The organism is Proteus vulgaris (assembly GCF_016239305.1).
Taxonomy (GTDB): domain Bacteria; phylum Pseudomonadota; class Gammaproteobacteria; order Enterobacterales; family Enterobacteriaceae; genus Proteus; species Proteus vulgaris_C.
This window is the reverse complement of sequence record NZ_JAEHOQ010000012.1, coordinates 1-57,671: the sequence shown is the minus strand read 5'-3', so window position 1 is coordinate 57,671 and position 57,671 is coordinate 1. Positions and strand designations below refer to the sequence as shown.

Annotated in this window: 52 protein-coding genes and 1 tRNA gene (1 of these 53 running past the window's edge); 16 read left to right on the top strand and 37 right to left on the bottom strand. The window is 37.8% G+C overall.

Annotated elements, in window-relative coordinates:
* The 3 genes from ackA to JEP40_RS10430 all read left to right on the top strand — a co-directional run.
* Nucleotides 1-6, top strand: the 3' portion of a protein-coding gene (gene ackA, locus JEP40_RS10440; RefSeq protein ID WP_072068617.1) for an acetate kinase. 1,197 nt of this gene lie to the left of the window's left edge; the window shows 6 of its 1,203 coding nt (coding positions 1,198-1,203); its start codon lies beyond the left edge, outside the window; it ends in the stop codon at nt 4-6.
* A gap of 77 nt (nt 7-83) precedes the next feature.
* Entirely contained in the window at nt 84-2,228 is a 2,145-nt protein-coding gene (pta, locus tag JEP40_RS10435) for a phosphate acetyltransferase (protein ID WP_036935553.1), read from the top strand.
* Between the two features lie 410 nt (nt 2,229-2,638).
* Entirely contained in the window at nt 2,639-2,782 is a 144-nt protein-coding gene (locus JEP40_RS10430; protein WP_072063187.1) for a Hok/Gef family protein, read from the top strand.
* 70 nt (nt 2,783-2,852) lie between these two features.
* Here the strand turns inward: JEP40_RS10430 and alr are convergent, their stop codons facing one another.
* The 4 genes from alr to JEP40_RS10410 form a co-directional block, all read right to left on the bottom strand.
* Nucleotides 2,853-4,076, bottom strand: a complete 1,224-nt coding sequence (gene alr / locus JEP40_RS10425; protein ID WP_198623508.1) for an alanine racemase — start codon at nt 4,074-4,076, stop codon at nt 2,853-2,855.
* Between the two features lie 350 nt (nt 4,077-4,426).
* A complete protein-coding gene (locus JEP40_RS10420; RefSeq protein ID WP_198623507.1) occupies nt 4,427-5,683 on the bottom strand; it encodes a PTS ascorbate transporter subunit IIC in 1,257 nt (418 codons plus the stop codon).
* 10 nt (nt 5,684-5,693) lie between these two features.
* Entirely contained in the window at nt 5,694-5,981 is a 288-nt protein-coding gene (locus tag JEP40_RS10415) for a PTS sugar transporter subunit IIB (protein WP_088495113.1), read from the bottom strand.
* 30 nt (nt 5,982-6,011) lie between these two features.
* Nucleotides 6,012-6,455, bottom strand: a complete 444-nt coding sequence (locus tag JEP40_RS10410; RefSeq protein ID WP_198623506.1) for a PTS sugar transporter subunit IIA — start codon at nt 6,453-6,455, stop codon at nt 6,012-6,014.
* 227 nt (nt 6,456-6,682) lie between these two features.
* Here JEP40_RS10410 and JEP40_RS10405 point away from each other — a divergent pair, with 227 nt between their 5' ends.
* Complete coding sequence (locus JEP40_RS10405) at nt 6,683-7,729, top strand: LacI family DNA-binding transcriptional regulator (protein WP_198623505.1); 1,047 nt, start codon at nt 6,683-6,685, stop codon at nt 7,727-7,729.
* Here the strand turns inward: JEP40_RS10405 and yfcD are convergent.
* A complete protein-coding gene (yfcD, locus tag JEP40_RS10400) occupies nt 7,726-8,268 on the bottom strand; it encodes an NUDIX hydrolase YfcD (RefSeq protein ID WP_198623504.1) in 543 nt (180 codons plus the stop codon). The genes JEP40_RS10405 and yfcD overlap by 4 nt on opposite strands.
* 198 nt (nt 8,269-8,466) lie before the next feature.
* On the opposite strand from yfcD, the gene JEP40_RS10395 reads away from it, so the two are divergent.
* Both JEP40_RS10395 and JEP40_RS10390 read left to right on the top strand, forming a co-directional pair.
* Nucleotides 8,467-9,084, top strand: a complete 618-nt coding sequence (locus tag JEP40_RS10395) for a glutathione binding-like protein (RefSeq protein WP_198623503.1) — start codon at nt 8,467-8,469, stop codon at nt 9,082-9,084.
* A gap of 64 nt (nt 9,085-9,148) precedes the next feature.
* A complete protein-coding gene (locus JEP40_RS10390; RefSeq protein ID WP_198623502.1) occupies nt 9,149-10,054 on the top strand; it encodes a TIGR01777 family oxidoreductase in 906 nt (301 codons plus the stop codon).
* A gap of 130 nt (nt 10,055-10,184) precedes the next feature.
* Here the strand turns inward: JEP40_RS10390 and JEP40_RS10385 are convergent, their stop codons facing one another.
* The 11 genes from JEP40_RS10385 to JEP40_RS10335 form a co-directional block, all read right to left on the bottom strand.
* Entirely contained in the window at nt 10,185-10,766 is a 582-nt protein-coding gene (locus JEP40_RS10385; protein WP_006533335.1) for a UbiX family flavin prenyltransferase, read from the bottom strand.
* Nucleotides 10,767-10,885: 119 nt separating this feature from the next.
* The gene (purF, locus tag JEP40_RS10380) at nt 10,886-12,403 is read right to left on the bottom strand and encodes an amidophosphoribosyltransferase (protein WP_198623501.1); all 1,518 of its coding nucleotides are present in this window, start codon (nt 12,401-12,403) and stop codon (nt 10,886-10,888) included.
* 30 nt (nt 12,404-12,433) lie between these two features.
* A complete protein-coding gene (cvpA, locus tag JEP40_RS10375; protein ID WP_023581692.1) occupies nt 12,434-12,925 on the bottom strand; it encodes a colicin V production protein in 492 nt (163 codons plus the stop codon).
* A 184-nt stretch (nt 12,926-13,109) separates the two neighbouring features.
* Nucleotides 13,110-13,766, bottom strand: coding sequence for a cell division protein DedD (gene dedD, locus JEP40_RS10370; RefSeq protein WP_198623500.1), 657 nt, complete (start codon nt 13,764-13,766; stop codon nt 13,110-13,112).
* Nucleotides 13,756-15,054: a bifunctional tetrahydrofolate synthase/dihydrofolate synthase gene (gene folC, locus JEP40_RS10365; RefSeq protein WP_198623499.1), complete on the bottom strand. Its 1,299-nt coding sequence runs from the start codon at nt 15,052-15,054 to the stop codon at nt 13,756-13,758. The genes dedD and folC overlap by 11 nt, the downstream gene beginning before the upstream one ends.
* Nucleotides 15,047-16,009, bottom strand: coding sequence for an acetyl-CoA carboxylase, carboxyltransferase subunit beta (accD, locus tag JEP40_RS10360; protein ID WP_198623498.1), 963 nt, complete (start codon nt 16,007-16,009; stop codon nt 15,047-15,049). The genes folC and accD overlap by 8 nt, the downstream gene beginning before the upstream one ends.
* Before the next feature lie 169 nt (nt 16,010-16,178).
* Nucleotides 16,179-16,859 carry a DedA family protein gene (locus JEP40_RS10355; protein WP_198623537.1) on the bottom strand — a complete coding sequence of 227 codons (681 nt, stop codon included), beginning with the start codon at nt 16,857-16,859 and terminating at the stop codon, nt 16,179-16,181.
* A gap of 45 nt (nt 16,860-16,904) precedes the next feature.
* Entirely contained in the window at nt 16,905-17,789 is an 885-nt protein-coding gene (gene truA / locus JEP40_RS10350) for a tRNA pseudouridine(38-40) synthase TruA (protein ID WP_232799237.1), read from the bottom strand.
* Nucleotides 17,789-18,799 (bottom strand): aspartate-semialdehyde dehydrogenase, encoded by a 1,011-nt coding sequence (locus JEP40_RS10345; RefSeq protein WP_198623497.1) that lies wholly within the window; start codon nt 18,797-18,799, stop codon nt 17,789-17,791. Before JEP40_RS10345 ends, truA begins: the two co-directional genes overlap by 1 nt.
* A 45-nt stretch (nt 18,800-18,844) precedes the next feature.
* Entirely contained in the window at nt 18,845-19,987 is a 1,143-nt protein-coding gene (gene pdxB, locus JEP40_RS10340; RefSeq protein WP_198623496.1) for a 4-phosphoerythronate dehydrogenase PdxB, read from the bottom strand.
* A 149-nt stretch (nt 19,988-20,136) separates the two neighbouring features.
* Nucleotides 20,137-20,919, bottom strand: coding sequence for an AraC family transcriptional regulator (locus JEP40_RS10335; protein WP_198623495.1), 783 nt, complete (start codon nt 20,917-20,919; stop codon nt 20,137-20,139).
* 121 nt (nt 20,920-21,040) lie between these two features.
* Between JEP40_RS10335 and JEP40_RS10330 the strand changes: the two genes are divergently transcribed.
* Entirely contained in the window at nt 21,041-21,961 is a 921-nt protein-coding gene (locus tag JEP40_RS10330) for a DMT family transporter (protein WP_198623494.1), read from the top strand.
* Nucleotides 21,962-22,525: 564 nt separating this feature from the next.
* Here the strand turns inward: JEP40_RS10330 and fabB are convergent.
* Entirely contained in the window at nt 22,526-23,737 is a 1,212-nt protein-coding gene (gene fabB / locus JEP40_RS10325; RefSeq protein ID WP_109407272.1) for a beta-ketoacyl-ACP synthase I, read from the bottom strand.
* A gap of 205 nt (nt 23,738-23,942) precedes the next feature.
* Here fabB and mnmC point away from each other — a divergent pair, with 205 nt between their 5' ends.
* Nucleotides 23,943-25,994 carry a bifunctional tRNA (5-methylaminomethyl-2-thiouridine)(34)-methyltransferase MnmD/FAD-dependent 5-carboxymethylaminomethyl-2-thiouridine(34) oxidoreductase MnmC gene (gene mnmC / locus JEP40_RS10320; RefSeq protein WP_198623493.1) on the top strand — a complete coding sequence of 684 codons (2,052 nt, stop codon included), beginning with the start codon at nt 23,943-23,945 and terminating at the stop codon, nt 25,992-25,994.
* Between the two features lie 81 nt (nt 25,995-26,075).
* On the opposite strand, the gene JEP40_RS10315 is transcribed toward mnmC, so the two are convergent.
* The 7 genes from JEP40_RS10315 to prmB form a co-directional block, all read right to left on the bottom strand.
* Entirely contained in the window at nt 26,076-26,627 is a 552-nt protein-coding gene (locus JEP40_RS10315; protein WP_198623492.1) for a GNAT family N-acetyltransferase, read from the bottom strand.
* 110 nt (nt 26,628-26,737) lie between these two features.
* The gene (locus JEP40_RS10310; protein WP_198623491.1) at nt 26,738-27,634 is read right to left on the bottom strand and encodes a hypothetical protein; all 897 of its coding nucleotides are present in this window, start codon (nt 27,632-27,634) and stop codon (nt 26,738-26,740) included.
* Between the two features lie 327 nt (nt 27,635-27,961).
* Entirely contained in the window at nt 27,962-28,234 is a 273-nt protein-coding gene (locus JEP40_RS10305; RefSeq protein ID WP_072068642.1) for a YfcL family protein, read from the bottom strand.
* Nucleotides 28,235-28,387: 153 nt separating this feature from the next.
* Nucleotides 28,388-28,942: an elongation factor P hydroxylase gene (locus tag JEP40_RS10300; protein ID WP_198623490.1), complete on the bottom strand. Its 555-nt coding sequence runs from the start codon at nt 28,940-28,942 to the stop codon at nt 28,388-28,390.
* A gap of 18 nt (nt 28,943-28,960) precedes the next feature.
* Nucleotides 28,961-29,761 carry a sulfite exporter TauE/SafE family protein gene (locus tag JEP40_RS10295; protein ID WP_198623489.1) on the bottom strand — a complete coding sequence of 267 codons (801 nt, stop codon included), beginning with the start codon at nt 29,759-29,761 and terminating at the stop codon, nt 28,961-28,963.
* Between the two features lie 174 nt (nt 29,762-29,935).
* Nucleotides 29,936-31,021 carry a chorismate synthase gene (aroC, locus tag JEP40_RS10290; protein WP_198623488.1) on the bottom strand — a complete coding sequence of 362 codons (1,086 nt, stop codon included), beginning with the start codon at nt 31,019-31,021 and terminating at the stop codon, nt 29,936-29,938.
* A gap of 84 nt (nt 31,022-31,105) precedes the next feature.
* The gene (gene prmB / locus JEP40_RS10285) at nt 31,106-32,038 is read right to left on the bottom strand and encodes a 50S ribosomal protein L3 N(5)-glutamine methyltransferase (RefSeq protein WP_198623487.1); all 933 of its coding nucleotides are present in this window, start codon (nt 32,036-32,038) and stop codon (nt 31,106-31,108) included.
* 589 nt (nt 32,039-32,627) lie between these two features.
* Here prmB and smrB point away from each other — a divergent pair.
* Entirely contained in the window at nt 32,628-33,170 is a 543-nt protein-coding gene (smrB, locus tag JEP40_RS10280) for an endonuclease SmrB (RefSeq protein WP_198623486.1), read from the top strand.
* A gap of 79 nt (nt 33,171-33,249) precedes the next feature.
* Here smrB and sixA read toward each other — a convergent pair whose 3' ends face one another.
* From sixA to JEP40_RS10260, 4 genes are all read right to left on the bottom strand, one after another.
* Complete coding sequence (gene sixA / locus JEP40_RS10275; protein WP_198623485.1) at nt 33,250-33,723, bottom strand: phosphohistidine phosphatase SixA; 474 nt, start codon at nt 33,721-33,723, stop codon at nt 33,250-33,252.
* Nucleotides 33,724-34,114: 391 nt separating this feature from the next.
* Nucleotides 34,115-36,271 (bottom strand): fatty acid oxidation complex subunit alpha FadJ, encoded by a 2,157-nt coding sequence (gene fadJ, locus JEP40_RS10270; protein WP_198623484.1) that lies wholly within the window; start codon nt 36,269-36,271, stop codon nt 34,115-34,117.
* The gene (gene fadI, locus JEP40_RS10265; RefSeq protein ID WP_198623483.1) at nt 36,271-37,575 is read right to left on the bottom strand and encodes an acetyl-CoA C-acyltransferase FadI; all 1,305 of its coding nucleotides are present in this window, start codon (nt 37,573-37,575) and stop codon (nt 36,271-36,273) included. Before fadI ends, fadJ begins: the two co-directional genes overlap by 1 nt.
* A 235-nt stretch (nt 37,576-37,810) precedes the next feature.
* On the bottom strand, nt 37,811-38,107 hold the full coding sequence (locus tag JEP40_RS10260) for a YfcZ/YiiS family protein (RefSeq protein WP_082151772.1): 297 nt from the start codon (nt 38,105-38,107) through the stop codon (nt 37,811-37,813).
* 344 nt (nt 38,108-38,451) lie between these two features.
* On the opposite strand from JEP40_RS10260, the gene fadL reads away from it, so the two are divergent.
* Complete coding sequence (gene fadL, locus JEP40_RS10255; RefSeq protein WP_198623482.1) at nt 38,452-39,807, top strand: long-chain fatty acid transporter FadL; 1,356 nt, start codon at nt 38,452-38,454, stop codon at nt 39,805-39,807.
* 82 nt (nt 39,808-39,889) lie between these two features.
* Here fadL and mlaA read toward each other — a convergent pair whose 3' ends face one another.
* The 8 genes from mlaA to JEP40_RS10215 form a co-directional block, all read right to left on the bottom strand.
* A complete protein-coding gene (gene mlaA, locus JEP40_RS10250) occupies nt 39,890-40,627 on the bottom strand; it encodes a phospholipid-binding lipoprotein MlaA (RefSeq protein WP_166540754.1) in 738 nt (245 codons plus the stop codon).
* Between the two features lie 209 nt (nt 40,628-40,836).
* Nucleotides 40,837-41,733: an AAA family ATPase gene (locus JEP40_RS10245; protein ID WP_232799236.1), complete on the bottom strand. Its 897-nt coding sequence runs from the start codon at nt 41,731-41,733 to the stop codon at nt 40,837-40,839.
* Between the two features lie 272 nt (nt 41,734-42,005).
* Nucleotides 42,006-42,275 carry a GDCCVxC domain-containing (seleno)protein gene (locus JEP40_RS10240; RefSeq protein WP_198623481.1) on the bottom strand — a complete coding sequence of 90 codons (270 nt, stop codon included), beginning with the start codon at nt 42,273-42,275 and terminating at the stop codon, nt 42,006-42,008.
* Nucleotides 42,276-42,381: 106 nt separating this feature from the next.
* On the bottom strand, nt 42,382-42,846 hold the full coding sequence (locus JEP40_RS10235) for a fused DSP-PTPase phosphatase/NAD kinase-like protein (protein ID WP_198623480.1): 465 nt from the start codon (nt 42,844-42,846) through the stop codon (nt 42,382-42,384).
* A gap of 652 nt (nt 42,847-43,498) precedes the next feature.
* Complete coding sequence (locus JEP40_RS10230; protein ID WP_198623479.1) at nt 43,499-43,753, bottom strand: colicin E3-like toxin immunity protein; 255 nt, start codon at nt 43,751-43,753, stop codon at nt 43,499-43,501.
* A 10-nt stretch (nt 43,754-43,763) separates the two neighbouring features.
* Entirely contained in the window at nt 43,764-45,506 is a 1,743-nt protein-coding gene (locus tag JEP40_RS10225) for a colicin E3/pyocin S6 family cytotoxin (protein WP_198623478.1), read from the bottom strand.
* Between the two features lie 620 nt (nt 45,507-46,126).
* Nucleotides 46,127-46,198: transfer RNA gene (locus JEP40_RS10220), tRNA-Arg, on the bottom strand.
* 194 nt (nt 46,199-46,392) lie between these two features.
* Nucleotides 46,393-47,169, bottom strand: a complete 777-nt coding sequence (locus JEP40_RS10215; protein ID WP_198623477.1) for an AraC family transcriptional regulator — start codon at nt 47,167-47,169, stop codon at nt 46,393-46,395.
* Nucleotides 47,170-47,273: 104 nt separating this feature from the next.
* On the opposite strand from JEP40_RS10215, the gene JEP40_RS10210 reads away from it, so the two are divergent.
* The 6 genes from JEP40_RS10210 (at nt 47,274) to JEP40_RS10185 (ending at nt 56,066) form a co-directional block, all read left to right on the top strand.
* Entirely contained in the window at nt 47,274-48,077 is an 804-nt protein-coding gene (locus JEP40_RS10210; protein ID WP_198623476.1) for a sulfite exporter TauE/SafE family protein, read from the top strand.
* Between the two features lie 859 nt (nt 48,078-48,936).
* Nucleotides 48,937-51,216, top strand: coding sequence for a thiosulfate reductase PhsA (gene phsA / locus JEP40_RS10205; RefSeq protein WP_198623475.1), 2,280 nt, complete (start codon nt 48,937-48,939; stop codon nt 51,214-51,216).
* 14 nt (nt 51,217-51,230) lie between these two features.
* Complete coding sequence (locus JEP40_RS10200; RefSeq protein WP_198623474.1) at nt 51,231-51,809, top strand: 4Fe-4S dicluster domain-containing protein; 579 nt, start codon at nt 51,231-51,233, stop codon at nt 51,807-51,809.
* Entirely contained in the window at nt 51,806-52,585 is a 780-nt protein-coding gene (gene phsC / locus JEP40_RS10195) for a thiosulfate reductase cytochrome B subunit (RefSeq protein ID WP_198623473.1), read from the top strand. The genes JEP40_RS10200 and phsC overlap by 4 nt, the downstream gene beginning before the upstream one ends.
* A gap of 277 nt (nt 52,586-52,862) precedes the next feature.
* Nucleotides 52,863-55,004, top strand: a complete 2,142-nt coding sequence (locus JEP40_RS10190) for a TonB-dependent siderophore receptor (protein WP_332873082.1) — start codon at nt 52,863-52,865, stop codon at nt 55,002-55,004.
* 12 nt (nt 55,005-55,016) lie between these two features.
* Nucleotides 55,017-56,066: an ABC transporter substrate-binding protein gene (locus tag JEP40_RS10185; RefSeq protein WP_198623472.1), complete on the top strand. Its 1,050-nt coding sequence runs from the start codon at nt 55,017-55,019 to the stop codon at nt 56,064-56,066.
* Nucleotides 56,067-56,657: 591 nt separating this feature from the next.
* On the opposite strand, the gene JEP40_RS10180 is transcribed toward JEP40_RS10185, so the two are convergent.
* On the bottom strand, nt 56,658-56,960 hold the full coding sequence (locus tag JEP40_RS10180) for a helix-turn-helix domain-containing protein (protein ID WP_072068753.1): 303 nt from the start codon (nt 56,958-56,960) through the stop codon (nt 56,658-56,660).
* Nucleotides 56,961-57,671: the final 711 nt, after the last annotated feature.

The following is a 57,671-nucleotide window of genomic DNA, read 5'->3' as shown; positions in this document are numbered from 1 at the left end:
GCTTAAGTTCTTTGATGTACTGCCAGTATCATGCTGGCAGTACTGTTTTACATAACGAGCAACCGATATTTAAAGAGGTTTCCGTGTCCCGTACAATTATGCTAGTCCCAACTGATACACGCGTAGGTTTAACCAGCGTCAGCTTGGGTGTTATTCGTTCTATGGAACAAAAAGGCGTTCGCCTTAGCGTGTTCAAACCTATTGCACAACCTCGTGTAAAAGGTGCATTAGATCAGACAACTGCGATTATCCGTTCTCACTCCACTATTCAATCATCAGAACCTTTAAATATGGATTATGTTGAGTCTCTGCTCAGCTCAAACCAAAAAGATGTTCTGATGGAAGAAATTGTTGCTAGATACCATGAAAATACCGCTGATGCAGAAGTAATTCTCATCGAAGGTCTGGTACCTATGCGTAAGCACCCTTTCGCACAATCATTAAACTATGAAATTGCAAAAACATTAGGTGCTGAAATTGTTTTTGTTACTGCATTAGGTAACAACACGGTTGAACAGCTAAAAGAGCGTATCGAATTTGCGCGTGCTGAATTTGGCGGTGTAAAAAACCAAAATATCACAGGCGTTATTGTTAACAAACTAAATGCGCCTGTTGATGATCAAGGTCGTACTCGCCCTGACTTATCTGAAATCTTTGATGATTCAAGTAAAGCGATTATCTCTAATGTCGATTTAAAAACCATCGAAAAAAATAGCCCACTACCTTTACTGGGTTGCATTCCATGGAACTTCGATTTAATCGCTACTCGTGCAACAGATATGGCAAAACACTTAAATGCGACTGTCGTCAATAAAGGCGATATTGAAACTCGTCGTATTAAATCTGTCACTTTCTGTGCCCGTAGTATTCCACACATGTTAGAGCACTTCCGTCCAGGTTCACTTTTAGTCACCTCAGCGGATCGCCCTGATGTATTAGTTTCAGCGTGCCTCGCAGCAATGAATGGCGTTGAAATTGGTGCAATCCTACTAACAGGTGGTTATCAAATTGATGCACCGATCAAACAACTTTGTGAACGTGCATTCGAAACTGGCTTACCAATCTTTATGGTTAATGCAAACACTTGGCAGACCTCTTTAAATCTGCAAAGCTTTAGCTTAGAAGTGCCTGCTGATGACCATGAGCGTATTGAAAAAATTCAGAACTACGTTGCTCAACATATCAATACACAATGGATTGATTCACTGACAGCTAACTCTGAACGCCCTAACCGTTTATCACCACCAGCGTTCCGTTATCAATTAACAGAATTAGCACGTAAAGCGAAAAAACGTATCGTTTTACCAGAAGGTGATGAGCCACGTACCGTTAAAGCTGCAGCTATTTGTGCTGATCGTGGTATCGCTACTTGCGTACTGTTAGGCGATCCTGAAGAAATTCGTCGCGTAGCAACTGCACAAGGTGTTGAATTAGGCACAGGCATTGAGTTAGTCAATCCTAAAGAAGTACGTGAAATCTATGTACCTCGCTTAGTTGAACTGCGCAAAAATAAAGGTATGACAGAAGTTGTTGCTCGTGAACAACTAGAAGATAACGTTGTTCTCGGCACATTAATGCTAGAAAAAGGCGAAGTAGACGGCCTTGTTTCTGGTGCTGTTCATACAACCGCTAACACTATTCGCCCACCACTACAGTTAATCAAAACTGCACCAGGTAGCTCATTAGTGTCTTCTGTGTTCTTTATGCTGTTACCAGAACAAGTTTATGTTTATGGTGACTGTGCAATTAACCCAGATCCAACAGCAGAACAACTGGCTGAAATCGCGATCCAATCTGCAGACTCTGCAATTGCATTCGGTATCGACCCACGCGTTGCAATGATCTCTTATTCTACTGGTAACTCTGGTGCAGGTAGCGATGTAGAGAAAGTTCGTGAAGCAACACGCTTAGCACAAGAAAAACGCCCTGATCTGATGATTGATGGTCCTTTACAATACGACGCAGCTGTTATGGCTGATGTTGCTAAATCTAAAGCACCAAACTCACCAGTTGCAGGTAAAGCGACTGTGTTTATCTTCCCTGATCTGAATACCGGTAATACCACTTATAAAGCGGTACAACGTTCAGCTGACTTGGTTTCAATTGGACCAATGTTACAAGGTATGCGTAAACCAGTAAATGACCTTTCTCGTGGTGCATTAGTAGACGATATCGTCTACACCGTTGCGTTGACAGCTATTCAAGCAAGCCAACAAGAAAACGCATAATTATTGAAGTTCGCTTCAAATAAAAAAACGCCAGATGATTGATTTCATCTGGCGTTTTTTATTCTACAGATTTCTTATTTGACTAAAATTCGAGGCAGTCTCAAAACCAAACAGCTTGATTCTGTCTCCTTTATAACGGAGTGTCAAATAAAATCACACATATAAATACCCAACATAAAAACAATTAACACATTGATTTTACTTGCTTATTTATATCTTTACTATTCAGAAAAAGATAGGAGTGAGGTGAGTTTCTGTTAGTATGCTGGTGGGTGCTTGGATCATTTTGGTTCAAGCATTTGCAGGAGCCAAAAAGACGAAAGCCCCGAATTTTAATTTACTAAAATCCGAGGCAGTCTCAAAACTAGACAACTTGATTCTGTCTCCTTTATAAAGGAGTGTCAAGAGAAATGACTAAGCTTGCCCTATTAGGGCTGATTACTGTATGTATTACAGTTTTGTGTTTTGCTTTACTGAAACATGAAAGATTATGTTCTTTTAATATCAGTAGTGGCGACACCGTAGTTCAAGCTATTTTATCTTGCGATAAATAGTTTTGTGGGGGAAATTCCCCCACAATTTCTCTCAAAAGTTGTTGAGATTGGTGATCACTAGCACCCTACTTTAATCCACGAGTACACGCTGATTGGTCGCACCCCACAAAATCGACATCTCTGTAAACAGTGCACCACTAATATCTTCAACCTCTTCAGCAGTGATCTCTGCATTACCTTGCTTACCAAAGAACACGACTTCATCCCCTGATTTGATATTTTTAAGATCGGTAATATCAACAATCACCGTATTCATTGACGTTTTACCCAAAACAGGTACACGTTGACCACCAATTAAAGCATGTCCTGCATTACTAAAGACTCGACGATAACCATCTGCATAACCGACAGGGATATTAGCTAATACTGAATCACGTTTTAGTGTGTAAGTGCGATCATACCCAACAGTATTACCTTTAGGATAGTAATTGATTGAGGCAATATTGGATTTAAAAGTCATAACACGTTTGTAATCTGTACTTGCGATGGTATCACCATAAAAAATCCCGCCTACACGCACCATATCTAACCATGATTCAGGTACAGTAATTGTGGCAAAAGTATTTGCCATATGCAGAGTGACATCTTTACGGTTTAGCCCTGTAACATCCAATACCTTTTGTGATTGCTGTTTAAAACGAGCGAGATCTTCTCTTACTTTATCCGCATCTTCTTCAGGATAATGAGACATAATGCCAACCACTTTAAGGTTGGCTAATTGGGAGATTTGTTTCGCCTCTTCAAGCCCTGCTTTGTTATTAACCTCTAAACCATTACGAGACATTCCACCTGAATTTAAGGCAAGATGAATAGGGATCACTGTATTTTGTTGTTTAGCAATGGCATCTAATTTCTTAGCCATATCTAAGTTACCAATCAATTCTTCCACGTTATAGCTTGTCGCCTGAGCCATTTCTTGCTCTGTAGCATTACGTACACGCATTAAACGACCTTGAAATCCTAGATCACGCACTTCTTTTAGCTCTTGGTTATTCGTTACACCAATACATTGCACATTATTTTCAATCATAACAGGTGCAACTAATGATAAATCATGACCATATGCATCCCCTTTTAAAACAGCACAAAGCGAGGATTTATCACCTAAAAGTGATTGTACTTTTTTCACATTAAAATCAAGCGCACTACGTGAAATTTCAATCCATGAGTTATTCACAATTGCAGGTTGAACCTGAGCTGTTTGAGTCGCTGGTGGATTGTGATTAACAGGCTGTTGGCAAGCAGTGATAACCAAAAGTGGTAACAACGCAAGATATCGAATACCAAAAGACATCTTCTTTTTCCTTAGTGATTGTGATGTTAAACCTATTTTTATAATTAATTAGGTATGAAAATATACACATTATGAATATCCACTCAAGATAATAGCATTATTATTCATAAAATAAACATGCTAATTCAAAATGATATGTATGGAGGCTCAATGTCGAAAATTAATAGAAAAGGAAAAGATGATTATAGGTGTGATCTCTGTAGAGAACATCGGTTTATCCCTGTGCATACGGGGAACACTCTAATCATAATATATTGAATATATAAAAGAAATTTAAGCACATTATTTCTACCAAAAAAATGCCCGACTGATTAGAAAGTCGGGCATCTATTAAAATTCAATAAATATTATCAACGAACAATAATTCCTAACAGAATACCGATAACACCGAAGTCTGCATCACTAAATGTGGTGTTAGCAATACCGATGTCTCCAAGTACTGGTAATAGGAATACAGGCAAGAAAGTAATTAATAAGCCTTGAACGAATGCCCCTAAAATTGCACCACGACGTCCACCAGTTGCATTACCAAATACCCCTGCGGTTGCACCCACAAAGAAGTGAGGGACTACACCAGGAATTATTACTGTCCAATCTAAAGCGTACAGAATGAACATACCGATAACACCCGCAGCGAAGCTACTTAAAAAGCCGACTAATACTGCATTGGGTGCATAAGGGAATACAACTGGGCAGTCTAAAGCAGGTTTTGCATTAGGCACTAACTTATCTGAAATACCTTTAAAGGCAGGAACAATCTCAGCAATAACCATACGCACACCTTGCAGGATAATATAAACACCGGCGGCAAAGGTAATGGATTGCATTAACGAGAACATAAACCAGTTTTTACCACCACTGACTTCACGAACAAATGTATCGCCCGCAAATAAACAGGTAATGATAAAGATAATGCCCATAGTGAAGGCAATGGCAACGGGTGTATCACGCAAAAAGAGTAAACTTTTAGGCACATTCATCTCTTCAGTTGAATGCTCTTTATTACCAAATTTACTACCTATAAAACCTGCAACGACATAAGAGATAGTTGAGAAATGCCCTAATGCCACATCATCAGAGCCAGTAATTTTTTTCATATAAGGGTGTGCAATGGCTGGGAAAAATACCATTGAAACCCCAACAACTAATGAACCTACCGCAACTAATACAGCGCCTTCTAAGCCTGCTGTTGCCAGAATAACTGCCACCATCATTGACATAAATAATGTATGGTGACCCGTTAAGAAAATAAATTTCCACGGCGTTAAACGAGCAATTAAGATATTAATCAACATGGCAAAGAACATAATCAGAGCCATTTCTTTACCAAAGCTTTTTTGTGCAATAGAGACAATAGCCTCATTATTAGGCACAACACCTTGAATGCCAAATGCATGTTGGAAAATCGTTGAGAAATCACCCAGTGAGTTAATTACAAGACCTGCACCAGCACCTAAAATCACAAAACCCATAATGGTTTTTACCGTGCCTTTAATACATTCTGTAACAGGTTTTTTCTGGGCGATTAAACCAATCAATGCGATCAAACCCACTAAAATAGAGGGCTCAGAAAGCACATCACTCATTAGAAAGCGGAAAAAGTCCATGATAGGCTCCTTATAACGCGCCTAATTCACGTAATGCGACAGAAAGTTTTTCTTTCATCGCGACTTTATCAATCATATTATCCAGTGAAACTACTCTTCCGTTTACTGCTTGTGAGTTAAGTTGCTCTGCAATATCACGAGTTCCGACATAGATATCACTTGGCGTACCTTTTGCTGAACCTAAATCAACGTGATCCACTTCTGCATTGACAGCGAGATCTTTTAAAATACTTTTGATACTCATTTCCATCATTAAGCTACTGCCTAAACCATTTCCACACACAACTGTAATTTTCATGGTATTCCCCTTGGTAATTTTAAATTGTCATTAATAGTTGTTGATAACTGCTAATACATCCGCTTTGCTTTTCGCATTAAATAGCATTTGAATATCTTTATCGTTATCAAAAAGTTCAGCTAATTTCATAATGACATTAATATGGCTATCGTTATCTGTTGCTGCTAAAACAATCAGTAACTTCACCGGATCGTTTTCATCTGCACCAAATTCCACACCTTGCTCAACAATCGTTAATGCAAGAGAAAGTTGATTAACACCATCTTCAGGACGAGCATGAGGCATCGCAATACCAGGGCCTAAAACATAATATGGCCCTATTTTTTCATGTGATTTGTAAATAGCATCGATGTAACGAGGTTCAACGTACCCTTTATCAACTAATGGCTGACACGCCACTTTAACGGCTTCTCGCCAATCGCTAACGCTTGGAACCACTTGCACCACATCGGGCGTTAATAATGTTTTAAGCATCTTTATAACCTCAATAAGACTCTCTTTGAGCTTCGTTATTAAGGATAGTAATCATAAATGGTAGCGCTATCTAGATAGAACATTCGTAATTGTGATAGCGCTATCATTTTAATGAAATGTTAATTGCAGAAAATGCCAACAATTGACACTGTATTGTTTCAGCATAATAGGAAGTTTTCAGGTAGGATCTGCGGTTAATAAACTAGGCTAAGCAAGCATAATCACACATGATCAAAACACGTAAGCGCCGAAATACAGGTCGCGTCACATTACAAGATGTCGCTAAACGCGCGGGAGTCGGTTCAATGACCGTTTCGCGTGCATTACGAACCCCAGAGTTGGTCTCTGATAAGTTAAGAGAGAAAGTTAATCAAGCCGTAGAAGAACTTGGCTATATTCCTAATGCCTCGGCAGGCGCATTAGCTTCGGCTCAAAGTCATATTATTGCAGTACTGTTGCCCTCTTTCACAGATAAAGCCAGTGCTAATTTTATGCAATCTTTACAGCAAATATTAAATCGTCATCAATATCAAATTCTCGTCGGTTGTTATGAACATCAACCACATAAAGCCAGTGATGTGATTAATATGCTATTACAAAGCAACCCAGCCGCACTTGTTGTCTTTGGATCACAACTCAGCCCCACTCACTTTTTACATATTAGTAATGCCAATGTGCCGGTTGTCAGTGTTGCGAGTCAATCTGATGAACAAGCGGCTATTAGTATTGATTGTTCTTATGAGCAAGCAGCATACGATTTAACTAGCCATTTAGTCACCCAAGGAAGACGTTGCATCGGCTATATTGGGGCTTTACAAGGCCAACGTTTACACCATCAGCAAATTACCGGTTGGTCACGAGCCTTGCTCAAGCATTATTTAAATGCTGAACAAAGCGTTACAACCCCCGATCCTGCTTCTATGGCTTATGGTAAACAAGCTTTAACAGAGATTTTATTGCGACAACCTGAATTAGATGCCGTAATTTGTAGTCATGAGAGCATTGCGTTAGGAATGATTTTTGAATGCCAAAGGCGATTAATTAAGATCCCTCAAGATCTGGCAATTGCTTGTTTGGAAGGCTCTGATAATAGTGATCAGATATCCCCGTCTCTCACGTCAATTCGTTTTGATTATCACAAAATGGGAAAAGAGGCAGGAAAACACCTTACCGCCCTTTTACAACGCTTAAAAGACGAAGATGATAACGCTATATTCGAAGATACCGTTATCAACTATGCTTATCGCTTTGAAATAGGGCAAAGTACCCCTTAATCGACGGTTTCTCGGCTTTCTAAGCGTGTACTGTTATTACGTGTTAACCAAAGAGAAAGCGCTTTTAGTGAATCTGGCGTGAATTCATCACAACGCTCTGTGATTTCAGAGGGAGTTAACCAACACACTTCCTCAATTTCTTCTGCTTGCAGAGCGAAAGGTCCATGAGAAACACAACTAAATAGACTTCCCCAGACACGGCAGCTTTTATCATCATAATAAAATTGCCCGTGTTCAGCGAAAGGAACCCCCGCAATACCGAGTTCTTCTTCTGCTTCACGGCGCGCGCTTTCCAGTAAATTTTCACCTTGTTGGACAACACCACCGGCTGTGGCATCTAACCAACCAGGATAAAAATCTTTTGTTTCTGTTCTACGTTGCGCCAAAATTTTTCCCATCCCATCATGAACAACAATATACGTTGCTCTATGTCGTAGGTTTTCAGCTCGCATTTGTTGACGTGTTGCTTGTGCAACGACTTCATTTTTATCATCAACAATATCAACCCACTCAACCAATGCCGTCTTTTCTTGTTCCATCCTCAACAAACCTTTTTTAACCGATACTAAACGATCGTAATTTTTATCCTGAATATACCAAAATCACTATTTTTCACCACTACAATAATCATACGAGACTTGTCTTATCCATCTTGCGCTTTTTTGCTTTTTATGATGTTAGAAGGCAGACTGTGAATATAATAAACATTTCGTGCCAACTTTACTTTGGAGCTTTCAATGATTGATTTATATTATGCAGATACCCCAAATGGCCAGAAAATAACACTTTTTCTTGAAGAAGCAGGCCTACCTTATCAGTTACATCGCATTGATATTAGTAAAGGCGATCAATTTAAGCCTGAGTTTTTAGCGATTTCCCCTAACAATAAAATTCCTGCCATCGTTGATAATTCACCGGCAGATGGGGGTGAACCACTCTCTATTTTTGAATCTGGTGCTATTCTTATCTATCTAGCTGAAAAAAGTGGCAAATTAATTAGCCAAAATTTACGCGAAAAAACAACACAACTACAATGGCTATTTTGGCAAGTGGGAGGTTTCGGTCCAATGTTAGGACAAAATCATCATTTCACCCGCTATGCCACAGAAAAAGTGCCTTATGCGATTAAACGTTATACTGAAGAAACACAGCGTCTATATAGTGTATTGAATAAAAGATTAGCGCAATCACCTTACCTTGGTGGCCAAGAATACAGCATCGCGGATATCGCTACATATACATGGGCTCGTCTTCACGATCACCACAATATTGATTTAGCTAATTACCCCGCGATAGAAAAATGGCTAAATAAGATTAATCAGCGCCCAGCAACTAAAAAACTCTTTGGTGAGTAACAGCAATTCATAATGTCAGGATGATATTTATTCTTTATTAGGCAAAATGATCAGGAGGACGGTGATGAAAATACTTATCACAGGTGGTACAGGATTAATTGGCAAAGCATTGGTGTGCGAACTCGCACTGTCTAATAATGATATTACAGTGCTTTCTCGCTCACCTCAAAAAGTCTATTCCCATTTTTGTAATGAAATCACCTGTTGGACTCAACTCAGTGATAAACAAAATCTTAATGAGTTTGATGCAATCATTAATCTTGCTGGAGAACCCATTGCCGATAACCGTTGGACACCTGCTCAAAAGCAAAAACTCATTAACAGTCGTTGTGATTTAACCCAACAATTAGTTGAGTTAATTAAAGCCAGCGACTCTCCCCCTACTGTTTTTATTTCTGGCTCTGCGGTTGGTTTTTATGGTGACCAAGGTGAATTGCAAGTCACTGAACAGACGCCAGCAAACCCTGAATTTACACATGAGCTCTGTGCTAAGTGGGAACGTATTGCACTTGAAGCACAAACACCATTAACACGTGTTTGCTTATTACGTACAGGAATTGTACTTTCAACATTAGGTGGCGCACTTCCTAAAATGAGTAAACCCTTTAAGTTAGGATTAGGTGGCAAATTGGGAAGCGGAAAACAGTATATGCCGTGGATCCATATTGATGATATGGTCAGTGCGATTGTTTTCTTACTTAAGACTCAAGATACTCAAGGCGCTTTTAACTTAACAGCGCCTAACCCTGTACAAAATAAAGAATTTACTCGCCTATTAGGAAAAGCGTTTAATCGCCCAGCCTTAATGACCGTTCCTGAAAGTATATTACGCTTAGTGATGGGAGAAAGTGCCACGTTAGTATTGGGCGGGCAACGAGCCATTCCTGAAAAATTACTTAATGCTGGCTTTGAGTTTCGTTACCCACATTTGGAAGAGGCATTAAAAGATATTATAACCACAGGAAAATAATCTCTTTTTCTATTCTCAACAGGTTGGAATAGATATTCTACCAAATAGATACTCTAAATAATTCAAGCTGTAGCTAGGTGACAAGTGAACGCTGTCAACAACGCTACAACTTGAAGTATGACGAAGGGATTTATCGAGCAGGTTTATCTCCTTCCCACCTTTGGAATAAATCATCAGGCAAATCAATCTCAAACTGATCGAGTACACGATTAACCGTTTGATTGACAATGTCATCAATGGTTTTAGGTTGAAAATAGAAAGCTGGAACAGGGGGCATAATCACTGCACCTAATTCCGACGCTTGTGTCATTAAACGCAAATGGCCTAAATGCAGAGGCGTTTCACGTACACATAACACCAATTTACGCCCTTCTTTCAGCACAACATCGGCGGCACGAGTGACTAAAGTATCGGTATAACTATGAACAATCCCTGATAAACTTTTGATTGAGCAAGGTAAAATTACCATCCCATTGACACGAAACGATCCTGAAGAAATTGATGCGCCAATATCGCGATCGTCATAAATCACATCGGCTAAAGCATGGATATCTTTTAGCGAATAATCAGTTTCTAATGAAATAGTACGGCGAGCAGCTTGGCTAATCACTAAATGGGTTTCAACTGACGGCACAGATTTCAGAATTTCTAATAAACGTATACCATAAATTGCACCACTGGCACCGGTTAGCCCAACTATCAGCTTTTTCATTATAATCCTCAGAATATATATCAACATAAATCATTATGATGATTACCCCTAAAAAAACAAGCGTCGATGCAGAACACACTAGCATCGACGCTTTATAAAGGTATTATCTTACCGAAAAACTAACCTTCGTTATAGATTTCCAAGTTTTCTATCTCATTTTGATCACGAATTTTATGTTCATCATCACGACGAAGATTTTCTAAATAATCTAAATAATCTTGGTCGATATCTTTCGTTATATAAACACCATCAAATACAGAACATTCAAACTGACTAATATCAGGATTTTCTTCTTGTACGGCGGCAATTAAATCAGAGAGATCTTGGAAGATAAGACCATCAGCACCAATTAATTTACGAATTTCATCCACTTCACGCCCATGGGCAATAAGTTCATTGGCATTTGGCATATCAATGCCATACACATTAGGGAAGCGAACTTCTGGTGCTGCTGAAGCAAAATAGACTTTCTTCGCCCCCGCTTCTCTTGCTAACTCGACGATTTGCTCTGACGTTGTACCACGAACAATAGAGTCATCAATCAATAAAACATTTTTATCACGAAACTCTGCACGATTTGCATTCAATTTACGTCTTACTGACTTACGACGTTCTTGTTGACCGGGCATAATAAAAGTACGCCCCACATAGCGATTTTTTACAAAGCCTTGGCGATACGGCTTATTAAGAATATGAGCGATTTCTAACGCGATATCACAAGAGGTTTCAGGAATAGGAATAACCACATCAATTTGTAAATCTTCCCACTCTTTCGCAATTTTAGCGCCTAATTTTTGCCCCATACGCAAACGCGCATTATAAACAGAAATTTTATCAATAAAGGAATCTGGGCGAGCAAAATAAACATACTCAAATAGACAAGGCATTAATTGCGGATTTTCAGCACATTGGCGGGTAAAGAGTTGTCCTTGTTCTGTGATATAAACCGCTTCACCGGGTGCAACATCACGCAAGAACTCAAAGCCTAAAGTATCTAATGCAACACTTTCAGATGCGACCATATATTCATGGCTACCATCTCCTAATGTACGCTTACCGAGTACTAAAGGACGAATACCAAAGGGATCACGAAAAGCTAATAAACCATGACCGATGATCAACGCAACGCAAGCATAAGCACCACGTAACTTTTTATGCATTGCTGCAACTGCAGCAAAAATATTATCAGGCTCTAGAGGGAAATGGTCAAAACGATCTAATTCATATGCTAATACATTAAGCAGTATTTCTGAATCAGAAGTGGTATTGATATGGCGACGCGCTGTTTCAAATAGTTGGCGACGTAATAAATGCGCATTGGTTAAATTACCATTATGCGCCAACGTAATACCAAAAGGTGAATTTACATAAAAAGGCTGCGCTTCTGATGCACTAGAACTACCCGCTGTTGGATAACGGACATGCCCTATCCCGATAGTACCTTTTAAACGCAACATATGACGGGTTTCAAACACATCTTTAACCAGTCCGTTAGCTTTGCGGAGACGGAAACCGTTGTTACCGTCTATCGTTGCAATGCCAGCTGCATCTTGACCTCGGTGTTGTAACACCGTTAACGCATCATAAATTGATTGGTTTACTGGATTCGCTCCAGCGATACCGACAATACCGCACATGAATAGATCCTCATCAGCCAGACGGAGAGGTTATATTCTCTCCGACACGAAACTTGACGCATTTTGCAGGTAGTCAAAGAACCACCTAATAATATGGTTGAATTGAGGAATAAGTTCAGAACGTTGCCAATCAGCGCTATCTGCCATAGGCGTAAAAGCACCTAAAACAAACAATAATGCTGACACGATCAGCACGCCTCTTAATGCCCCGAAACAGACCCCCAAAACTCGATCTGTACCTGATAACCCTGTGCGTTGAACAAGAGAGCTAATCACATAGTTCACAACAGCACCAACAATCAGTGTCGCAATAAACAAAGTGACTATTGCAATCCCGTTACGAACCAGCTCATCTTCAAACCGGGTAAAATAGACGGCAAGATAAGGATAAAACTGACTAGCAACAAAGAAACCACAACCCCAGGTGATGAGTGACAAAGCTTCACGAACAAAGCCACGGATCAGGCTGACTAATGCGGAAAAACCAATAATGGCAATGATGGCGTAATCTATCCAGACCATAAATTCTTTATCCAATAATGATGCTCCGCATTAATACGGAAGCATTCTAACAGAAAACGAAAACGTTTGCGTAATGCTAATTTTCGCTAATTTCAAAATAATTTACGGCGATATGAAAAATCATAATCGCCGCAATAAGTTAACGTTTTGTTACATCACTCATCAGATGACACGTTTAGAAAAATTAAGGCTTATATGCCCTTACCTCACCTTGTAGGCCTGTAAGCTCTTTTAAATGAGGCAAAATGGCCTGTAATTCAGATTTAGACGCACTTGGCCCAATATAAATTCGAGTCATTTGACCAGCTACAGGACGCGCAGGTACGGTATATACCGGATAACCTGAAAAATGCATTTTCGCAATAATTTCTTCTACCTTCGCTGCATTTTTCAATGCACCTAATTGAACAACCCAAGCTTCGCCTTTTGGTGGTTTCGTTTCTTGTACAGGAGGTGCTGGTGGTTGTACAGGTGGCGTGACCACAGGTGGTACAGGTGTTGGCTGTGCAGGTAGTGTCGGCGTTGGTTGTACTGGTGGCGAAACAGGAACAACGGTTGACGGTTGTGGTGTTGTTGCCGTAGGTTGTTCAACACCTGTGACTGCTTCAGAAAGCATTGCTTCAGAAGCGCCTTCTGATGGTGTTGAAGGCGTTGTTGTTTGCTCTATAGGTGCAATAGATTCAATTTCTTGTTCATCACCCGGTTTTGGTACTAAAGGTATAGCGGCAAATTGGTCTTCGTTATATTTCTTATCGCCGTCAAGCAACGCAGGTAAAAAAATAACCCCTACAGCCACTAATACCACGGCTCCGACTAAGCGATTTTGAAATTTACTCGCCACCCACACTCTCCTTTTCTAAAAGTTCCATCACATGTGCGACTGTATGAAATGAGCCACAAACCACGACGATATCATTAGGATTAGCATCGGACATAGCTTGTTTCCATGCGGTCTCTACACTCTCAAATACCGATGGATTTTCAAGATGTTGGGCAAGTACATCCGCCGAAGCGCCACGAAATTCATTAAGTGGAGCAACATACCAACTATCCGTTAAAGGTGTTAAGCACGCTAATGTTCCCGCAATATCTTTATCACCTAGCATACCAACAACAATATGTACTTTGGTATCAGATTTACGCGGTAATTGTGATAATTTTTCAGCTAAATATCCTGCTGCATGAGGATTATGCGCCACATCAAAGATAACCAGAGGGTGTTGTGAAATCACCTGAAAACGCCCCGGTAATTGTGCGCGAGACATGCCTTCAATAATACTTTGGTGTGTGATTGCTTGGCTAATTTTATCATCAGATTTGAGCAAGCAACGAATAACACCCATCGCTGTTGCCGCATTAGCTAACGGAATATTAGGGATTGGTAACGCATTAAATTCACAATCAGCACAATGCCACTGCCAATGATCACCTTCAATAGCAAACGTCCAATCAGCCTCACGACGAAAAAGTTTAGCTTGTTTTTCATTCGCCACAAGCGCTATGGAATGAGGCATATCTGGCTCACCTACCACAGCATAGTGGTTAGCGCGGAAGATACCCGCTTTCTCATGACCAATATGTTCTCTATCGGCTCCTAACCAATCCGTATGATCAAGTGCAATACTTGTGATAGCAGCAATATCAGCATCGACGATATTCGTGGCATCTAATCGCCCCCCTAATCCCACTTCAAGGATCACAATATCAAGCTGAGCTTGCTGAAATAATTTCAGTGCTGCAAGTGTGCCATATTCAAAAAAAGTGAGCGATATATCGCCTCTAGCTTGTTCAATCTCAGCAAATACTTCACAAAAAGCGTTTTCTGGGAGTTCTTTGCCTTGAATGCGTACACGTTCTGTGTAACGAACAAGATGAGGGGAGCTATAAACGCCGACTTTCAATCCTGATGCCATCAAGATTGACTCTAACATATGACAGGTTGTGCCTTTTCCATTTGTACCTGAAACAGTAATAACTTTAGGTGCAGGACGTAACACATTTAATAATTTTCCTACCTTGCCTACACGTTCTAACCCCATATCAATGGCGCTTGAATGTAAGTGTTCAAGATAAGAAAGCCACATCGACAGAGGCGATGTGGCTTTAGGAGCAGTTATGATATTAGACATCTTCTTTTTTATTCGTTTCGATGTTAATTTCTGGCTCGTTATCAGTAGATTCGATTTCATCAGCAATCATTTCTTCGCCAATAATTTCATCTTCATCTTCAACTAAATCATATTGAGTCAGCTTAGCCAGTAATTCAGCCAGCTCATCACGCATTTCTGGACGACGAACAATCATATCAATCGCCCCTTTTTCTAACAGAAACTCACTACGTTGGAAACCTGCGGGCAGTTTTTCACGTACAGTTTGCTCAATAACGCGAGGGCCTGCAAAACCAATCAGTGCTTTAGGCTCCGCAACGTTAATATCTCCTAACATGGCTAAACTTGCAGAAACACCGCCCATTGTAGGGTCAGTCATCACTGAAATATAAGGCAAACCACGTTCTTGCATTTTTGCTAATGCTGCACTAGTTTTTGCCATTTGCATTAATGACATCAGCGCTTCTTGCATACGAGCACCGCCACTTGCAGAGAAGCAAATCAGAGGACAATTATCTTCCAGCGCTTGTTCAACAGCACGGACAAAACGTGCTCCCACAACAGAGGCCATAGAACCGCCCATAAAAGCAAACTCAAAAGAGGCAACAACAACTGGCATCTTTTTCAATGTTCCTTTCATGACGATTAATGCGTCTTTTTCCTGAGTTTGCTTTTGGGCAGCACTAATTCTGTCTTTATATTTTTTGGAATCGCGGAATTTCAGAATATCTTTAGGTTCTAATTCACTACCTAATTCTGTGGTACTTCCTGTATCAAGGAAAGTCTCAAGGCGACGGCGCGCTGAAATGCGCATATGGTGATCACATTTAGGACAAACCTCTAAATTACGCTCTAATTCTGCGCGATAGAGTACCTGTCCACAGCTATCACATTTAGTCCAAACCCCTTCTGGGATATTGGCTTTACGTGAACTTGTAATAGTGCTTTTATTTAGAATTTTTTCAATCCAGCTCATTAACGGACCTTTTCGTCTGAATCTGACCTTCGCCAGTAAAATTATTGTGAGCGTATCAACCACAATGCACTGGCTGTGTGGTTAGCAAAGTTTATGATGATACCGCTTACTGAATTTCAGCGCATCTCTTTATTATGGCTATTCTACGGCAAAAACTAATGATAACTGCTCAAACCTCTTTGCTATCACTTTCTTTCTTCGCTTTTGCGCTCGCTCTGCGATGGCGTATGATCTCAATGACGCCCGGTAAAATAGAAATAACAATAATGGCAACAATTAGCAATTTTAAGTTCTTTTGAACTATATCTAAGTCACCAAAAAAGTATCCTGCATAAGTAAATAGCAGTACCCATGCAATTGCCCCAGTAACATTATAAAAGGCAAAATGACGATATGACATTTTTCCCATTCCTGCAACGAATGGCGCAAAAGTTCGGATAATCGGCACGAATCTTGCCAAAATAATCGCTTTACCACCATGTTTTTCATAAAAAGCATGGGTTTTATCCAGATATTCACGACGGAAAATACGTGAATTCGGCTTACTAAATAGCTTTTCGCCAAAAAGTCGCCCTATAGAATAGTTCACTGCATCACCTAAAATCGCGGCACAAAGCAACAGTAAAACAATAATATGGACATTCACATCATTGGTATCTAAAGAAGCTAACGCACCAGCAACAAACAGTAATGAATCACCAGGTAAAAATGGCGTTACCACCAGCCCTGTTTCACAAAAAACAATCAGAAACAAAATGGCATAGACCCACGTACCATATTGAGCGACAAGCTCTGCTAAATGCGCATCAATATGTAAAATAAAATCAATTAGAAATTTTATTAAATCAATAAATTGCGTTAATAATTCCATAAATCCTCAGAGAGCTGGGCGTTTTTATGATTGAGATATCTCAATAGGGTTATCCGCTAAAAATAGCGGACCCATTGCAGGTTTTGGTAATTCAAAATGCTCAGGATAATCGACAGCTACCAAATACAAGCCATTCGCTTTAGCCGTTGCTGCTGCTTTGGTTCTATCTTTTAAGGCTAATAGTTCAGCCATCCAAGTAATATCCTGATTGCCACACCCTATTTCTAAAAGGCTACCGACAATATTTCGCACCATATGGTGTACAAAAGCATTCGCTTTAATATCCACCACAACATAATCACCATATCGAGAAACATTAACATGCATAACGTTACGCCACGGCGTTCGTGATTGACATTGGACGGCTCTAAATGAGGTAAAATCATTTTCACCCAGTAAACATTGTGCGGCTTGGTGCATACGCTCAGCGTCTAAAGGATAATGAAAATGTGTCACACCCGATGATAATATAGCGGGACGGTAGCGATGATTAAAAATCACATAACGATAACGTCTTGCCGTTGCACTAAAACGTGCATGGAAATCATCAGAAACCGTTTTTACCCAACGTACAGCGATATCTGCCGGTAAATGGGTATTAACACCCATAGTCCATGCGGGATCTTTGCGGTGCGCGGTTGTTTCAAAATGAACAACTTGCCCTGTTGCGTGCACACCAGCATCTGTTCTTCCTGCACAAAAAACTGATATCGGCTCATTAGCCACTTGTGAAAGTGCTTTTTCTAACCGTTCTTGTACACTGCGCACTTCATTTTGGCGTTGCCAGCCATAATAACGGCTACCATCATACTCAACGCCTAACGCGATTTTGATTGTTGTGCTTTCAGAAATAACCGTTGACTCAGTCAAGGGTTGTTCTGCAACGGCAGCACTCAATGGCGCATTCATTAGTAAAACTGCTCCTGCATTAATTGTTCTGCTACTTCAACGGCCATTAATGCCCCACCAAAGCGCACATTATCTGCTACTGACCAAAATTGTAAGGCTTCTGGCATACCATAATCATTACGGAAGCAACCTAAATTTAGGTTCACATTCCCGGAAGCATCAGTCACTTGTGTTGGAAAATCATTTTCATCACTGATACTCAGATCTTCATTTTCTTGCAATGTTTCTCGCGCTTCATCGCTCCCCATTGGGCGTGATGTTTCTAATTGCACTGATTGCGCATTACCATAGAAAACTGGAGCCTGTAATGTTGTGATAGAAATGGGAAGACCTTCGTCTTGTAAGATTTTACGAATTTGGTCAACCATACGACGCTCTTCTTGTACTGAACCTTCGTCATCAACCATAAGCGGTAGAATATTAAAGGCCAGTTGCTTATTAAAACGGCCCAATTCAGGTGGAATACCATTAAGTAAACGAGCACTTTGTCCAGCAAGTTCATCAACCGCTTGTTTTCCCAAACGGGAGACAGACATTAAATTGGTCACACTAAGGCGTGTTAAGCCAGCAGCTTCTGTTAATGGATTAATCGCGCGTAGCAATTGGCTTACCATGCTGTCAGCAATAGAGACAATATTACGGGTACGATATTCTGCAAGCATGGAGCTATTCACGCCGGGGACAATCAGTGGTACATCCCAATCCATGGCAAATATGCCACTACAATCAATGACGATACAGCCTGAGTCTGCTGCTTGTTGTGCATATTGCGCACTAATTTCTGTCGGGGCAGCAAAGAAAGCTAATTGAATATCTGCCCACTCAATATTGTGAATACCTTGAACAGCAACACTTTTGCTGTTTACACGCACAGACTTTCCAATACTGTCTTCACTCGCGATTGCCGTCAGTTCACCAATGGGAAATTCACGCTCTTGCAACAGCTCTAAAATAGCTTCACCAACAGCGCCTGTTGCACCAACAACAGCAATATTCCAACCTTCTCCCATAAGATATCCTCCAATACCATAAAATTTTTAAAATAATGTTGTACTTTATTTGTGTGTAGCACTTTTGCATGTAGCACTAAAACCAATCGCGTTTAATGTATTGGCTGTGGCTTGGTTATCACAAATCACATGCAGTGAAGACCATTCACGACGTACAGGATAAAGTTTGCGTAATTTATCAAACTCTCCTTTTACGCCTGCCACTTTTCGTAATGGTGCATCATCACGACGCACATCATAAACAAGGTGGATCAGTTGTTTTAATAACGTTTGTGTTAGCTCACCTTGTACTGAAATTGTTGAGATAGTCGGTGCCGGTAACAAGGTTGATAATTCAACCTGTTGAGACTGTCCAATAAAATCACAATAAGCTTCAAATACTTGTGTTGTGCCACGCGCTTTACCTTCTAAGGTATAACCCGCAATATGTGGAGTGCCTATATCGACTTTATTTAATAATTCAATAGAGAGATCGGGCTCTGGCTCCCAAACATCTAATACCACACGCAAGGATTTACCTTTCTCAAGTACAGACAATAGTGCTTGATTATCAATAACCTCACCACGGCTCGCATTAATTAAAATACGTCCTTCAGGTAATTTTTCGAGGTTGCTCTCATTAATTAAATGATAACTTTTGTATAGGCCTGATTTATTGAGAGGTGTATGGAAAGTCAGAATGTCCGCTTTTTCTAATAACGTTTCCAATGAATGAAATTCTTCATTATCACCGTTATCTGCTCTAGGTGGATCGCAAAGTAATACATCCACACCCAATGCTCGTAAACGTGTAGCTAACCGTCCACCTACATTACCCACACCCACAATACCAACAACTTTATCAGTTAATTGAAAGCCGTCTTGCTCTGCGAGCATCATCAGTGCAGAAAATACATATTCAACAACAGCAATAGCATTACAACCTGGTGCTGATGAAAAACCAATTTGTTGTTGCTCTAACCATGCAATATCCACATGATCAAAACCGGCCGTTGCCGTTCCAACAAATCTTACTGGCTTGCCTGATAATAAGGTCTCATTGACTTTAGTAATCGATCTCACCATTAAGGCATCAGAATCATTAAGCTCATCAATAGGTAAAGGACGACCAGAGACCGCTTTTACCTCGCCTAATTGGCGGAAAAGTTGTTCCGCATAAGGCATGTTTTCATCAACCAGAATTTTCACTGTGTTATCCCACTGATTTGGTATTTATGTGTGTAAACAATCAACCGAAAAATAAATTTAAGCGGTCTATTTTGCCACTTATTAACAACAAAGCCTATTATTGACAGTAAAATCTGCCTAGATTTTAAGTAAATATATGAAAAGAAGACTTAGCAATTAGGTAATCGACGAAAACGTTCTGGCGTTGTGCCAGCAAATTGTTGAAACATTGCAATAAATGAAGACGAAGAGCTATACCCCACATCAAACGCAATTTCATTCACACTTTTTCCTTGTTCTAATAAAGAAATTGCATGTAAAAAACGTAAGCGTTTACGCCATTCACTAAAAGACATGCCAAGTTCTTGTTGGCAACGACGAGAGAGTGTTCTTTCTGAGGTATAACGTTTTTTAGCCCATTCTTCTAACGAAGTATTGTCAGCCGGATCCTGCTCTAATGCAGAAAGTATTGGGGCAAGTAATTTATCTTTAGAAGAAGGTAAGTAAGTATGATGAATCGGCGAAGCTTTAAGTTGATCTATCAACACTTGCGCTAAGCGAAAATCTTCTTCTGTTTGTGGTTTACAGACACCACGATGAAAAAAATCAGAAAATATAGTTGAAAAAATAGCACTTAATTGAATTAAACACGGTTTATCTAACAAACCTTCACACCAACTTGGTGCAATATCTAGCACCTTAAAAGAGAGTGTTTTTTTGTTATAACTAGCATGCCCTACATTTTTAGGGATCCACACACTAAATTCGGGCGGTGCTAAAAACCGCTGTCCCCCAGCTTCTAAATCCATGACACCTGAAATCACATAAAGCAACTGACCAAAGTCATGTTGATGATAAACAAACTCGGTTTCAGCTAATAGTTGCTCATCACGAAATCGTACTGTATCTGGATCAGACAATAACCATTGCATTTTTTGTTGTTCAATTGTCATCTTTATGTTGTTCTCTTGTCATGTTGTCTTTATTCGCCTATCTGTTGTCTGGTTTTCATTATATATATCTAATCAGACAGGCATACAATAGCGACCTGGTTTAAAAATAGATGTGAGAACAATGAAAAACGCAATTTTTCCGCTTTTAGCGGTACTGATCTGGTCCATTAATGCCGTCGTCAATAAAGCAGCTGCGTCTGTTATCGATCCTGCGGCTATCTCTTTTTATCGTTGGTTTCTCGCCTTTTTAATTATGACGCCTTTTTTGATCATGCCTGTTTGGCACCATCGTAAAACCGTCAAACAATATTGGTGGAAATTATTTATTCTTGGTGCATTAGGAATGGTGATGTACCAAAGCTTAGCTTATTATGCTGCACATTATGTTAGCGCCACGTTTATGGGTATCTTGAACTCGTTGATCCCATTACTGACTGTGATTATCAGTATTTTTGTTTTACGTGTTGTACCTACTGTTGGGATAGTGCTCGGTACTGTGCTTTCAATTAGTGGTTTAGTCTGGCTAATTAGCCATGGAGAACCGTCTCAGCTACTTTCTCAAGGATTGGGATACGGCGAGCTAATGATGTTTATTGCTTCAGCATCATACGCACTTTATGGTGTTTTAACAAAACGGTGGTCTATCGCACTACCTAATTGGCAATCTCTTTATGTTCAAATTGGGTTTGGTGTTCTGTTATTATTACCAAACTTCTTTCTTGCCGAAAGCGTGGCATTAACGAAAGATAATATTGGGTTAGTGGTTTTTGCGGGGATTGGCGCTTCTATTCTTGCACCTTACCTGTGGATCTTAGGTGTGATGAAATTAGGTGCGAATACAACTTCTATTTTTATGAACCTAATGCCATTATTTACAGCAATGATTGCTATCGCACTTCTTGGTGAAGAAATGCATAGTTATCATTTAGTGGGTGGTGGTATTGTATTACTGGGTGTGCTCTTAGTGCAGCAACTTAGAACACCACTGAATTTCCGACGTCAGTCTGCAACGAAAAAAGCAGATTGTCATCAGGAGATGTGAGTCAATGTCAAAAAGACAACAATAAAAAAATGCCGGCTAAATTCTTAGCCGGTCACATTCATGATGTTAGATTTAATAAATAAAACTGACATAAGAAATCAAAGTATAAAATATAAAGTAATACAAGTATCCGTGGCAAACATTACCAACTTTTATATTAAATAGCTCCTACTTATTTGTAATAAAATAATCCAGATCAATTTTTTACAGTTCTTTTTGTCCTATTAGTCCTTTCTATTAACCTAACTCCATATAAAACAAAACATTTAATGATTTTAGTTACAATTAAATTAAACAATTGAAATAAAAAACGATTAATTTAATTTACTCAATTAAAACAATTAGTTATGAAAATCCGTCTATTTTATTAGAATAATAAAATAAGTAACTATTAGGCGAGGTATTTTTTAAAATTATTTATATAACCTTTTTTAAATAGTTTTTATTCGAAAAATATCTTTATTAGAATAATAATTTACTTTCCCTGGTTAATTTAAAATAAAAAGGCAGACTCCATTAAAATGAAGCCTGCCTTTTTTAATAAGAAAATATAAGTATAATTAACTAATTTTTATATTTACTCATCACTAATGAAGCATTCGTGCCACCAAAACCAAAGCTATTTGACATCACAGTGTTTAACTTTTGTTCTGTTGGTTGAGTAATGATATTCATACCCAATGCTTTATCGTCTAATTCTTCAATATTAATACTTGGTGCAATAAAACCATGTTCTAACATCAATAAGCTATAAATTGCTTCATGTACACCAGCCGCACCTAATGAGTGGCCAGTCATCGCTTTAGTTGCTGAAATAGCTGGGGTGTGTGTACCAAATACTTCAGTGATAGCTTCCAGTTCTTTTAAATCACCTACTGGCGTTGAAGTACCATGTGTATTGATGTAATCAACTTTCTCAACATCTTGCATTGCCATTTGCATACAACGCACAGCACCTTCACCTGAAGGAGCAACCATATCTGCACCATCGGAAGTCGCGCCATAGCCTACAACTTCAGCATAAATATGCGCACCACGCGCTAATGCGTGCTCTAATTCTTCAACAACTACAATACCACCGCCACCGGCGATAACAAAACCATCACGGTTTTTATCGTAAGTACGAGAAGCTTTACTTGGTGTTTCGTTATATTTCGTTGAAAGTGCGCCCATTGCGTCAAATTCGCAGGTCATTTCCCAACTTAATTCTTCGCCACCACCAGCAAATACAACGTCTTGTTTGCCTAATTGGATAAGCTCAACGGCGTGGCCAATACAGTGTGCTGATGTTGAACAAGCAGAACTGATTGAGTAGTTAACGCCTTTAATTTTAAAAGGTGTTGCTAAACACGCTGAAACACCTGATGCCATTGCACGAGTCACCATATAAGGACCTACACCACGTAGACCTTTTGCTCTCATGCCATCAGAACCTTGAACCTGATTACGTGGGGAACCACCACCAGACCCTACGACTAAACCTGAACGAATATTAGAAACTTGGTCTTCACTCAGACCTGAATCTGCTATCGCTTCTTGCATAGATAAATAGGCATAAACCGATGCGTCGCTCATAAAACGGCGGATTTTACGGTCAATAAGACCTTCAGTATCAAGCTTAACGTTGCCCCAAATGTGGCTACGAAGCCCCATCTCTTTAAATTCTTCTGAGAAAGTTATCCCGGAACGGCCTTCCTTTAAAGAATCCAGCACTTCTTTCTGGTTATTACCAATGCTCGAAACAATACCCAGACCCGTGATCACTGCGCGCTTCATTCATACCTCTTTACAATAATAGTTGTAGCTGCGGGATTTCTGAGTAGCACTCTAGCGTACAGTTGTACGCTGAACAAGTCCGATCAGGATCTTTTTTACAAAAATGCAGATAAGCTGATAAAACACTTTCCCCTTAAAGGCTGGTACAACCTACTTAACAGCGCTAAGATATTAGACAATTTTTTGGAGAAATACAGGCAGTTCCGTGAATAATAGCCCGATAAATACCGCATCTTTAAGTTGGAATGAACTTGGTACGCCTATCTCAGAACAATTTGGCGATATTTACTTTTCAAACCAAGATGGTCTAGAAGAAACACGATACGTATTCTTACAGGGAAATCATTTTCCATTACGTTTTAGTACACATGTACGCTCTGAATGTGTTATTGCAGAAACAGGGTTTGGTACTGGACTGAATTTTTTAACACTGTGGCAAGCGTTTGAGCAATTTAGGCAAACATCGCCCAATGCGTGTTTAAAGCGCCTTCACTATGTTAGCTTTGAAAAATTCCCTCTCACAAAAAATGATTTACAATCCGCACATTACCATTGGCCTGAACTTGAAAAGTATTCAAAAGCACTCTGTTCTCAATGGCCGTTACCTATCGCGGGTTGCCATCGTATTGTTCTCGCAGATGGGGCAATCACACTAGATTTATGGTTTGGTGATATCAACGCCTTGTTACCACAAACTCGCCAAGCACTACACAATAAAGTAGATGCATGGTTTCTCGATGGCTTTGCCCCTTCTAAAAATCCACAAATGTGGAGTGAAACGCTCTTTCAATCTATGGCTGATTCAATGAGAGAAAATGGTACATTTTCGACATTTACTGCGGCCGGTATTGTAAAGCGAGGCTTGAAAAGTGTTGGGTTTGAGATAAAAAAAATCAAAGGATTTGGGCAAAAAAGAGAGATGTTAACAGGTGTATTCCCTCATTCGCCCTCTCCCGAACACCTGCCTTATTATGCGCGACCTCATGCAATACAAGCACAAGATATCGCTATTATAGGCGGTGGTATTGCTAGCACCTTTATCGCACTTTCTTGCTTAAGAAGAGGCGCTAAAGTCACCTTATATTGTGAAGACAAACAACCCGCAACAAATGCATCAGGTAATCGACAAGGTGTTTTATATCCTTTGTTAAATGGCAAGTCAGACGAAATAGAGCAATTTTTTACAACCGCCTTCTTATTTGCTCGGCGTACTTATGACAATCTAAGTCAAGCTGGCATTATGTTTTCTCACCAATGGTCTGGCGTTGCTCAACTTATTTATAATGATAAAGTGCGAAAAAAAGTAGAACGGATACTTAATCATTCTGCATCTTTTCGCGAAATAGCTCGTTACCTTTCTCAAGGTGAGATAAATACCCAATGTGGATTAGATATTAATTACGAAGGGCTTTTTTATCCGCAAGCAGGTTGGCTCTCTCCCACTGAATTAACCACTCAAGCGCTAAAATATGCTCAACAATTGGGTTTAATACTGCATTTTAATCATCAAGTTACGCAGATAATAAAACACGGTTCATCTTGGTGCTTAGATATCGTTCATCATAATGACAATCATGTAACACAAATTCAATCACAACATGATTGTGTTATTTTGGCAAATGGACATCGAATTACTGACTTTACCCAAAGTGCCAAGTTACCTATTAGTGCGGTTAGAGGCCAAGTTAGTCATATTCCAACTACAAAGACACTATCAAAACTAAAAACAGTGCTTTGTTATGATGGCTATTTTACCCCTGTTGATAACCAAGATAATTTACATTGTGTTGGCGCGAGCTTTCGCCGGGATAGGTTAGATTTGACAATTTCTAGTGAGGAGCAAGAAGACAATCAATATCATCTTACGCACTGTTTAGCCAATACCCCCTGGTGTTTTGATGTTGATTTTAGCCAAAACAATGCACGAGTAGGTATTCGTTGTACAATACGCGATCATCTGCCGCTATTAGGTGAAGTACCCGACTTTGAAAACTTACTGCTAGCATACACTCATTTAGATAGGTTTAAGCGTAGAAGACAAACGCCCGTTTTAGCGCCAGCTTATCATCAGCTTTATATTATCAGTGCGCTAGGCTCTCGTGGATTATGTTCAGCGCCGTTATCAGCCGAAATTCTCGCAAGCCAGATTTTTAATGAACCATTTCCGGTTGAAGATAGTGTATTGAATGCCTTACACCCTAATCGTTTTTGGGTAAGACCATTACTACGCGGAAAAGCGATTGAAGTAAAAAAATAGCATATCCAGTTGGCATATAAGCAACCACTCTAGGTTGCTTTGCTTGCTTGTTTTAACGTCATTATTTTTTTATGTTATAGCCTAATAAATCTTACACTTCATTGCACAGCGAGTTTCTTTCACAAACCCTCCTATTTCAACTTCATCGTCTAAGATTTCTTGCAAAGAATGTGGAATTTCGTTTTCTGGCAAAATAGAAAAACCTAAGCGTTGATAATACGGTGCATTCCAAGGAACATGACGAAACGTTGTCAATGTAACGGCACTGAATTGGCGCGCCTTTGCTTCGTCTTTGACTTTTTGAATAAGTAATTTACCAATTCCATTATTTTGCCAATCTTGACTGACAGAGAGTTCATGAATAAATAAACTATCAGGCAATGTTTGCGTCATAATAAATCCCACAGGTTCATTATCGTGATTAACTGCGACCCAATGACCATGTTGGTTAATAAATTCTAGGTGTGTTTCAATCCCTTGGACATCACTTTCGCTGATCCACTTTAAGTCTTCTAATGTGCTAAAAAGTTGCCCTGCAGATTGTTCAATCGTAGGTAATTTAATGGCATCATCAATTTGTGTTTGGCGAAGTGTAATACCCTTATTTTTTATTTTATTGTTTGTGATTGTCATATCTATTTCCAGTTCTGTACTTTAATACTTTGATAATTAAACTTATTAAAAAGCCATCCTATTGGATGGCTTATATTAACACTAAATTGTTGACTTCTTTTTCGGCTATTTTAATCTTTCGGTAAAATACCATAAGATTGAAACTGACCAGTCGCCTTAATAAAACCTGTGTAATATTTATTATCTTCTACCGAGTTTTTTACTGCTCTATTAGCATACGCATTAGAGACAGCCAATGTCGCCTTATAAAGTTTATCTTTTAATGCGTTGTGGATCTTCGGATCTTCACTTTCCTGAATTTGATTTAAAAGCGACACAAGCTCTTCTGCTTCAGCTTGAATATCAGGATCAGTAAATTCTGCCGTCGGTAACATGTAATCTAAATCGAGATTCACAGAATCGTTATACTCATCTTCTTGTGTAAATGGCTTTAAATCTTTAGCGTACTCAGCAGAGATATATTTAATAAATTCTGGTTTATCAAAACACTTATTTTTTATACCACCGTCATTATTTCTATTGCGTGTACGAATTTCATTAGGAAATGGCTCTCCTAAAGAGTAGGTACATTGAAAGGTATTACCATCAATTAATGTAGCATTAGTGCTACGTACGGGGAGTTCAAATTCGTAACCATTAATAATCAGTGGGTAGTCAACCGTTTTAAATTGGTCTGTTTTTCCCTTCACCGCATACACTTCAGAAAGGGTGTAGTACATGAAATTATCAGGGTTTAATATGCCACCATTATTGTTGTCATAAACCATAAAAAGGGCATTATTACCCGCACTGTCTTTTAAGTTATGCTCACCAGGCGACAATGTGATATAGCCATTTTTACCAGGTTCAACCTGATACTCTTTACCATCAACACTAAAGCTAATCATATTTTCGCTTGGATTACTGTAATAAAATTTATTTTTTTTATTATCTAAATCAACTTGATCACAAGCAGATAAAAATAAAACAGCACTTGTAAGTAGGCTTATTTTAAAGAAATTTTTCATCGTATCGTTATCCTTATCATAAATATTCTATGCAAATCATTTGCATCCCGAGAAACATTCCTAAAAAACATTTAAAAGTAATTTTGCAGAAATGGCAAGGTGTTACAAAAGATAGCACTATTATGCTTAATCAATGAGAGATACATCGACTTTGAAAAATCAAATAAAAACAATTGATAAATTGTGAGGATTAATTTTTGACTAAACACTCACCTTTTTCAACAGCAAATATCTTAAATATGACTTAATTGTCATTATTTTAATGAGATTTTAAGAAAGAAAAAACAACCGATTTTGCCGGTTGTTCTCTTAGATAGGCATATAAAATTAATTAATTGAGTTAACTAAATCATGCCACGTAGATAATACTAATGCTTGATCAGGTGGTGACAACTCACCTGCTTTTATTGCTTTTTGAATGCTCTCTTCCACACGCGCTCTTAGCGCTTCTAATTGTGTGTTGTTTTCTTGCTCAAGCTCAGCAATAGCCAGTGTTATATGGCCTTGTAAATATCCACCTGCAAATAACTCATCGTCAGTGGCATGTTCAACACGGCTATCAATTCTATCTAACAAGTACGTTTCATACTCAGAAAGCATTATTTATCCTCAATATATAATGTTGCTGTACTCACCATCTACACTGCATTATCAATACATAAAAATGTATGATACAACAACCTTACTACATCAGACTCCACCCTATCGGGTAAAACCTTCACAGTGGATAAGCGATAGTTATTCTCGCAATCCTTAATTAACTAAAGGGTTTTCCTGATAAGGAAACATCTCTTCCGTTAGCTCTGGGGTATTGTAAAACAAATGTAACGCATTAATAAATAGCTGAGCACGAGGTGGCGTGTTTTTATCACGTAAATAAGCAAGCACTTGTTCTCTGACCTTGTTTCTAAACTCATAGCGATCAGGCTCAAAATTACCTTCTAAATTGTCGCAACTGACATTAAAAGGATAACCAGCAGCTTGGCAAAATAACCAATCCAATGCTTGAGGTTTAATTTCTACTACCTCAAACTGCCCTTGCGTTGTTTCGTCGCGTCCATCTGGACAATACCAGTAACCATAATCAACTTGTTGGCGGCGAGTCGCACCCGCAATACACCAGTGTGAAATTTCATGTAATGCACTCGCATAAAAGCCATGAGCAAAAATAATTTGGTGATAAGGCGTCTTTTCATTTGCAGGCAAATAAATCGGCTCGTCATCCCCTTTGACTAAACGGGTTTGAAAACTTTCGCTAAAACATTGATTAAAGATATCAATTAACTGTTGATAATGATGTGCTGACATTTAAAAAACCATTTATTCCTAATTAAAAAGTGCAGAGAACCAAAGTGCAATAGTATCGCCATGATTGTCATTAATGAGTTTGATGCTCATCAAGAAGGAGATAATGACCAGCATAGGTCTTATTAATTTTTGCCCTTTCGTTAAAACTAAGCCTGCACCTAAGCGAGCACCAATAAATTGCCCACAAAGCATAACTAAACCAAGAGTCCAAATAACTTGCCCACCAATAATAAAAAATAGCAGGGAACCAAAATTAGAGGTGAAATTGAGTAACTTAGCATGAGCAGTCGCTTTTGAGAGATTATACCCAAGTAACATGACATAACCTAAAGCGAAAAAAGAGCCCGTACCAGGCCCAAAAATACCATCATAAAAACCCACGCCTCCGCCTAATATTGCGCCAAATGTATAGTAACCAATACGTTGTTTACTGTCTTGAGCACCAATTGACGGAGTAAGAAGAAAATAGAGACCAATAGCAATAGTGAGTATAGGAAGCGCTTGTTTAAGAACCTCAGGATTAATAAATTGCACCAACATGGCGCCAGAAACTGCACCAATAAAGGTCATTAAAATCGTAAATCGTTGTGATTTTAAATCAATAACCCGGCGACGTATAAAATAGAGTGTTGCTGAAAATGAACCACCAACAGATTGCAGTTTATTGGTTGCAAGCGCTTGTACAGGTGAAATACCGACCGAAAGTAAAGCTGGAATAGTAATTAATCCCCCACCACCTGCTATGGAATCAATAAAACCTGCAATTAAAGCGACAAAGAAGAGAAGAAGGTAGATGCCATCTGAAAAGAGCCAATCCATTTATCTATCCGAATTATCAGAAATGAAAGGACGTGTTGCTGTTTCTTTCGTTTATTTATTTTGAAGAGAGTGGCAGCAACACGGTCTGAGCATAATAAAATTAGGCGCTCACACCTTTAAAGCCTAACATCAAACTTACTACAGCTTATTAATTACATTATTGATGTAGAATGATTACCATTGCATTAAAGGTGGTTCGACATCACCACACTGACCACGCTGACGCAATGCATGATCGAGTAATACAATCGCCATCATCGCTTCTGCGATTGGAATAGCGCGTATTCCCACACAAGGATCGTGACGCCCTTTAGTTATCATATCGACTTCTTCACCGTCACGATTAATTGTTTTGCCTGCAATCGTGATGCTAGAGGTTGGTTTTAATGCAATATGCGCAACAATAGGCTGACCACTGCTAATTCCACCTAAAACCCCCCCCGCATGATTACTAGTAAAACCATTCTTGGTGATTTCATCTCGATTCTCTGTGCCTTTTAGTGTTACAACACCAAAACCATCCCCAATTTCAATACCTTTAACAGCGTTAATACTCATCAAAGCATGTGCTAAATCGGCATCTAATCGATCAAAGACAGGTTCACCAAATCCAGCAGGTACGCCTTGTGCAACAACTGTGACTTTGGCACCAATGGAATTGCCTTCTTTTTTAAGTGCACGCATATATTCATCAAGTGCATCTAAACGCGAAGGATCAGGACAGAAAAACGGATTGCTTTCGACAATAGACCAATCAACAAGATCACACGTAATTGGCCCCAATTGAGAAAGGTAACCTCGAACTTCGATACCCAATTTCTCTTTTAGGTATTTTTTTGCAATTGCACCTGCGGCAACACGCATTGCTGTTTCACGAGCAGAAGAGCGTCCACCACCACGATAATCACGTAAACCATATTTTTGTTCGTAGGTGTAATCAGCATGACCTGGGCGAAAAACATCTTTGATTTCACTGTAGTCTTGAGAACGTTGATCGGTGTTTTCAATCAACAAACCGATGCTAGTACCCGTTGTGACGCCATTAAATACACCCGATAAAATACGAACTTGATCAGGCTCACGACGTTGCGTGGTATAACGTGAAGTTCCAGGTCTACGTCTATCTAAATCAATTTGTAAATCGGCTTCTGTTAAAGGCAATCCAGGAGGTACACCATCAACAATACAACCTAATGCAACACCATGAGACTCACCGAAAGTCGTCACTCTGAATAATTGTCCGATACTGTTTCCTGCCATCCCTTTATTCCTATCTTTTACTGTGTGATGTTATCAATATGTTATTTGCAATAAATAACAATCTACCGTCTCATTGCTGTTACATCAACGATTATCACTAGAAAAACAGTGTGAGTGCTCAACAAGCTGTTCGCGGGTCAGCATAAAGACACCAAGCCCACCATTATCAAACTCAAGCCATGTAAACGGAACGGCTGGGAATTGTTCGATAAGATGAACCATACTGTTTCCCACTTCACACACAAGAACACCTTTTTCACTTAAATATTCAGGGGCTTTTAGTAAAATTTGACGTGTAATATCAAGACCATCAATACCTGATGCCAACGCTAATTCTGGTTCAACTTGGTATTCATCTGGTAAATCGCCCATATCTTCAACATCAACATAAGGCGGATTTGTCACAATAATATCGTAAGGCGTTGGCACAATAGCGTTAAATAAATCAGATTGCATTGGGTAAACACGATGAGCTAGGCCATGGTTTTCAATATTAAATTCTGCTACTTCCAGAGCATCTACAGAAATATCAACCGCATCTACTTCCGCATTTTCAAATTCATGAGCACATGCAATGGCGATACAACCACTTCCGGTACATAAATCAAGAATACGTGTTGGTTCTTGCTGAATTAAGCCATCAAAATGGTTATTAATTAATTCACCAATTGGGGAACGAGGAATAAGCACTCGTTCATCAACATAAAATTCATGACCGCAGAACCAAGCTCGATGAGTTAAATAAGGAACAGGGATCTTTTCCTCAATTCGACTTTCAATCAGTGTAATGATTTCCATTTTTTCAGAGGTTGTTAATTTGGTCGATAACAGCGCATCTGGAATATCTAAAGGAAGTGCAATGGTTGGTAATACAAGCTGTAATGCTTCATCCCAAGCATTATCTGTGCCATGACCATAATAAATGTCAGATGAATTAAACTGACTCATAGCCCAACGTAGCATATCTAGGATAGTGCTTAAATCAGCAACTGCTTCCTCTTTTAGTGTTATATCCAAAATGGTTGTCCTCTGAAGAAATAGAAAGTCTGTAGTTTGCCATGAAGATGGTGATAAATCAGCGGGAAACCGTAAAAAAACATAACAACGTTATCACCACTCCTTATACCTACACACTTATTATGGTTTTATACTTCAGTCATAGAATGAAAGACAAAACATACGATCTACTTAAAATTAGAATTTGATATTTTATACTTTTAATTTAACTTTCATTAGCAATGAAATAAAACTAAGCCATACTTAATACATGAAAGAATTAACTGTATACCAATATGCGCCTAGAGATATTTTTTCATTCAATATGCAGTCACTTGAAAACAAATACATAATTTTTGAAGACTCTTTTTGATATCTTTTTATTGTAGTTTTACCGCAAGCTTAAGATATAGAAAGGTTTATGTTCCACAGATATTCCGAGCAAAGAACTTATTAATCACCTCGTATTTGCTAGCTATGTGACTATTTCGGCAGGGTAGATACCCTGCCTTTTTTATGCCAAATTTATAGCCTATACTTTTTTATCTCTGACACTATTTCATGTACTATTGCCTTATAAAAACAGTAACACTATGAAGAATCATAAAAAATGAATAAAAAATTTTCACTACCACCTTCTGAAATTGAGTTATTTCAGGAAGTGATAAAAGGTACAAAAAAATTACCTCAAGATAAAATACTTCACTCGCCAAAACGCAAAAAAGTGACACACTACGCCATTGAACGTCTGCAACAAGAGCAAGTTGATGCTTCATATTATTTTTCTGATGAATTTCAACCTAATTTAGCGACAGAAGGCCCAATGCGCTACTTAAGAGAAGGCGCAAATGCTTATGAGTTGAAAAAACTACGTCGTGGCGATTATGTTCCTGAGTTTTTTCTAGACTTACATGGTTTAACACAATTAATTGCAAAACAAGAGATTGGTGCTTTGATTGCAGCTTGTAGGCGAGAGCACGTTTACTGTGCTTGTATTATGCATGGGCATGGCAAACATATTTTAAAACAACAAACACCACTTTGGTTAGCACAGCACCCAGATGTCATTGCGTTCCATCAAGCCTCAAAAGAATGGGGAGGTGATGCGGCGTTATTAGTGTTAGTCGAAAATGATGATATTGCCCGTCGTTGATATATCAGTTATCTCAAGCATTAACCCTTAAATCACCCGAATGGTGAAATAAGGTGTTAATTATTTTTATTGAACTAATTTATTTTAATGTTGAGGGTGAGACTTGCCATAGCAACTCTCCAGCACCTTTTGACAAATCAAAATCGACACAAGCTATCGTTGATGTTGAAAACATAGGCGCACACACTGCAGGGCACAGTTCAGCCACAACATAGCCGACTAAAGGCAAATGAGATATAACCAAAACATTTTGATATCCCGTATCCCCTAAAGCACGTAAATAATGTGCAATATGTGACGGATTACCACCAGGAATAAGCCCCTCATCTATTTCTATTTTGCTTGGTAGCGCCAAATCTGTTGTTACAACCTCTAATGTTTGTTGAGCTCGTAAATAAGGGCTAACTAAAACATAATCGATTGTATGTCCTTGCGTTGTCATCCATTCAGCCATTTTTATTGATTCACTTCTTCCACGCTCTGTCAGTGGTCGAAGTGCGTCGCTTGCTGCATCAAGTGCCGCTTCTCCGTGGCGCATAATAAAAATTTGCATAGTAAATTATTAAACCTATTTTATTTTTTGTATATTACTGACATTGACGTTTTTAAGAGAGTTAATCTAATCAAGATAAAATTAATATATTCTTATATCAAATCGTCAATGTCCTAATTGCAATTGCATAATTCACCTATTTGAAATCATGCCATTGTTTTACAAAATTCATGTCATTTTTCAGGATTTTATTTTTAAAAACTTCATTTTTAAATATATTTTCAAATAACTATATTGCCATATCTGGCTATCATTAACACTTTCGACCTCTTTTTCCATTAAAAATTCATCAATTATTAATCTGACGCAAAAACTACAAGAAAAAAGGCGCCTAAGCGCCTCAATTAAAACAAGTGTCACAAAAGGAAAACGCAATGGTATAGAGGTTTAATTAGTCATAAAAACGTTCATTTCGTTTAGCCATTTCAACTAATCGTTCACAAGGACGATATTTTTCGCCATATTTATCAGCAAGTTGATTAAGTTTTTCTGCTACTTTTGTCGTTCCCATGCTATCCATATAACGGAAAGGCCCACCAAAGAAAGGAGGAAAACCGATACCAAAAACAGCACCAATATCACCGTCACGCGGTTGTTTTATAATATTTTCATCTAAACAGCGAACTGCTTCATTTAGCATTAATAATAAACAACGCTCGGTAATTTCAGAGGAAGATAATTGGCTTTTGGGTTTAATCTGTAAAAGACGATAAATAGCAGGGTCGGGCTGTTTTTTATTTTTGCCAAATGAAAAAGGCATAACATGTTTTGTATAAAGGTAAAAACCTCTGCCATTTTTACGCCCTTTTCTATCATCAGCAATAATGACATCAACAGCTGGTGGTGACGCAAATCGATCACCAAATGCATTCACCAATATCGGTGTTATTTTTGTACCAATATCAATACCAACTTCATCCAATAACTGAATAGGCCCGACAGGAAAACCAAACTGAACGAGTGCTTTATCAATATTTTCAATCGGTTCACCTTGTACTAAACACGTCAATGCTTCACTAATATAAGGGGCAAGAATACGATTAACATAGAATCCGGGTTTATCACCTACAACTATCGCGACCTTACCTTGCTTTTTAGCGAACGCCACCGTTGTTGCAATCGTTTTTTCGTTAGTATTTTCATGCGGAATAACTTCAACTAATGGCATTTTTTCTACGGGGCTAAAATAGTGAAGCCCGATCACTTTTTCTGGGTATTTCGCTGTTTCTGCAATTTTATGAATAGGTGATGAAGAGGTGTTAGATGCAAAAATAATTTTACCTTTACCCACATCTTCAATATCTGCCACCATTTTCTGTTTTAAAGCGAGATCTTCAAAAACCGCTTCAACAATAATGTTAGATTGATGAAAACCACTGTAATCCAATGTACCAGAAAGTAAGCTCATTTGGCGTTGGCGTTCACGCACAGGTAATCTTTTTTTGCTAACCTTGGCCGAAAGCGCTTTCCAACTATAATTTAAGGCTTGAGCAATTCCCTTATCACTAATATCTTTGATCCTTACAGGTAAATTGCCCTTTGTGGCAGTAACAAAAGCAATACCTCCCCCCATTAATCCCCCACCTAAAATACCGATGTGATGCAAACTATCTGGCTTTTCAGATGATCCTGTCTCATTTTTAAGTGCTGTAGAAGCAAAAAAGAGGTGTCTTAACGACGATGAAACAGGTGTCATCGCTAACTCACCAAAAATATTCGCCTCTTCTTTAAACCCTGTTTGAATATCTTTTTCAAGGCCTCGTTCTATTACATGTAAAATACGTTCAACTGCGGGATAATGCCCTTTTGTCTTAGCTAATGCGCGTTTTTTCGCTTGCCCAAAAAGTATATTCCTTCCTAATGTGGTATTTGCCCAGAAACGATCCATGATTGAATGTTTTTTCTGCTCTTTTTTACCCGATAAAATCCATTTTGCTGCAACATTTAATAATATATCTTGTGAAACAACATCATTAACAAGGCCTAATTTTAACGCTCGTTTAGCATTGATTTGTCTACCCGTTAAAATTAAATCTAATGCCGACGTTACACCAATAAGACGAGGTAAACGCTGAGTTCCCCCAGAACCGGGCAATAATCCAAGTTGCACTTCAGGAAGTCCTAAACGCGTTTTGTTATTATCAGAACAAATTCGTCCATGGCAGGCCAATGCTAATTCAAGCCCCCCACCAAGACATGCGCCATTGATAGCAGCAACAACAGGTAATGGATAATTTTCGAGTTGGGTAAAAAGATCTTGCCCTGCTTTTGCGAGTGCGCTTGCTTCTTCTTTTGTTTTGCAACCCGCAATCATTGAGATATCAGCGCCAGCAATAAAACTATCTGCCTTACCTGATGTGATAATTAATCCTTTTACACCAGAATGTTGCTGCGCTTGTTTCAAAACATCTTGGAACTGCTGTACAAATTCAGCTTTTAAGGTATTCACTTTTTCGCCAATAACATCAATGGTTATTACGCCGACTTTATCGTTACGAACTGAAAATTGGAAAACAGAAGATTTTTCTAGTGTTGTTTGTTGTTCCATTATTCCACCTCCAAAATCATCGCTGCACCTAATCCACCCGCCGCACATGCGGTCGTTAACCCAAACCCACCACCTCGGCGTTTAAGCTCATGGAGCGTCTGTGTTACCATTCTTGCACCAGTCGCCGCAAACGGGTGTCCATAAGCAATAGAACCACCAAGCACATTAAACTTATCCATATCCACGTCTCCAATTGCCTTGGATAATCCTAATTGCTCTTTAGCAAATCGTTCACTCGCAAATAACGTCAAATTACTCAACGTTTGTGCAGCAAAAGCTTCATGCATATCAATTAACGTTAGATCACTCAAAGAGAGACCTGCGCGAGAAAGCGCAATTGGCGTCGCATATGAAGGTCCCAATAACATATCTTTCCAGACATCTGTTGCTGTAAACGCATAACTACGTAGATAACCAAGAGGTTGATAACCTAAGCTTTTCGCAACTGATTCTTTCATCATTAATACTGCGGCCGCACCATCTGTTAATGGCGTACTGTTTGCAGCAGTGACGCTACCATGGCGACGATCAAAAGCAGGTTTTAACTTCGCGTAAGAATCAAGAACTGAATTTTTACGAATATTGTTATCTTGATGAAAACCTTCTTTGTAAGGAGGGAAAAAAGCGGTCATCACTTCATTATCTAGTTTTCCCATTTCCCATGCTTTAGTTGCTAATTGATGAGAGCGATGTGCTAGCTCATCTTGAGCAACTCTGGAAATATGATAAGTCTTTGCCATTTGCTCAGCGGTATCTCCCATACGTAATCCGGTTGAATACTCAGCCACAGCAGGGGCGACAGGAAGAAGATCACGAAACCGTAGTTGACTTAAGTAACTTAAACGCTGGCCTAATGATTTTGCTTTATTAAGACTTAGCAACACATCCGCTAATTTTTTACTAACACCAATAGGTAAAACAGATGATGAATCTGCGCCACCAGCAATACCGACAGAGACATGCCCTGCCATCATGCTTTCAGCAACATTTGCAATCGCTTGAAAACTCGTTGCACATGCTCTTGTAACGCTGTAAGCGTCTGTTTTTACACTTAAGCCAGCACCGAGCACAATTTCTCTGGCAATATTGGGAGCTTCAGGCATTTGTACGACTTGTCCAAAAACAAGTTGATCAATAATTTCGGGAGGAATTTCATTGCGAGTCACTAATTCTTGAACCACTGAACGCCCTAATTCAACCGCAGGTATTCCTCGATACGCAGTCGCTTGTTTAGCAAAAGGTAAGCGTAGTCCGCTGACAATGGCGATGCGATCTTTCATAACACTGTTCGTTGATGACTTCATAACGGCTCCTGACAAAATGAGTTCCTAACACCAAAGAGGTCTGACCTGATAATAGTGTTAACAAAAATTTCACCTATCAGAAACATCATTTTATGAGAAGTGGGAGTTAGCGCGCATTATTTCGATAGAATGTCTGAAACCTAGCAATAGCGATAGAAAAGGTAAAAGCACAATAGTGGACAATAAAAAAGGCTGTTGAATTTCAACAGCCTTAAATCTATTTATTTTCAGCGGATTAGCGTAATCCTAACTGGAAGATCAGGTTTTCTGCTTCACAAGAAAATGTAAAATCAGCGGTAAGTTGAACACCACCATCAACATCAGCAAATTGTTGATTAATTTTGCAAGGCTCTGAAGCGATAGATTGTGCTTTTGCACTGAGTTGATCCAACATTGCTTGCGCTTCTACTTTATCAGCGAAGACATGCTGATATGACGCAGTGCAATTTTTATTGTCAATAATAGTACCCACATCTACACAACAGCAAGCAGCGGTTTCTTCTGCACTACAGCGATTGATTGCATCTGCCATTTTAGTCTCCCAACGAAAGAAATGTTAATTATCTATCATAATCGCAAAAAAATAAAATAAACTGCTTTAGCTCAAATTATTCTACAATTTTACAAAATTAATTGATTATTCTGTTTATTTAACAATCAAAAACATCTTTATTGGCATATTTTGTGAAAATAATGTTAACCAAATCCCAATTATCAAATCAAAATGGCAATATTTGTAAAACATACTTGCAACATTTAGGGTGTTCAACTTTATACTTAAACAACTGGTCTGATTTGTCATAACGACAACCGCACCTAAAATCCAGCGCTTCTAATCAGAAGTAACAACTTAAAAAAATTATGAGGGTTTAGGTCATGAACCGTAAAAACCTGTTTACTCGCACAGCACTAGCTACCTTGGTAGGTGTTATCTCCTCTCAAGCAGGCGCTGCCGGTTTTCAGTTAAATGAATATTCTACTTCAGCACTAGGGCGTGCATTTTCAGGAGAAGGCGTTATCGCTGATGACGCAAGCGTAGGTAGCAGAAACCCAGCTGCACTCACTATGTTTGATCGTCCTGAATTCTCTGTTGGTGCTATCCATATCAACCCGAGCGTCGATATTAAAGGTAAATCTCCACTTACAGGTACTAACACTAATGCTGGTGATATCGCACCAAGTGCATTAGTCCCTAATATCCACTTTGTTGCCCCTATTAATGATAAGTGGGCGATTGGTGCATCAGGCACAACAAACTTTGGTTTAGCGACTGATTTTAAAAAAGATTATCCTGCAGGCCTTATCGGTGGTAAAACCGATTTAAAAACCATGAACTTAAACTTAAGTGCAGGTTATCGTGTTAATAATCAATTTAGTGTCGGCTTAGGATTAAATGCCCTTTATGCGGATGCAGAAATTACCCGTCATGTTGGCGAAGCGGGTAAAGTTTTAGGTGGTGCTTTATCTCAAAAACCAGGCATGGGGCAATTAGGCGGTTATTTATCAAGTTTGTCTCCAAGTGATCGCTTTGCCCAATTAAAAGGGGATGCATGGGGTTTTGGCTGGAACGCCGGTTTATTATATGAATTTGACGAAGGTAACCGTATTAGTTTCACTTACCGTTCTAAAGTGAAAGTGAAATTTAAAGACGGTGAATATCAAAGTGATTTACGTTCAATCCCACAACTTGAAGGTATGGGAATTGTTGGTACTAACGGCGAAACTATTAAAGGTAAGCTTGATCTTAACTTGCCTGAAATTTGGGAATTTGCAGCCTATCACCGTGTAGCACCCAAATGGGCCGTTCACTATAACTTCGCTTACACAAGCTGGAGTGCATTTGAAGAGCTAAGAGCCACACGTAAGAGTGATGGTCAGCAACTATTCAAGAAAGAAGAAGGCTTTCGTGATGCATGGCGTGTCGCATTAGGAACAACCTATTATCACGATGATAACTGGACATTCCGTACAGGTATTGCCTTTGATGATAGCCCAGTTCCTGCTGATAAACGTTCTATCTCCATTCCTGACCAAGATCGTTTCTGGTTAAGTGCGGGTACAACCTATGCATTTAACAAAGATATGTCTGTTGATGTTGGCTTAGCTTACATGCATGGTAAAAAAGTCACAATCAAAGAGAAATTATCCGAAGACTTACCATTACCAGCTTATGAATTCGAGTCATCTGGTAAAGCATGGTTATACGGTATGAACTTTAACTATCGTTTCTAACTCTTGCACTATATGGCTTTTTATATAAAAAATGGTCTTTTTCAAGACCATTTTTATTTATACATAAAACTAACCACAAAAATTAGTCAATTGAATCTAAATCATCTTCAATCGCTTTCGCGTTAGGGTTCTCTTTTACCGTACCAGCTTTGAAGTCATTACTCTGAAAGTAAGCTTCACGCATCATTAAGTAAGGATCAGACGAGTTTTGCAAAATCGCATCGGAATCGAGCAATTGTGCGCGTGTTTCAATGCCTTCTAATGCCCATTTACCCGCTGACATCCAAAACGTTAAATAGCTCAACATTGGATACGTTAAATCAGCCCAGTCACCACCCTCTTCACGGACAGTAAAGCTACCATAGCCGGGTACAACCACATAAGGGCCATAATCCATACCATAATGACCTAACGTACTACCGAATCGCATTGGAACTTCTTTTTCCATCGTTTCTTTGGACATACCAGCAACATCAATTAAGCCACCCATACCAAAGACTGTATTGATCCAAAAACGACCAAAATGTTTTGCTCCCTTTTCAAAATCACCACGCAATACACTATTTAGCATACTAGCGGGCTCTTCTAAGTTACCAAGAAAATTAGATAAGCCATTTCTTGCTGGTGGTGGCACATAATCGCGCCAAACAACAGCAACAGGACGTAGGATATAAGGGTCTAAAACATAGTAGTTAAAATCAAACATCTGGCGGTTAAACCCTTCCAATGGGTCAGAGCGCCCTTCCCCATTATTAGGGGTACTTGCACATCCTGAAAGTAAGGCGACTGAAAGAGCAACACCGCACAGGCGATACTTCATAATGTTCTCCGCTAATTATCTTATGATGAGCAGCATCATAGTTCGCATATTCATAAATTCTATACATAATACTGTCAATACGTAACAAGTGGTACTTTTATTAGGCGTTGATCTTATAAGATAATTCAGTTTTTAGGATTACCCCATTGAGCTAATTTACAATATTAGCCCAATATTATAGGGCTAATATAAAAATAATTGATGCTTGTTTACTGATATTCTTTTACCACTAATTGCTCTTTAGCATTAGGATACGAAAAATGCTCTGTGATAAAATCAAACTCTGCATTTGTTGTTTTAAACGGGTTTTCATCAGATTGATTACGTAAAGATAATCGTTTTTTACATTCCCCATTTTCCACTTTTAAAACATGAAATAAATAAGGCATATTCGCATTATCGGCTAATGATTTTAACCATTGTCGTTGCTTAGGCGTATTAGCAGGAAAATCCATAATAACGGTATTTCCAGCACTCAGAAGAACTGCAATATGTTTGCTCAATAGCCCCTTCATTAACTCACTTTTTTCAATATAGTCAGTCACTGTTTTTATTTGATTTGGATAAAGTTGTGATAACCATTCATCTTCATTTATTAATACCGTTCTGGGTGATTTAGAAAGAGATTTGGCTAACGTAGATTTACCAGAAGCAATTTTCCCGCAGAAAAAATGTAAACGAGCATTAGTAGATGATTTTAATAAATCAGTACCATATGAGTTATCGATAACACAGAGCCATTGATCATTAATAAGTTTAAAAACATAAGTAGCTTCTCTTACTGTATTAAATTTTTCCTCATTTGGCATATTTGCACTTAAAAGTGTTTGCGCTAAAACGAGTGCACAATCTTCTCCAAAAATAATTTTCACTTTTCCTTGAGAAACTTGCAGTGAGTGATTAAAAAATCCAGCAATCGCCATAAATGCTTTTTTTAGTGAAGGCTTACCAGAAACATGCAAGTCATCTTTAACCACTAACGTGCCATTTTCAGTATAAAAATTCATTAAATACTCAAAATTTTCGTCAGTAATAGCCTGATCTGCATTCGCAATTAGTTGTGTTAGCGATTGGGTATGTTGATCAATTTCTTGTGGAGTAAACATTTTTTATCCTTATCTTTTCTTTATACCAGATAAGGAGTCTAAAATAAAAAAACCCGCTTATCTGGCGGGTTCCTAATACAACCAATCCCCACCACTAAGTGATGGTAATAATAATTGCTGAAGAGGTTGTAAAATATGACATAAAAATAAACCTTATAAATAGACTAAATAAAATCTAGCAGTAATTTACTTTGTAAACAAGAATATTTTTTAAAATCAAAGCGATAATTGAACTAATATTTTATTTCCCTTTGAATATAAAGCTATTTTATTTAACTGTTATAGATAGATAATGACTTACTCTCATGTTGGCAGCAACATGATGCTTTTCCAGATAACTTGGCCTCTTGAATAGGTGGGCAAGGTACTGTTCCATAAGAACAAAATACACAGCAATCTCCTTCAAGGGGTTTTAATAGAGTATGACAATGAGTGCATTCATAAAACCATTGGCAAGCATCCGTTGGCATTGTTTCTATTTTTTTCGTATGACAATGCGGGCAAGTAATTTCTGACATCAAGTTAATCTGATTGTTTGACATTTTATTTCCACATAAATTTTTAAATATCATCTTTGTTATTTAGAATATGCTATTTTCATTTTTTCAATAGAATATTAAATCAATTAATTGTTTCTTCATTTGTCACTTACTGATCGAATACTTGTTGTTTTATCGCTGAAATATCCACTTCTTCTAGATACTGAACAATATTAGGGAAAAAAATTTCGTGATAGCCATACTCTTTTTTTCTTAATTCAGTAATAGCTTGCTCTTTTGTCCAATTTTCAAAGACTAACCGATACATTGCTATGACAGTTCCTGTACGATCACTACCATGCCAACAATGCACTAACACTGGTTCAGACGTACCCTTTATTTTTCGCAATACTGCAATAATATCCTCATCAGTTATTCTACCTGCATTCATTTTTACTTGAAAAGCTTCTAATTGCGTACCTTTTACATCATCACTATCACTATGATATTCACGTAAGTTAATAATTGTCTTGATACCTTGAGCTTCTAACCATTTCATTTCACCAGGTGTCGGTTGTCCTGAACGGTAAACTTTTTCTGAAACTTGATAAAAATTTTCAGGGGGTACAAGCATATCTGTAGGTCTAGAGTTACACCCCATCAGCAGAAAAAAATAAGCAATAAATAAAAACTTTAAATATCGAATATTATTAATTGATTTTATGTCCATATAAAAACCTAAATTTATTCTTGGTTATTGAATGAGGAAGAAAAACAATAGCGATAATAGCGTGAATTGATAAACACTGCTCTAGGAATAATTTCTAAATTTACAGAATTGGGTAATAGATGGCGTTCCCTACAAACTACAAACATAACAAATAACACATTGAATATTAAATAATAATACAAAGATGATACAATCAAATACCCCCAGCAATACCCCAAATGAATTTTGTCATCATGTATTTTGGTGATTTATGAATTTACAGAAACAAAACCTGTGAGAAAGGTGATACTTTTATACCACCTCTGATTTTTTTAATTCCATATCCTGACAATCTTGAATAGGTAACGGGTGAAATTGGCGCACCACCTTTCGACGTTTCAGGTGTAGCTTATATGCCTAAAAGAATGATACGAAAATGACGGAGAGGACTTTATCGAAGGTGAGTGTGTTAAGATTAATTAAATAACTGAACTTTTCTTGGTAGTCACTTATAACAAAAAGCCTCTGTTAAGAGGCTTTCAAAACGATACTAGTTAATATTATATACTTTTATTCATTACCACTTATCACGGTAATCAAATGCAACCTGGTAATCGTATTTATTTAGCTCAATTTTATGTTTAATATATTTCTGTAGGTAAGGAACCCATGCAGAAATAACATTGAAGCTACCTGCATTTATGATATTTTCTGTCGGCTTAACAGTCTGTTCAATAACCGTGTCGTCATCACCAAGATCAATCGAATATTCTTCACCAATAAAACTTTCAGTCTTTTTATCGAACCAAGTTAAATCAATTTTCAATCCCATAATATTACCCTTACAAGTATTTTTTGATATTACGTTTTGGATCAGCAGGTTTCAACTGATTGCCCGTCTTTGGATCAAACGCGCCAAGGTGCTGACCATCGCTTGAACGATAACCTTCAATTTCACCATGTTGATAATCCCATTCATAAATTTTACGCCCTTTATCCCCAATCCAGCGCTTACGAGTACCACCCCCACCTTGTTTTGGTGTTTTATCTTTCCCTCGTTTTAATTCTCCCAACCCTTTAATTTCTTCAGTCTTCGGTGCTGGGTGATAATCATGACCTTTTTCTCTAACACCTTGGCGTTTTTTATCCTTAGCCTCATTGACCTTATCTTCAGCAGCTTTTTTCTCACCCTCTGCTTTTTTACGTGATTCGAGAATGGGAGCTAGACTTTCTTTCGATTTGGCTAATTGATTATTATATGATAGTACCTGCTCAGCAAGTCGCTCATAAAATAGTTTAATTAGGTAAATTTGTATTCTGTCAGGTTTATTTACAGCAATCCTTTTTTCTACTTCACCTAAATATGCACCCATTCCTTTATTTAAAAGAGTATTAAGTAAGATTTTATCCGCAATCTTAACTTCAACTTTAGTGACGCTAATTTGCTTATTATCTTGCTTATAAACAAGAGGATTTTTAACAGGATCTGCTAATGCCAAACCTTCTGGAGTCGCTTTGAGTTTATTAATAACAGCGACTTGAGCCTGATATTGTTTATCAATATTAGCTAATCTTTTTTTTGCTTCTTCAAGTTCTAATAATGCGGCTTCTAAAGGATATAGAGTCGACCATTCAGCCCATTCTTTTTCCACTATTTGCTTTTCATTATTTACATCAATAACGTCGATAATAGAGACATAAAGAGCTTCATGCTTTCCACCAAAATCAACAATCGCATGATGAGTCTTTAATTTGGATGAAGGGATATAGTATCCAACGTTAGGCTTGGAATTAATGACTACTTGTTTGTTTTTATCCGCTTTATTTTCAGAAACGCTAATACGTACTGGTTTTGTACCAGCAATAATAGGAGCGGTATAAACATTTGGTGTGCTTGTTACTGTTGCTTTTACGATTGGAATACTAATAGCCTGACCCGTTGATACAATGGTTCGTTGCTTTCCAGTATTCTTATCTAAAGCAGACATGACCTGAGTGTGTATACTTAATGATGTTTTTTTACCAATATCGCTAATTTGATTAGTAACAATATCAGCAGGCATGGTTGTAACTTTACGAGCTTTATTTCTATCAAAAATATCTCTGTCTAAAACACCGTATTTTCCCAGCAGAGCCATTTCAGCTTGAGTAGACATAATATTACTACTTGGCCACAATCCTTCGATTGCAATTCCAACAGCTGTAATCCTAGTTAGTTTTGGAGCAACAGAAATTGCTTCTAATGCGCTAGCTTTTAACGCTGTCAATGACTTAGAAAAAATACTCTTAATATTAGCGGAAACAAATGGACTTGATGTAAAACTGAGAACACCTTGATAAGTAAGAAAACCTAAAGCAGGAAGGCCGGCGGATGCCATTACTAACTTTTCAGGGTATTTGCTTAAATCAATATCAGAGACGTCTTGAATATCTCTTTCTCTTTCCTCCTTGTCGTCACCATCATCATTATCACCAGGATGACTGTCATCATGTGATTTATCATACTGATCCCAGTAAGAATCATTACCCCAAGGATCGTTTTCTTTACTCCAACCAGAATGGTCAGATGAATCAATATCACTCATATAAATTCCTTTTTATATTTAATAGCACACAACCACTGTATATAATCACAGTATATTCAATAATGATTGCAAAACAATCGTCTGATTTCGGCTATAGTCGGAATAGTTACAGATACCTTCTTTCACCTTAGATGAGTTAATCTTGAACAGCCAACCATTTAATTTCTTTAATGCCATATATAAAATATTACGTAATTCTTTATCTATAGCGACCATATCCATATGAACATAGTTGTATTAATTATTGTTTTTATTTATTTTTTTATTTAGTTAACCAACTCATACCAAGATTTTCTACAATCGACTTCATTGCTACATAAGCAATACTTTCTACCATCGCAGTAATTATTTATTGTCCATGAAATTGAATGTTTGATGTGTTACCGACACAAATAGATACCATCAGAGCCTCTATATGGTTTATCTTTTGCTTTAAATGATGATATCCGCTTTACAGTTAACATTTTGGGTAAAATCTCGCTGGAGAAAAAAATTTACCCAATAAAGATAGCGGTTTTCCAACGAACTAATAAGAACTGTAACGAAAAAGAAATTACTGTATGTATTGAATTTTGTGGGGTTTTACGAACGAAGGCGAACTAATGCGAATGGATTCAGAGCGTTCCCTACAGGAATCGAACCTGTAACTAGCCCTTAGGAGGGGCTTGTTATATCCATTTAACTAAGGGAACATACGTAATGAGGTAATGTATGACTAATGGATGAGCTGTATTTTACCTCCCTCACTCTCTATTAATCAAGTTTTAACGCACTGATATTGGAAGGAATTTTTTTGTTTCTTTTTTGAACAGTGAAATTCGCCTTAAAAAGGAATAATAAATACTATCATCAATGATTGTGTTTATTCTTATATATAGCTGTTTTACTAAAATTCTTTCAATTGCTTTAAAAATAATTTCGGTGAATATCCCATCTCTTTATTAAACATTGCGCTAAAGGCACTTGGATTCTCATACCCTAATTCTAAAGCAATTTCGGTGACTGAATGGCCTTTCTTTAACGCTGTTAGTGCGTACATTAAACATACTTTTTGACGCCATTCTCGAAAAGAAAGTCCTGTTTCCTTATGAAATAAACGGGTAAAAGTGCGTAAACTCTTATTTAATTTTTCAGCCCACATTTCTGGCGTAGTTCGAATATTCGGTTGTGTCATAAATTCAGTACATAACGCATCTAATAAAGCATGTTGAGGCAAAGGAGTAAAATAAGGTAATGGTTTGGCCTGAGCTAATTCATGACAAAGCAACGTTAATAAAGCACTATCTCTCCCTCCTAAATCATAAAGCAAAGGCAGTTTATTTGCTGAAAGTAATAGCTGATGAAGCAAAGGCGAAACATGTAAAACCTCACAATATTCCGAATAACGAGGTACTTTATTCGGCTCGATATAGAGGCTATAAGTGCTACTACCCAACATTAATACTTGATGTGTTTTTTCAGCAGGGATCCACACACCACTGTAAGGTAATACAATCCATTGGCCATCTTCTGTTTTGACTTTCATTACGCCATTGGGTGCATATAAAAATTGAGCTCTTCGATGATGATGTGCTTCAAGTAATGTGTCATAAGGATAATCAGAGCCTAATGCCAAAATATCACGAGAAAGATGATCCACACTGTTAATATCGATATTACGCATAATATTAAAATTGTCCTAAATTCATACAAACTTGTCATTATCACGTGGGTAAGCCATCATTTTATTCTATATTGTTAATCTCCTGACTCAACAGGAGATTTAAAATGACACTCTGGCTGATTTCTTTTGGTTTAATTTCAGGCATCACAACATGGTTATTTGGCTTTGGCGGTGGTTTTGTCACGGTTCCCTTACTTTATACACTTATTCTGACGCTCTGGGGGATAGACAGCTTACCTGCTGAGCATGCAATGCAAATAGCCGTTGCAACCTCTGCATTAATTATGTTGTTTTCTGCAACAGTAACAACAATTAAACACCATAAGGCCAAAAGGCTTGATTGGCATATCATGTTCATTCTTTTTATTGGAATTGCTTTTGGGGGGATTTTAGGTGCCCTTCTCACATTAATGGCTGAAGGTACTTGGATCAAATGGATCTTTATTGGTTATCTCTTTGTCACTATTTTAGATTGCTATTTTCGCCCTGGATTTATGGCTCCGACTCACCATACAAAAAAGATAACTAAAGCAAGAGAAATGATTAATGGTACGGTCATTGGCATCATCGCCGCTTTCTTAGGGGTTGGCGGAAGTGTAATGACGGTTCCTTTATTACGCCGCAGAGGTACACCAATGGCACAATCTGCAGCGATGGCAAATGCCTTAACCTTACCTTTAGCACTCACTGCAACATTCACTTATGTCGCACTTTCCTTTACGTCACCTTTAAGTAGTGAATCTGGTTTTATTGGTTATATTTGGCTAAAGGCAGCCTTTATTCTGATTTGTAGCACATGGATAGGTTTAAAGATCTCAGAACGATTTTTATCTCGTATTCCCGATAAATGGCATGCGAGAGTTTACCCCCTATTATTGAGCCTTGTCTTAATCGTTATGTTGTTTTAAATCTTTTCTTTTATATAAGAAAGATAGACAGAAAAATAATTTTGACAACATGTAAACAAAGTGACTCTTAATATTCAATGAGCTACTTTGTTTTTAACATTTTCTTTAAACTTTTCCTGCGTATATTTACTTGGCATTAATATTATTAAGATGTATAAAACAAAAAACAGCTCTTTTTGACAATCAACACACAGCCCTACAACTATTAGCTTCATTAATTAATATTTAAACATAGTGAATAATACTTTATAGATTGTCTCATTTTTAGTATCAGTTTGATTACGTTTCAGTGCGCTTTTTTTACACAAAATGTCATCTAGCTATTTTTCTCTTTTATTTGTATTTATCATCAAAATAATAAGTTAGCTATTTTTTTAAATTATATTTTAAGAAAAAATCGGATTTAACCAACACTAAAAAATATTATTTAATATAATTTTCAAATAACAAATTAATTACAATAACACCGAAATTCGATATATAAATAATTATATATCGATATACTTTTCTGTCAATTATTTATTATAATTAATCATATATTTAAAATACACTTTAATAAAATAGATTAATGCCATAACTAAATGAATTTAAAAGAAGTAAACATTATTACCATATCCTATAAAAACCTCTCTTCCTCCTCGAAATCTTTATAATATGAGCTAATAAAAGAAAATAATTATCATTTGATTTTGTCTATTTTAGTTAATTTATTTTGTGACATTTATTAACGTCTTATTCTCTATTATTTATTATTTACAACTAACTCATCACTTATGGATTAATAAACTGGAGACGCCTTCAAATATTTATTTAACCGTCTGTATATAATATTTAGCTATAAGAAGAAACTGGAGGTTATATGAGTATTAGTCGTCGTTCTTTCATTAAGGGGATGGGAATAGGATGTGTAGGTTGTACCGTAAGTAGTTTACCACCGGGTGCACTTGCATTTAATCCTGTAGATTCTCTAAAGGGTCAATCAACATTAACACCTAGTCTATGTGAGATGTGTTCTTATCGTTGCCCTATAGAAGCTCAAGTTGTTAACAATAAAACTGTATTTATCCAAGGAAACAGAAACGCAGAGCATCAAAATAGCCGAGTTTGCGCCAGAGGGGGAAGTGGCGTTAGCCTCGTTAACGATCCAAACCGTATTGTCAAACCCATGAAACACAAAGGCCCTAGAGGTGCGGGCGAATGGGAAGTCATAAGCTGGGAACAAGCCTATAAAGAAATAGCTGAAAAGATGAATGTAATAAAACAAAGCTACGGGGCTGAAAGCATCTCTTTTTCATCTAAATCAGGGTCGCTTTCTTCTCACCTTTTCCATTTAGCAGCGGCATTTGGTTCTCCAAACACGTTTACACATGCATCAACTTGCCCTGCAGGTAAAGCTATCGCCGCATCAGTTATGATGGGGGGTGATCTTGCAATGGATTTAGCGAACTCTAAATATATCCTCTCTTTTGGACATAACCTTTATGAGGGTATTGAAGTTGCAGAAACACATGAATTGATGACAGCACAAGAACGTGGTGCAAAATTAGTCAGTTTTGATCCTCGTTTATCTGTCGTTTCAAGTAAAGCAGACGAGTGGTTCGCAATCCGCCCAGGTGGCGATTTGCCTGTTCTAATGGCAATGTGCCATATCTTAATTAAAGAAGATCTCTACGATAAAGAGTTTGTGGAGAAATTTACGGTAGGTTTCCCACAATTAAAAGAGGTTCTACAAGATACTACCCCTGAATGGGCTCAAGCACACTCAGATGTTCCCGCTAAAGATATTGCTCGTATCGCCAGAGAAATTGCAGCAAAAGCCCCTCATGCTCTGATTATGCCTGGTCACCGCGCGACCTTTAATAAAGAAGAGATCAATATGCGCAGAATGATCTTCACCTTCAATGCCTTACTAGGCAACATTGAACGTGAAGGTGGTATGTATCAGAAAAAAGCAGCAGCAAAATACAATAAATTAGCAGGTGTTAATGTTGCACCTGAACTGGCAAAGCCAAGTGTTAAAGGTATGCCCGAAATTACCGCAAAACGTATTGATGCAACAGCACCTCAATTTAAATACATCAATAAAGGTGGTGGTATTGTTCAATCGATCATCGACTCAACATTAGAAGGTGTGCCGTATCAGACAAAAGCATGGATTATGTCTCGTCATAACCCATTCCAAACAGTCAGTTGCCGTCCTGAGCTAGAAAAAGTAGCACAGAAGTTGGACTTAATTGTCAGTTGTGATGTGTATTTAAGCGAAAGTGCCGCTTATGCCGATTATTTATTACCTGAATGTACCTACTTGGAACGTGATGAAGAAGTTTCTGATGTATCAGGTTTAAATCCCGCTTATGCATTAAGACAACAAGTAGTTGAACCTATTGGTGATACTAAACCAAGTTGGTTAATTTGGATGGAATTAGGTAAAGCGCTGGGATTAGAAACCTATTTCCCTTGGGAAAACATGGGTGTTAGACAGCTTTATCAAGTTAATGGTAACGAAGCACTATACAAAGAGATGCATAAAAAAGGCTATGTATCTTATGGTATTCCATTATTGTTACGCGAACCTTCTTATGTAGAAGCCTTTGTTGAGCAGTATCCAGATGCTATCAAACATGTTGATAGTAATAACACAATGGAAAAAGCGCTCTCCTTTAAATCACCAAGTGGTTTAATTGAAATCTACTCTGAGGAATTAGAAAGTCGTTTAGAAAATTACGGTATTCCTCGTTTCCACAACTTCCCATTAAAAGAAAAAGACGAACTTTATTTTATTCAAGGTAAAGTCGCCGTTCATACTAATGGGGCGACACAATATGTGCCGTTATTAGCTGAATTAATGTGGGAAAACCCTGTTTGGCTTCATCCAGAAACGGCAAAAAACCATGGTATTAAACATGGTGATGAAATCATTCTGGAAAATAGTATCGGTAAAGAAAAAGCACATGCTTTAATCACCGAAGGTATTCGCCCTGACACCGTATTTGTTTATATGGGTTCGGGTGCAAAAGCAGGAGCAAAAACAGCAGCGACTACTACAGGTGTTCACTGTGGCAACTTATTACCTCATGAAATTAGTCCTGTATCGGGTACTGATGTACATACATCAGGTGTCAGAATTAGTCGGGCTTAAGGAAAAAAATAACGATGAATAATAATGATAAACAATTTGTCATGCTACATGATGAAAAACGTTGCATTGGGTGTCAGGCCTGTACTGTTGCGTGTAAAGTCATCAATGACATTCCTGAAGGTTTCAGCCGACTTCAAGTTCAAATTCAAGGCCCACACAACGATGAAGCAGGTGATCCTCATTATCAATTTTTCCGTGTTTCATGTCAGCACTGTGAAGATGCACCTTGTGTTTCTGTTTGCCCAACTGGAGCCTCTTTTATTGATGAAAATGGCATCGTACAGGTGAAAAAAGAGTTGTGTATTGGTTGTGATTATTGTGTTGGTGCTTGTCCTTACCATGTTCGTTATATCAACCCAATGACACATATCGCAGATAAATGTAACTTCTGCTCTGATACTCGATTATCTGAAGGTGAATTACCTGCATGTGTATCGGTATGCCCAACGGATGCGCTTGCTTTTGGTCGCATTGACTCACCTGAAATTCAGGCATGGATCAAACAGAAATCCGTTTATCAATACCAATTAGATAATGTCGGAAAACCAAGTTTATTCCGTCGCAAAGAAATCCATCAGGGAGATAAAGCATGACTAGTATCTGGGGAGCAGAACTCCATTATACGCCAGATTATTGGCCTGTATGGCTAATGGCTGCCGGTTTATTAATCGTTGCCATGATAGCAGTCCTGGTTATTCATGGTTTGCTACGCTATGCCCTTGCACCAAAACACTCAGGCCATTATGAAGAAGAGCGTGTTTATTTATATTCTAAAGCGATCCGTTTTTGGCACTGGGGTAATGCCTTGCTATTTATCCTATTACTACTAAGTGGCTTTTTAGGGCATTTCTCTATCGGAAATGTCACTTCAATGGTGCTATTACATAAAATTTGTGGTTTCGTACTTATCGCGTTCTGGATTGGTTTTATTCTTATTAATCTAACAACTAGTAACGGTGTACATTACAAAGTAAGATTTAGTGGATTAATTGGGCGTTGTATCAAACAAGCTCGCTTTTACCTCTATGGCATAATGAAAGGCGAACCTCATCCTTTTGCCGCAACTGAAACTGATAAGTTTAACCCTCTTCAACAACTCGCTTACTTAGGTGTAATGTTTGGTTTAGTGCCACTGTTACTTGTTACTGGATTATTATGTTTATATCCAGAAATGCTTGGCTATGGCTATTGGATGTTAAAAGCACACTTAGTTTTGGGTATTGTGGCATTAATGTTTATTTGTGCTCATTTCTATTTATGTACATTAGGTGACACTTTTACACAGACATTCCGCAGTATGGTTGATGGTCATCATCGCCACCAAAAACATGATACTCATGGCTCAGTAACTAAAAAAACAGAGCATTAACCCCTCTGCTTACTCCTTACAGAATAATCATTACCTAAAATGTCCGTTTACACGGGCATTTTTTTGATCTTAATTCAGAAACAATTTCATAATCTTATTATTAGTAAATATATCATTTTATTTACATGTTATTCGGTGTATAGTCGGCGCCCACTTTCGTTATATATAAATTTATACAATGAAACACATTGCATTTTATTTGCGATAAATATCGCTATATATTTTTTTCAATAACGATGAATTTAAATAACTAAAAAATACATTTTTGGAGTCTATCGTGAAGAAATTTATCATTTCGACAATAGCTTGTGCTATAGCGCAAACATTAACCGTATCAACAAGCATAGCTACTGACGGCGCTGAAAAAATTATCGTTACTGCACAACCAGTGAATAATAGTGAAGCCGGTGCGGGGTTTGTAACCCGTGAAGTAGATATGGGACCATTAGGTGAGAAAAAATGGTTAGATACACCTTACACAACAAACACCTTCACCCAATCTATAATTGAAAATCAACAAGTTACCAGTGTTGCAGATATCTTAAAATATAATGCCTCTTCCCAAATGCAAGCACGTGGTGGTATGGATGTTGGTCGTCCTCAAAACCGTGGAATGCAGGGGAATGTTGTTGCCAATTCTCGTTTAGATGGTGTGAATATTATTTCTACCACTGCTTTTCCTGTCGAAATGCTTGGACGTGTAGATATTATAAACGGCCTAACGGGCTCACTTTATGGACCGGCAAGTCCAAGTGGACAATTTAATTTCACACAAAAACGCCCAACCTTAAAACGCATAACCTCACTGAATGCAACTTATGTCAATGATAACCAATTTAAAGGTCACCTTGATTTAGGTGGTTTTATTGATGACAACAACACTTTTGGTTATCGAATTAATCTAATGCATGATGAAGGTAAAGGTTATGTTGCGGGTAGTAAAACACGTCGCCAGCTTATTAGTACTGCTTTTGATTGGAATATCTCTTCTGATACTGTGTTAGAAGTGAATTTTAGTGACTATTGGTTTAAAAAAATGGGTTATCCAGGTGCATTTTCTTATGGACCCAAAGTCACCGCGTTACCTGATGCGCCAGATCCAACTAAAGTAGGCTATGGTCAAGCTTTTGCGGGTGTTGATCTTCATACCAGAACAGTAAGTAGTAGACTAAAACATGATTTTAATGAAGATTGGCAAATAAATGCTTCAATCGGTTATCAAACTGCCGATCGCGGATTCCGTTCTGTTTCTAACCAGCTAAGTAATGATGGTAAGCAATTTACACCAACGTTATCAGTTCCTTCTACTTATGGTCGTTTTACTGTTTTAAGCCATTCTATCAATGTTAATGGTCATGTGATGATAGGCGTACTTTCTCATGATTTAGTCCTCGCCAATAGTGGTTATCGTTGGGACATTTACGGAGCAAATGGCAACGATCTGAAATTTACATTACCAACTCAAGATATTAATAATCCACATCGTTATGATGATCCTTCTAATGAAGGCTTCTATACTGGTAGCGCCCGCACTAAAAATAGTCGCTCACAAGTTCAATCCATCACTTTAGGTGATACCGTTACCTTTAATCCTCAATGGTCAGTGATGGGATCATTAAGCCAAAATTGGATCAAAGAAACTTCCTATCGTGCTGGCGGTGGAAATCACACTGAAAATGGTTTAAGCCCTACTGTCGCATTAATATTTAAACCGATCCCTGAAGTAATGACTTATGTTTCTTACGCAGATTCATTAGAAGAAGGTGATTCAGCACCCGATACTGCAGATAACAAAGGTGAGGTGCTAAAACCCTATCACAGTGAACAGTGGGAAATGGGGGTTAAATCACAAATTGGCGATCTCAATTTAAATGCGGCTATTTTCCAATTAGAGCGCCCTTTTGCCTATGTAGGAAATGACAATATATTTAAAGAACAAGGCAAACAGCGTAACCGAGGATTAGAACTGATTGCTAATGGACAAGTGACTGATGAACTTTTCTTTTTCAGTAGTATGACATGGTTAGATCCAACATTAACTAATACCGGTAATACGAAAACCCAAGATAAAGATGTTGTGGGTGTACCAAAATACCAAGCAAATCTGTTAGCTGAATACCATTACCCTACCGTGCCAAATGTTATCTACAGTGCTAATGTTCACTACACTGGAAAACGTGCGGCAAACACTACCAATACGATGTGGGCAAAAGCCTATACCACTCTCGATTTAGGTGCTCGTTATCAAACACAGTATTGGGATAAAAAAACCACTTTCCGTGTGAATTTGGATAATGTTACCAATGAGCATTATTGGGCATCTATCTTCTCTGGTAACCAAAATGGTGTAGTTGGTGGTGCTAATGCTTTTCTAGGTACACCTCGTCAAATTTCTGCATCTGTCAGTATTGAACTCTAAGAGGATAGCTAAATGTATAAAGGTTTTTTTAAAACCCTGTGCATTGCATTACTGGGGGTTTCAACCCTCAGTACCTCTTCCAATGTATGGGCTCAAAGAATTGTTCAATATTACCAAGACCAATCGATTACTGTTTCAGATTCACCAGAACGAATCGCCACCAGTTGGAATGCACAAAATGTAATCCTTGCGATGCTTGGAGCTGGAGATAAAATTGTGTCAACAACCGATTTAGTCAAAACAATTCCCTTTTTTACTGAAATTGTTCCCGCAATAAAAACGGCCTCTATTTCTAGTAAAGGTAATAACGACACGCTGAATATCGAAACATTAATCGTTAGTCAGCCTCAAATTTTTTTTGCAACAGGAAAGCTGTCTGATGCACAAATGACGGCACTAAAAAATGCAGGGATCAGCATTGCATTATTAAAGTCAGGTTCAATAGATGCATTATTAGAAAGGACCTTGATTACGGGTGAAATTTTAGGCTCAAGAGGTCACCAATTAGCAAAAGATTATTTAGCTTACTTTCAGCGTAATACAACGCTTGTACAGAGTGCAATAAGTGAGATAAGCATCAAGAAACCAATAAAGGTTTATCATGCATTTGGTTCGCCATTAAGAACATCTGGCGCCCCATCACTTAATCATGATTGGATAACACTCGCTGGAGGAGTCAACGTTGCAGAACATTGGTTTGACAATGTACCTAGCCGGGCAGGTGAAGTTTCTTTAGAACAAGTTATTCATGCTAATCCTGATGTTATTGTCACCATGTATGCACGAGATACGGAAATCATCAAGAATTCACCTGAATGGCAATCAATTACTGCGGTACGCGAAGGTCGTGTCTACACGAATCCCAAAGGTCTATTTTGGTGGTGCAGAGAAACGACAGAAGAAGCTCTACAATTTTTATGGCTTGCTACAATTTTATATCCAGAGCAAACGCCACACATTGATATCGTTAAAGAGACAAAACAGTTTTACCAAACATTTTTCAATATCTCCCTAACCGACCAACAGCTCGAATATATTCTGACTCCGCCATTCAAAGACTAAAATTGGCAGCCTGTTCATCATAAAGGTGAAGAGGCTGTAGGCCCCCTTCTTGTATCAAGATTATCTGTTACCAACCCTACATTGCCATTAAATACTTAAATTTGAGAATTTGATCTCACCCCTATTTTTAACACAGTTATCTTTTTCAATTTTTATCGTGTTAACGTTTATTATTTTTAAATTCCTTGATATAAAACACATAAGTTATACGTTAATAGCTTTAAAAATGTTATCAATGAGTAAAATCATAGCAGGTAATATAAGAGCTGATTAGTAAGAGATTTATATTTATAGGTATCTATCCCCTGTTAATTTACACATAACAATAGGTAGGAGAATATATTTCTACGGGTATGTAAAACTCAGCTATTCTGCAATAACATTTTTCTTTTTTTAGAAGAAAATTAAAAGTTTTAATTCCTCCAAAAACGTAAAATGCCCTAATAAGGGCATTGATATTATATAGAGGCTTTATTTTTCTAATTAAGAAAATTCTTATTATTTACTAATCTTAAAGATATACATATATAAGAATTATCCTACTCAATTTAGTTATTCTAAAATGAATTATCTTCAAATTTAAAGATATTTTTAGAAAATAGAAAGAGCCTTACTATCGAAATGAGCTGGAATATGTTGTTCATTATGCTCAATTTCTTGAGTCATTCCGCCTGTCACTTCTTCAAAGAAGCTACCAATATTAACACCTAATACTTCAAGCACTCTGACTAAGCAATCAATATCAATACGGTTTACACCACGCTCATAACGGAATAATTGTTGTTCACTAATATCAATCTCTTTTGCTAACTGAAATACAGTATAACCTTGAGATTTTCTTAATGACTTAATTTTTTGTCCAACAGCATAAGCGACTGGATACTTGCTACTCATAATATGTTCTCGCTTTTCACTTTGATTGATATCTAATTTATAATGGTGTGTTATCCCACAATAATATATAAAATTATATATTATTAAGGACACCTTTTTGTTTTAATAAAATATTATTTTTAGTAGATAAGAAATATTACAATTCATAACATGACTTATCATATGTAAATAATATACTACGCATTTAAACACTTTCAACTAGTCGAAAAAAGACAATGAAGACTTGGTACTTTACTCATACTAGTTAATAATACCTAGGATGATGCTATATATTCTTTATTTTCATATAGTTAAAATATTTTATTTATAAAATAGCGCTTTTTTTTTCTTAAACTTTACTCATTAGTTGGAATAATTACCTATTATCTTGTTAATTTAAAGTGTGATAAACCAAATTGTGCAAAAATAAATCAATTTGTATTAGTCTAATTTATTTAAAATAATAAATTAACCTCATAAAGAAGATGATTTTCTTATTTTTCTGAAATAGCTTAAGCAATATCAATGAAATCTGATAGATTTACAATTACATATAAATTTTGATTTAAAATCAATTAATTACAATAATTTCACAAGAATTAGGATATAGATCACCTTTTAAACATTTGTTAATTAATTTATATAAGCATAAACCCTTAGTGATTCAGCTAAATATATTTAAGATGTAATAAATCTTTATTGTGCTGGAATGAATAGGCAATACATTTAATT

Bases quoted from the DNA above. Each gene is read 5' to 3' on its own strand.
- mlaA (WP_166540754.1), bottom strand. From the start codon at position 40,627: ATGAAGTATCGCCTGTGCGGTGTTGCTCTTTCAGTCGCCTTACTTTCA.
- JEP40_RS10335 (WP_198623495.1), bottom strand. From the start codon at position 20,919: ATGACAATTGAACAACAAAAAATGCAATGGTTATTGTCTGATCCAGAT.
- JEP40_RS10215 (WP_198623477.1), bottom strand. From the start codon at position 47,169: ATGCGTAATATCGATATTAACAGTGTGGATCATCTTTCTCGTGATATT.
- purF (WP_198623501.1), bottom strand. From the start codon at position 12,403: ATGTGCGGTATTGTCGGTATCGCTGGAGCGAATCCAGTAAACCAATCA.
- sixA (WP_198623485.1), bottom strand. From the start codon at position 33,723: ATGCAAATTTTTATTATGCGCCACGGAGAAGCGGCACTTGATGCAGCA.
- JEP40_RS10180 (WP_072068753.1), bottom strand. From the start codon at position 56,960: ATGAGTAGCAAGTATCCAGTCGCTTATGCTGTTGGACAAAAAATTAAG.
- folC (WP_198623499.1), bottom strand. From the start codon at position 15,054: ATGTCTAATATCATAACTGCTCCTAAAGCCACATCGCCTCTGTCGATG.
- JEP40_RS10385 (WP_006533335.1), bottom strand. From the start codon at position 10,766: ATGAAAAAGCTGATAGTTGGGCTAACCGGTGCCAGTGGTGCAATTTAT.
- JEP40_RS10420 (WP_198623507.1), bottom strand. From the start codon at position 5,683: ATGGACTTTTTCCGCTTTCTAATGAGTGATGTGCTTTCTGAGCCCTCT.
- fabB (WP_109407272.1), bottom strand. From the start codon at position 23,737: ATGAAGCGCGCAGTGATCACGGGTCTGGGTATTGTTTCGAGCATTGGT.
- accD (WP_198623498.1), bottom strand. From the start codon at position 16,009: ATGAGCTGGATTGAAAAAATTCTAAATAAAAGCACTATTACAAGTTCA.
- fadJ (WP_198623484.1), bottom strand. From the start codon at position 36,271: ATGGAACAACAAACAACACTAGAAAAATCTTCTGTTTTCCAATTTTCA.
- JEP40_RS10315 (WP_198623492.1), bottom strand. From the start codon at position 26,627: ATGACAATCACAAACAATAAAATAAAAAATAAGGGTATTACACTTCGC.
- JEP40_RS10390 (WP_198623502.1), top strand. From the start codon at position 9,149: ATGAAAATACTTATCACAGGTGGTACAGGATTAATTGGCAAAGCATTG.
- JEP40_RS10415 (WP_088495113.1), bottom strand. From the start codon at position 5,981: ATGAAAATTACAGTTGTGTGTGGAAATGGTTTAGGCAGTAGCTTAATG.
- JEP40_RS10310 (WP_198623491.1), bottom strand. From the start codon at position 27,634: ATGAAAAATTTCTTTAAAATAAGCCTACTTACAAGTGCTGTTTTATTT.
- JEP40_RS10305 (WP_072068642.1), bottom strand. From the start codon at position 28,234: ATGCTTTCTGAGTATGAAACGTACTTGTTAGATAGAATTGATAGCCGT.
- JEP40_RS10210 (WP_198623476.1), top strand. From the start codon at position 47,274: ATGACACTCTGGCTGATTTCTTTTGGTTTAATTTCAGGCATCACAACA.
- JEP40_RS10395 (WP_198623503.1), top strand. From the start codon at position 8,467: ATGATTGATTTATATTATGCAGATACCCCAAATGGCCAGAAAATAACA.
- JEP40_RS10245 (WP_232799236.1), bottom strand. From the start codon at position 41,733: ATGTTTACTCCACAAGAAATTGATCAACATACCCAATCGCTAACACAA.
- JEP40_RS10225 (WP_198623478.1), bottom strand. From the start codon at position 45,506: ATGAGTGATATTGATTCATCTGACCATTCTGGTTGGAGTAAAGAAAAC.
- fadL (WP_198623482.1), top strand. From the start codon at position 38,452: ATGAACCGTAAAAACCTGTTTACTCGCACAGCACTAGCTACCTTGGTA.
- JEP40_RS10200 (WP_198623474.1), top strand. From the start codon at position 51,231: ATGAATAATAATGATAAACAATTTGTCATGCTACATGATGAAAAACGT.
- JEP40_RS10235 (WP_198623480.1), bottom strand. From the start codon at position 42,846: ATGCTTGTACCCCCTGAAAATTTTTATCAAGTTTCAGAAAAAGTTTAC.
- yfcD (WP_198623504.1), bottom strand. From the start codon at position 8,268: ATGGAACAAGAAAAGACGGCATTGGTTGAGTGGGTTGATATTGTTGAT.
- JEP40_RS10240 (WP_198623481.1), bottom strand. From the start codon at position 42,275: ATGTCAAACAATCAGATTAACTTGATGTCAGAAATTACTTGCCCGCAT.
- JEP40_RS10405 (WP_198623505.1), top strand. From the start codon at position 6,683: ATGATCAAAACACGTAAGCGCCGAAATACAGGTCGCGTCACATTACAA.
- JEP40_RS10430 (WP_072063187.1), top strand. From the start codon at position 2,639: ATGACTAAGCTTGCCCTATTAGGGCTGATTACTGTATGTATTACAGTT.
- JEP40_RS10260 (WP_082151772.1), bottom strand. From the start codon at position 38,107: ATGGCAGATGCAATCAATCGCTGTAGTGCAGAAGAAACCGCTGCTTGC.
- JEP40_RS10230 (WP_198623479.1), bottom strand. From the start codon at position 43,753: ATGGGATTGAAAATTGATTTAACTTGGTTCGATAAAAAGACTGAAAGT.
- JEP40_RS10345 (WP_198623497.1), bottom strand. From the start codon at position 18,799: ATGGGAGAAGGTTGGAATATTGCTGTTGTTGGTGCAACAGGCGCTGTT.
- JEP40_RS10185 (WP_198623472.1), top strand. From the start codon at position 55,017: ATGTATAAAGGTTTTTTTAAAACCCTGTGCATTGCATTACTGGGGGTT.
- JEP40_RS10410 (WP_198623506.1), bottom strand. From the start codon at position 6,455: ATGCTTAAAACATTATTAACGCCCGATGTGGTGCAAGTGGTTCCAAGC.
- phsA (WP_198623475.1), top strand. From the start codon at position 48,937: ATGAGTATTAGTCGTCGTTCTTTCATTAAGGGGATGGGAATAGGATGT.
- phsC (WP_198623473.1), top strand. From the start codon at position 51,806: ATGACTAGTATCTGGGGAGCAGAACTCCATTATACGCCAGATTATTGG.
- fadI (WP_198623483.1), bottom strand. From the start codon at position 37,575: ATGAAGTCATCAACGAACAGTGTTATGAAAGATCGCATCGCCATTGTC.
- JEP40_RS10300 (WP_198623490.1), bottom strand. From the start codon at position 28,942: ATGTCAGCACATCATTATCAACAGTTAATTGATATCTTTAATCAATGT.
- aroC (WP_198623488.1), bottom strand. From the start codon at position 31,021: ATGGCAGGAAACAGTATCGGACAATTATTCAGAGTGACGACTTTCGGT.
- cvpA (WP_023581692.1), bottom strand. From the start codon at position 12,925: ATGGTCTGGATAGATTACGCCATCATTGCCATTATTGGTTTTTCCGCA.
- alr (WP_198623508.1), bottom strand. From the start codon at position 4,076: ATGTCTTTTGGTATTCGATATCTTGCGTTGTTACCACTTTTGGTTATC.
- JEP40_RS10295 (WP_198623489.1), bottom strand. From the start codon at position 29,761: ATGGATTGGCTCTTTTCAGATGGCATCTACCTTCTTCTCTTCTTTGTC.
- smrB (WP_198623486.1), top strand. From the start codon at position 32,628: ATGAATAAAAAATTTTCACTACCACCTTCTGAAATTGAGTTATTTCAG.
- truA (WP_232799237.1), bottom strand. From the start codon at position 17,789: ATGAATGCGCCATTGAGTGCTGCCGTTGCAGAACAACCCTTGACTGAG.
- JEP40_RS10330 (WP_198623494.1), top strand. From the start codon at position 21,041: ATGAAAAACGCAATTTTTCCGCTTTTAGCGGTACTGATCTGGTCCATT.